The following is a 56,480-nucleotide window of genomic DNA, read 5'->3' as shown; positions in this document are numbered from 1 at the left end:
TATAGGCCAGGACGATGAAGCAGCCGATGTGGTCCGCAGGAAAATTGGCAGCAAAATCCTGGGAGTCTCAGTGCACAGCATGCAGGAAGCGGAAACAGCGATCCGTCAAGGCGCAGATTACATTGGCATAGGGCCTATTTATCCGACATCCACAAAGGCAGATGCCAAAGCAGTACAGGGACTTACTTTTTTGACAGAATTAAGATCTGCCGACATCCAAATTCCTGTTGTAGGAATAGGCGGAATTACTTCTGAAAATGCATCTCCCCTAATTGAGGCAGGAGCAGACGGTGTTTCTGTCATTTCTGCAATCAGCCAGGCGGATTCACCAGAAAAAGCAGCCGCCAAGTTATATGATTCAGTAAATAGAATAATGAGAAATGCCCATTGATTTGGGCATTTTTTATTGTATGCATGTTTGAAATTCTAAGGTTTATCCCAATCTATTGAGGATAGCTCACTAACAAACAATAGAAACAGAGGGATGAACAATTGAAAAAGTGGATGGAATCAGGCCTCTATGTTCAAGTGGCAGCTTTCATGCTGGTCGTCTATTATGGCTTCATTTCAGGTCTTGTGGCTGAGGAAACTCATATCGCAGAATTCGAAGGTAGAATAGAGGAAAAATATCGGCAGACCTCGGTTGATAATTACTTGAGCAACTTCAGCACGCATGAAGAATATTGGATTCGGCTGGATAATGGCAAAGCCTTTGAGCTGACGGCATCATTATATGAAAGTATTAAGCGGGGTGAAAAGGTCAAATTAGTGCAAATGAATGCCGGTACCATGATATTCAGGCAATAGAGCACCGCTAATTAAAGTATGCTGCATTTGCCAGTAATTTTTGTTGTTTGCCATTCCCGTTACAGTACTTTAACTGTGCAAGTATTGAATATCCGTGGTAATGTTGTATTCAGACAGATTTTTTAACATAAGGAGATATAATAGCAATGAAACTCGTTTCATGGAATGTGAATGGCATAAGGGCATGTGTGAAAAAAGGATTCATGGATTACTTCAAAGAAGTGGATGCAGACATATTTTGCATTCAGGAATCCAAACTGCAGGAAGGACAGATCGAGCTCATACTGGAAGGCTATCACCAATACTGGAATTATGCGATAAAAAAAGGATATTCCGGTACAGCTGTATTTACAAAAAAAGAGCCGCTCTCTGTTCGCTATGGATTGGGCGATGACGAAACAGAACCTGAAGGCAGGATTCTCACGCTTGAGTATGAAGGCTTTTATCTTGTTAATGTCTATACTCCGAATTCACAGCGTGACCTGGCCCGGCTTCCAAACCGTCTTGAGTGGGAAGAGCGGATCCGGGAGTATTTACTCGGCCTGGATCAGATTAAGCCTGTGATCATGTGCGGGGACTTAAACGTGGCTCATTTCGAAATAGATTTAAAAAATGCTAAATCCAACAGGGGCAACTCAGGCTTTACTGATGAAGAACGTGGAAAAATGACCAGACTGCTTGGATCCGGGTTTGTTGATGCATTCCGCTATAAATATCCCGAAGCGGAAGGAGCATATACCTGGTGGTCCTACATGGCCAAGGTAAGAGAGCGGAATATCGGCTGGCGGATTGATTATTTTATTGTGTCCGAAAAGCTAAAAGAAAGAATACTAGATTCACAGATCCACTGCGACATTATGGGCAGCGATCATTGCCCGGTAGCTCTTGAATTGGAAATATAAAGCGAAACCCCTGCCAGTTGCAGGGGTATTGTTTTAGTAAAAAAGGCAATAATTGAATTAACGTTAATCATAAAGGATGGGGTAAATGAACAAAACAGAGATGCTGACGCTTTTTGTTCTTATTGAAAGAATATATCCGCCTTTTCGGATCAAAAACGAAATCGTTAATTATTATTTTAATTATTGCCAGCAATTCGACTATGAGATGGCTCTGAGCTGCATAATAGGTCATATAAGAAAAAGCCCCTATCCGCCATCACTCAGTCATATTGCATCGAGATGCTCATTGCATTCTTTATCAGCTGAAATATCAGACAGCCGGAATTGGGAAAAAGAATATGTCCTTGCTAATCATGTGTCTTGATATCTATTTCCATTTATTATTATGGAAAAGGGGCTTTTATTTTGTTATAATGCCAGTAAATCTAATAAAAAGGTTTTCTAGGGTTCCGCAGCAGCTGCTGGCCTGGTCCGAGAGAAAACTCATAGCTATAAAAGCTATGCCACGGAAGGATAAAAGCCTGGGAGATACTGTTCATCAGATATCTTCCGGGCTTTTTTCTTTTTCCGGGAATAATATTCGTAAAAAAGGGGCTGATTTCATGCAGTGGCTGAAGGTATTTATAGCCGCATTTTTTGAAGTGTTTTGGGTGATTGGGTTAAAGCATGCGGATGATCCATTATCATGGGCAGGGACCATCTTATGCATAGCAGTCAGTTTTTATTTGATGATAATGGCTGGCAAAGTCCTGCCTGTGGGAACGGTATATGCGGTCTTTGTGGGCTTGGGCACTGCTGGTACAGTTTTATCTGAAATTGTATTTTTCGGAGAGCCTTTGAAATTATCTAAAATAATTCTTGTTCTTATTTTGTTATTAGGTGTTTTAGGCTTAAAGCTGGTGACAAACGAAGATAAAGGAGCTGAAGCTTCATGAGCTGGGTGTTTCTTATTCTGGCTGGGCTTTTTGAAATGACAGGTGTCACCATGATTAACAGCTGGCACAAAAAAAGGAATTGGCAATCATTTTTCCTGCTGATTGGCGGTTTTGGCGCCAGCTTCATATTTCTTGCGCTGGCCATGAAAGAACTGCCGATGGGGACAGCCTATGCGGTCTGGACTGGAATTGGTGCCGCTGGAGGAGCCATTCTTGGCATGATTCTGTACGGAGAGCCCAAAGATGTAAAACGGATATTTTTTATTGCAATGGTATTAAGTGCTGCAATCGGACTTAAACTTGTATCTTAGATGTATAATGTAATTAAAATTGGTTTAGGCAGGTAGGAAATGAAAAAAAATACGATTGTTTTTACAGGGGGCGGCTCTGCCGGCCATGTGACTCCAAATATCGCCATAATAAATGAACTTTCCCAAGGGGAATGGGATATTCACTATATCGGCTCAATAAAGGGAATCGAAAAAGAATTGATTTCTGAAATGAACATACCTTATTACGGAATTAGCAGCGGAAAACTCCGCCGCTACATGGATAAAGAAAATATAAAAGATCTTTTTCGTGTATTAAAAGGGATTATCGAAGCACGAAAGCTGCTTAAAAAGCTGAAGCCAAAGCTTGTATTTTCAAAAGGCGGATTTGTATCGGTCCCTGTTATAATTGCGGCAAGCTCATTAAAAATACCAATATATATTCATGAAAGTGACCTGACTCCAGGACTTGCAAACAAAATTTCTCAGCGGTTTGCAGACAGGATTTTTACTTCATTCGATGAAGCTGCGTCGCATTTTCCTGCAAGAAAGACTACGGCTATAGGATCTCCGATCAGAAGGGAAATCTTCTCCGGTGAAAAGGAGAGGGGAAGGGCGCTTCTAGGGTTTACGGATGAAAGGCCAATCTTGACTGTAATGGGCGGCAGTCTGGGGGCTAAGAAAATGAATGAAACGATCCGGGAATCCCTTCAGGAGCTGACTTCTATATACCAAATTGTTCATCTATGCGGCAAAGGTCAAAAGGATGAGAGTTTAATAAACATTAAAGGCTACAGACAATTTGAGTACATCAGCAACGAGCTTGCTGATATCCTCGCTGCTACAGATACAGTCGTCACCAGAGGAGGATCCAATGCCATTTTTGAATTCCTTGCTTTGAAGCTTCCTATGCTCATCATCCCGCTAACCAAAAAACAAAGCAGGGGGGACCAAATACAAAATGCAGAATCCTTCTTAAAAAAAGGATTCTCCCTTACATTGGAAGAGGAGAACTTAACAAAAGAAAGCCTTCTTGAATCCCTGGATAAACTTGAAAAAAAACGAGGACAAATCATCAATAACATGCAAGCCTCGCCAATGAGCGATGCACTAACGGTTTTGATAAAGGAAATTAACAAACACCGCAGATAATTTTAAGTGCAGGCTTTTATATGATCTTGGCGACGGAAATTCAGTGGCTCACGAACATATGGGCGTCCATAGAACCTTCATGAAGACGAAAATTCAGTGGCTCACCTTAAAAAGGTCTCAATGAAGTGTTCATAAAAAAACAAAATTTAGTGCCACACAAAAAAAGGTCGACATAGTCCGTTTATGGCGACAAAAACTGGTGGGCTCACCAAAAAGCTATTAATATCCAAGACAATTTCCCATAAAAAAATTCAGCAATAAAATAAACCTCTTCCAAACGACAAACAGTTAATAATGCTGTTTGTTTTTCTTTTTATGCATTACAATAGAATGCGAATTCTAAATATTGTGAAGGTGATTCGATGGATACAAAATTAATTTTAATCGAGGGTCTGCCTGGTTCAGGCAAATCTACTACTGCAAGATTGGTTCATGAAATTTTGATGCAAAACGGTATTGAGTCAGAGCTGTACTGCGAAGGGGATCTGAATCATCCGGCAGATTATGAGAGCGTCGCCTATTTTGAAAATGACCAGTGGCATCGATTACTGGAAGAATATAGTGCATTCAGAGACCAAATTATCGAAAATTGCATTCCGGAAGATAATGGCTATTTATTGCCTTATAAAAAGCTTGTACCTGACATTCCAGACACATTTTATGAGAAAGTATCTAAAAAGGATATCTATGAGCTTCCTTTGGATCAAAATATGAAACTTATAATCAATAATTGGGAACGATTTTCAACGCGAGCTGCCAGCGGCAAAAAAGTACATATTTTTGAATGCTGTTTTATACAGAATCCTGTTACAGTCGGTATGATTAAATATGGAGCTCCGCTTACAAAGGTTCGGAATTATGTATTGGCATTGGAAAATTCCGTGAAAAAGCTGAATCCGATATTAATTTATATCAGTCAGGATAACCTTGACTACTCTTTCAGGAAAGCGATAAAAGAACGGCCGCAATCCTGGTCTGAAGGTTTTATCCATTATTATACCGATCAAGGATATGGAAAGAAAAATCATTTAAGCGGGGAAGATGGCACTTTAAAGGTTCTTAAAGCCAGGAGGCAGGCAGAAGAGGAAATCTTGAAGAAGCTGTCCATTCGAAAGGCTGTAATCAATAACTCTGCATTTGATGAGCATTCACATAAAGCCGCTTTGGAGAAGTTGTTGATAAATCACCCCGCAAAGAAAGGAAAAAATTAAATGCCGCATCAGGATCATTGTCCTTTTTGCAGTCCGCACAAGGACCCTCTTCAAAATATCATTTTTGAAAACAGCACTTGTTATTTTCTTCAGCACGATAAAGAACAGGACGTATTGGAGGGCTGTGGGGTCATAGTGCCAAAAGCGCACCATTCCGATGCTTTTCACCTGACAGCGGAAGAATGGAATGATACATATGTACTTTTGCAAAAAGCTAAGGATTATTTAGATAAAAAGTATGCACCAGATGGATATACGCTTGGCTGGAATGTGGGCGATGCTTCAAATCAATCCATTCTTCACAGCCATCTGCACGTCATTCCCAGATATAATGATGAACCACACGCAGGAAAAGGGCTCAGGCATTGGCTGAAGCAGCCCGATAATAAAAGGGGGATTCTGAAAAGATGAAAAAACACACAGCGGGACTGTGTGTTTTTAAATTACTGAATTTTCGGCGGATTGCTCTTGACTTCAAGAACATCCAGCATAAATACAAACACTGGTATACCGACGATTAATCCCCAAACACCGAAGAAATGTTCAGAGAAAATCAGGACAATAAAGGTATAAAAGACCGGCAAATCCGTTTTGGAAGACATAAGCTTCGGATTTAAAATATACGCTTCAATGGCGTGGATCACCATAATGACCAGTACTATATAAAATACTTGGATGAATCCGCCGAGAGAATAGGCGATTGTACAGAGCGGGACAAGCGAAATAATGACACCTGCTACAGGAATTAATCCCAGCAGGAAAATCAGAATTGACAATCCCATCAGCTGTGGAAAGTCCATGATCCATAGAGCAAGTGTTGTCAGGATGCAATTGACTGTGGCAATGACAAACTGCGCCTCGATTACTTTCCCGAATGTTTGCACAAATTTACTTCCAAAATACTCGATTTCATTATAAAAGTCAGCGATTTTGCTGTGCTTAAATTTCAAGGTGAATTCAATCAGTTTCGGTTTTTCAAGCAGGAAAAACAAGCTAAGGATTAGAGACAGCAATACCTGTACGGCAATATGACTAATATCGGAAAAATATTGAAGCAGGAACGCAAAGCCCTGTTCAAGATATTTCGTAATTTCATTTGTTTCGAGCATTTGAACAATATATGTAATTACGATATTGTCATGTTTTTGGGTGTAAAAGCTTTCAACCTGTTTAAACAGCTGTGATATTTCAGATACAATTAAAGGGAGGTACTTGATAATCCCTATAGAAAGCAGGCCGATAATTCCCATATAAAGGGTTATGACCGTCAGTTTCCTATTCAGTTTAAATCTCGAGAGGACAAGCTTCACAAGCCTATCCATCAAAAATGAAAATATAAATGTAATCAGAATTAAATTAATCATGCTCCTCAGCAGGTAAAGAGCCAGGACAATAATTCCAAAAATAATGAATCGTTTGATGCTGTTATTATTTAAAAATGATTTTATCGTTTCCAATTTCATTCCTCCACACTTTTTAAGTTTCTTTAAAATTTCATGAAATGCGGAGATAGTTACTCTGGAACATATATGGGATCATGTATTCATTGCTTCTGTGAATTGCATGGGAGTTTAGCGCCTGAAAATGGATCCGGTATTCTTTATAATAGGTCAGCTTCGCCGTAAATTTTACTGCAGCTGCTAATGTGCTGCTCAATGCAGGGCTTTTAAGGGCAGGTGAATCAATAACAATGGCATTTCCCTTCAAATGCACATTTAAATCAATCGGCTCCTGGCTTTGCTGCAATGATGAAGACAAACCGGATACAAGCAGGAAAATGCTGAAAAATATGTGTGCCACCTTGTTCATCCTCTTATTATCAATATATTTACTATTTTATAATACTTTTTCATTTAATTATATATCTATTTACAGTCGAATTGGAAAAAATCATTACGAAGAAAGGATGATGATAGTTGGATAGGAAATATGCTGCCGTTACAGGCTGTTCCAGCGGGTTTGGAACCTTGATGGCCATTGAGCTGGCTAAGAATGATTTTCAAGTTATTGCAACAATGAGAAATACGAATAAAAGCAAATTATTAATGGAGAAAGCTAGACGAGAGGGAGTTCATGAACAGATATCCATTCACGAATTGGATGTCACCTCGTCCTCATCCATAGAAGTTTTTAAAAACCTGATCCTTCAATTGCCTTCAATTGATGTTTTAATCAATAATGCAGGCTATGCAGGAGCAGGATTTGCGGAAGAAATACCGCTGGAGGAGTATAGAAATCAATTTGAGACAAACGTTTTTGGAACGTTTGCAGTAACACAAGCGGTTCTGCCATTTATGCGAAAACAAAGAACAGGAACCATCTTAAATGTAAGTTCCATCAGCGGAAGAATCGGGTTTCCAGGCTTATCGCCATATGCCGCATCAAAATTTGCTGTAGAAGGGTGGAGTGAATCACTTAGACTTGAAATGAAACCGTTTGGCGTAAATGTTGTCCTGATTGAGCCAGGATCTTTCAGGACTGGCATCTGGACAACAGGGAAAAAGATAGCGGAACCATCCTTGAAAAAAGATTCACCTTATTATCCATATATGACAAAAATTCAAAATTACCTTGAACAAGGCGAGCCCTTTTATGAAGATCCGCTAATCGTAGCGAAAAAAGCAGTGAGCATTCTCAGGGAAAAAGAACCTTCACTCAGGTACCCGGTAGGAAAGGGTGTACGCACAAGAATACGCCTGAAAAACGTACTGAACTGGAAAAGCTGGGAGAAAATCATAATAAAAACTCTTTACAAAAAATAGAAGTTTTTTTCAAAGTTTGTTGTTTTTTTTACTCCAAATTTTATTTAATCTGCTGAGTTGATCTTCGCTGTGGGCACTTGATCCTTGAAAATGCATACGCATTTTCTTCGTGCGGTGATGATTCAAGGAAGACAATTCAAAGTCCTTCGGGAGGAGAGGGAGTAAGAGACCCCACAAGCGAAGCAAAGGAGGCTCTCATGCCTCCCCGCGGAAAGCAACGGACATCATTAAACACTAAAACAACAACAAATTAACTTATAAACAAATACACCGTAATTATTATCCCAACGATAAAAAAAGCAAATGTCCCTGAAAGAAACGGATTGATATGAATGAAAAATTCAGCTCTTTCTTCTTCATTCATATGAGTCATCATATTTAGCTTAATCAGCAATCACATTATTTGTCCAGGCATCATCCTGTGAAAAAGCAAATAGGCTTAATGCAAAAAGAATAAAGCTGCTGTAGGCAATGGTATCAAGCAGAGGGAAGTGAAGAAAAAACGAAATACCCGCTGCTAAAATTGATTCTAAAATAAAGAACAACAATGCCCAAACCCAGAATTTTTTTTGTCTAACCATGCAGGACCTCCTATTTTTGTTTTCTTTTATAACGAATAGGATGATAAAAAGTTTCAAAATTTTCCTTTTTTTCTTCTTTTTTCTTAAGCCCCCAATCTCTGATTAATTTTCATGTATCGAGAGAAAATAAGAAAACTTATCTTAGATCATCTGGGGGAGATGGAATGAAAAAGGGAATGAAAAAATACTTAATCACGCTGTTATTATTCATAGCCCTGCTGATTGTCTGGAACCAGACGGAAGCTGAAGTCTCCGGACCGCCAACCATCCATCTGCGCCTGATGGAAACAACGGATTTGCATGGAAATATGATTGGTTATGATTACGAAGACCGCAAGAAAACAGTGGAGTTTGGGCTTTCAAGAACGGCCAGCTTAATTAAACAGGCAAGAAATGAGTCTCCTAATTCCCTTCTATTTGATAATGGGGACATTCTTGAAGGCAACGGACTCGATGAGTATGCCTATAGAAGCCATCCGCTTGACATGGCTAATGTCCATCCTGTTTTTAAAGCCATGAATACTCTGCTTTATGATGCTGCTACGGTGGGAAATCATGAATTTAATTACGGAATTGATTTTATGGAAGAAAGCCTCAGGGGGGCTAACTTTCCTTATGTCAATGCCAATATATATGTTGAAGACAGCAATCAGCTCGATGAGGATGATTTGAATTATTTTAATCCCTATACCATTATAGAGAAAGAAGTGACAGATACAGCCGGGGAGAAGCATAAGCTGAAAGTTGGAGTCATCGGCTTTATCACACCGATTGTTGCGGAATGGAATAAGGAGTATTTTCACGGAAACCTTAAAGTGAAAAATATAAAGGAAACTGCCGAGCATTTTATCCCTATTATGAAAAGCAAAGGGGCAGATATTATTGTGGCTCTTGCCCATACAGGTCTAGAGTCCGATAAAGGACTGGATGAAAAAAAGGGCAACTCAGTTCATGCCCTCAGCAAGGTTAAAGGATTAGATGCCATTCTATTCGGGCACAGCCATTCTGTTTTTCCTGTCAAAGATGAACTGCAAAAGCTGCCTGGAATCGACTTAAAGACTGGCACCATTAACGGAACTGCTGCAGTCCAAGCTGGATATTGGGGCAATCATCTTGGTCTCATCGATTTGAAAATTGTTTTCCAGGATAGCGAATGGAAAGTTAAAAGCAGTCTTTCGTCGATCAGGCCCGTTTACCGGACAATCAATAAAAAAAGCAGGGAAGTAATACCCGCAGACCCAATAATTGAGCAGATTATGAAAAAAGATCATCATGATGCCCTGAATTATTTGAAAAATAAAAAGTAAAAGGCGCCCATGGGACGCCTTTTTCCTATAAAACCGAAAACTCCTCATTTTTCAAATCAGTAATAAACATATGTCCCGGAGCATGTGTAATCATAATTTCCGGCTTCACATGCATGGCAACTGCCTGGGGTGTTACCCCGCAGGCCCAGAAAACCGGTACCTCTCCATCTTTAATGGTCACAGGGTCCCCAAAATCTGGGCGTTGGATATTGCTAATGCCGATTGCTTCTGGATTTCCAATATGGACAGGGGCCCCATGGACAGATGGGAAGCGGCTTGTCACCTGTACAGCCCTAATGGCTTCCTTTTCTGTCATCGGACGCATACTCACTACCATCGGGCCTTCAAACCGGCCTGCACCCACACAGCCAATATTGGTTTTATACATCGGGACATTCCGATTTTCCTCAATATGGCGGATAGGGATATTATTTTTGAGCAATGCGTCTTCGAATGTAAAACTGCATCCGAGCAGAAATGCTACCATATCATCATTCCAATAAGATGTTATATCTGAAAGTTCCTCAGCGAGCTCTCCGTTTTTATATACCCTGTATTTTGGCAGGTCGGTTCTAATATCAGCATTTGGAGCTGACAGCATTGGCACTGGTGAACCTGGTTCAGTCACATCAATGATTGGACATGATTTAGGATTACGCTGGCAGAAGAGCAGAAATTCAAAGGCCAGCTCCTTTGGCAATATAGCCAGCTTAGCTTGAATAAAGCCATTAGCCATTCCTGCAGTTGGATCATCCCAATCCTTTACACGGATTAATTTGCGCGCCTCTTCGGGATTCAATTGAGAAGGGGTGATCATATGAAAATCTCCTTTCATGCTTATTTAAATAGCTCGGGGATACCATTGATTAATGAATAAACCCCCATGTAAGACATGGCTATCACGATAATGACTCCGAAAATCGTCATCCAAAGGGGATGTTTATAATCACCGACAATTTTGGTTTTATAGGCAGCAATCAGCATTACACCTAGTGCAATCGGCAGGATAAGCCCGTTTAATGAACCAACTAAAACCAATATTTTTACCGGTTTTCCAATCAAAACAAAAACAAATGTAGAAATGGCGATAAAACCGACAATGACCCATTTATGATATTTCTCGACAGCAGGGCTCAATGTCCGAATGAATGAGACCGATGTATAAGCTGCACCGACAACAGAAGTTATGGCAGCTGCCCACATAACTACTCCAAACATCTTATATCCAATATTCCCCGCTGCCAGCTGGAAGACAGAAGCAGGAGGGTTGGATGGATCGAGTGCAAGGCCCTGTGAAACCACACCCAGTGCGGCAAGGAACAGGAAGATACGCATAATGGAAGCAATCCCGATTGCACTGACAGAGCTCTTTGTGACTTCCGGCAGAGCTTCTTTTCCTTTGACTCCAGCATCAATTAAACGATGCCCGCCAGCGAAGGTAATATAACCGCCAACCGTTCCGCCGACTAGTGTAATAATGGCCAGAATATCAATTTTATCCGGCACGAACGTTTTGACAACAGCTTCACCAACAGGAGGCTGTGCAGTAAACATTACATAAAGAGTTAATCCAATCATGACAAATCCTAAAATCTGTGTGAAACGGTCCATTAATCTGCCCGCTTCTTTTACAAGAAAGATGCCGATTGCCAAAATTCCGCTTAGAAGGGCGCCCAATTCAGGGGATATACCGAAAATAACATTTGTACCTAACCCGGCACCGGCAATATTCCCAATATTAAAAGCAAGACCGCCCATGACAATCAGGGCAGCAAGGAAATATCCCAGTCCCGGAAGGACATCGTTGGCAATATCCTGTGCGCGCTTTTCAGAAACGGCTATGATTCGCCAGATATTCATCTGTGCCCCAATATCGATAATAATAGAAATTAAAATTACAAATCCAAAACTCGCAAGCAGGGTTTCTGTAAATACTGTCGTTTGTGTCAGAAAGCCTGGTCCAATGGCAGAAGTGGCCATAAGGAATGCGGCACCCAGCAAAAGACTGGCATTAGATTGCTTTTTCATTCATTTTCCCCCAATAATTCTATTTGTGGTTATCTTTCGTGCTTCTTTTACCTTGCATCAGCACTATTTGTAATGATTGAGTTCCATTCGCGCTAGAGTATTCTTCTTCAACAGAACTATTCCCGACAATCGCCCCTAAAAGCCTGCACGCTATTTTTTAAAACCTCATATGCACTATTTCAACCCGATGAGAACATCGGAATCCCCGCAAGATAAATAAGTCTCCTTAAAGGGGCACCAACTTTTCATTACTTCCACGAATATCGGTTTTATTTCAAAAACTCGCTGATTTTCGCTACCTGGATTCCTGCTTCATTCAGTGCCTTCGGAATATATTGGGCAAATTCAAGTGCGCTTTCCCCGTCACCATGGATGCATATCGTATTGGCCTCAATGGAAACGTCAGTACCCTGGACAGAATGAACCTTTCCTTCCTTGACCATGCGGATTACCTGATTTACAGCTTCGCTATGATCTGTAATAAGTGCATTGTGTTCCCTTCTTGAAGTAAGAGTTCCATCCTCCTGGTACGTGCGGTCTGAGAACACCTCATTTGCAGAGCGGAGTCCAATTTTCCTGCCGGCTTTTACTAATTCGCTTCCTGAGAGCCCGAAAAGAATCAGTTCAGGATCCACTTTATAAACCGCTTCTGCGATTGCTTCTGATAATGGTGCGCTTTTTGAGGCCATGTTGAATAATGCACCGTGCGGTTTTACATGCTGAAGCTTTCCGCCTTCAGATTTAACAAAGGCATACAAAGCACCAATTTGATAGACCACTAAGTCATAAGCTTCCTGAGGGGTTATGTTTATATCCCTCCGGCCGAATCCATGCAGATCCTGGAGTCCCGGATGGACACCCAGGCCAACATTCTTCTCAAGTGCCATCTTAACTGTTTTTCGCATGGTCGCAGGGTCGCCGGCATGAAAGCCGCATGCAATATTGGCAGAAGTAATATAATCAAGTATTTCCTCATCGCTCCCCATCTTGTATGAACCAAAGCTTTCTCCCATATCACAATTAATGTCTACAATGTGCATCTTAATTTCCTCCTCTTGTTTTTAAAAATATGCCTTGCTTTAATTCACTTAATTTCATTTCTCTATTAATTAATAACTGCTGCGCCTGTTCATTTGATATTTCTGCAAAACTTAAGGAGTCTCCGGGTTTGGCCTGCGCCAGAAGGGGGAGGTCGACAGCAGCAACCTGTCCAATTTTTGGATAACCTCCAGTTGTTTGCCGGTCAGCCAGCAATACAATCGGATTTCCATCCGGAGGAACTTGAATGGAACCAAAATTTACGGCTTCAGATATTTGCTCAGCATGTTCTGACAGCGAAAGAGCAGGGCCTTTCAGTCTATATCCCATCCTGTCCGATTGTGAGGTAACTTCAAAGGCATGTTTGAAAAGCTGAACCTGGCTTGCTTCGGAAAATAAATCAAATTGGCGGCCCCTTGTTATTCTGATTTCTGGATTTGCCGCTGTGTCCGGTATGAGTTCTGATGCAATACCCCAGTCGTTTTCAACAAAAGTCCTATCAAGAATCTGTTTTGTCAAATACTCCGTTATTTTCAATGATTGGAGAGAAGGTTTGCCGGTTTCCAGCAGGTCTCCTGACTTTAATGCTCTGCCTTTATAACCGCCAATTCCTGCACGCAGGTAGGTGGATTTGCTGTTCATTACATCAGGTACGGCAAATCCGCCCGCAGCAGCCAGATAGGCTCGGCACCCTTTACGGCACCGGCCGAATTTAAGTTCACTGCCTTTTTTCACAAAAACGGATCTCCATGTCCGAACAGGCTGGCCATTGATGGAAGGGGAAAGGTCACCGCCGCAAATCGAAATGAGGGTATCTTTTTCAAATGTTAAAATTGGACCCATCATCGTTATTTCTAAAACAGGATCATTTTCTTCGTTTCCAGCCAGCAGATTGGCCATCCGGTGTGAAAATGGGTCCATGGCCCCGCTGGAAATCACGCCAAACTTTTGATAGCCGGTTCTCCCCAGGTCCTGAATGCTAGAAAGGAGTCCAGGCTTTAAAACGTTAATCATTGTTCCGTCTCCTCCCAATGATGGTATTCTTCCAGACTGATTGGCTTGAATTTGATTTGGTCGCCTGCTTTGAGTAGGGTAGGGGAGTCATCCGTCGGCCGAAACAATTTAACAGGAGTACGCCCAATCAGCTGCCAGCCGCCTGGCGTCTCGATGGGGTAAATACCCGTCTGCATCCCGGCAATCCCCACTGTTCTCTCGGGAATCTTTAGACGCGGCGTATCCCGTCTTGGTGCGGCAATTTGTTCTGACATTCCGCCAATAAAAGGGAATCCTGGTGCAAATCCAATCATATAGACCAGGTAGCTGCCTGAGGAGTGAATTTCAATAACTTCTTCGGGGGTAATCCCATTATGCTCTGCCACAAAATCAAGATCCGGCCCAAATTCTCCTCCATAGCATACCGGGATTTCAACAATTTCAGGTTCCGGCATATTATTTTCCGTCATCTCTTCAATAAGCGGTTTAATCAGTGAACACACGAAATTAAACGGGAGCTGGCCATTTGAAAGCTGATAGGCCTTAAATGGATTATAAAAAATGGTTACAGTTGTGTAAGCAGGTATGTATTCAATCATCCATTCGGGAGGGTACTTTTCAAGAAAGGCAGTCAGCGACTGAACTTTCTGATGAGTTTCCTTGCTGATTTCTTTCCCAAGCTCAACAAGAACAGCATCATCCCCTAATGGGTGAAGGGTGTATCTCATCATTTCACCAGCTTTCGCAGTAAATTTGTTTGTACTGAGGAATAAAATATTATTTGGTAATAATAAATCTTCATTTTTATTCAAAAGAATTTCATTCATTATTCTTTCTGAAAAAAGGGAAAATCATGTCTTCTAATGCTTGAATGAAAAACATTTATTAGTAATGTTATATATTTATGCAATGTCCTTAGCAGAAGAATATAATATTATATAATAGACTGAAAATTCTATTTGTGCAAATTATTCTGCTAGAAGGCGTACCAATATCTTCAAAGTTTAGTTTGTCCATCATTTTGGGAATAGAGGAGGTACATCACCATTTAGGGAGAGATCATATTGGAAGCAGATTTAGAAATGAACTTATCAGAAAGATTTGAGGCTGCCTTTAACCGTATTCACAAAGCCTTAAAACAATCTGCTAAAAACGCCAGAACAGATAGATTTTATAAACTTATAGAAATACAGAAAAATCATTCGCTGATTCGATTATATGAAGATGATTTGCATCAGTTTGCCAAGCTGCGAAATGCCATTGTCCATGAAAAAATAGACCTTGATTATTATATTGCGGAGCCTCATCTCGAGACGGTAGAAAAGATTGAAAGGATTGCCGGCCATTTTGAAAAGCCAAAAACCGCACTTTCCATAGCTGCAACTCCGGTATTTTATTTTTATGAAGATGGCAAGCTAACGGATGTACTGGCCATAATTAATAAATTTTCACACTCCCAATTCCCCATTTACTCGAGAAAAGAGGAATACTCATGGCTATTAACTTCGGCAGATATCGTGAAATGGATGGCAGAGCACTTTGCAGAAGAAACAATCCAGTTGATAAAGGTGAGAATTAAAGAGCTTTTCAGCAAGAAATCAAAGGATCAAATCTCGTTTGCAGGCAAACATACATCTATCTTTGAATTAGAGGATATGTTTGAGGACTGCCGAAATAAAAATGAAAAGGTTGAAGGGATCATAGTTACCGAGAACGGAAAGCCGACTGAAAAACCAAAAGGCATCATAACAGCGTGGGACCTCCTGGAAGCCGATTCAGAAAATTAAAACGCAAAAAAGGTGCAAGCAATAGCTGCACCTTTTTTGCCGGTTCCGATTATTGCAGCAGTCCCAGACGCATCAGAGTAGACCTATCCTGAATATTCATTCCTGCAGACCTTCTTATAAATGTCCCTTTTTTTGCAATGCCAAAGGAATAGCGTGAAGTCGATGTAAACCTGATCATGGCTTCAGTCCCTCCTTATGAAATTGGCGCTGCATTATTACTTTCCCGCGATTTTGAATAATAAAACTTTTTTACTGTATAAATTTAAGCCTTCTAAAAAGCCAATAAAGATGATAATATAAACTGATAGTTCAATAGCTAAATCCGTGTACACGGTAGAGGTTCTAGCTACCCTCTTTAAAAAACTAAGGAAAACAGGTCTGCTTTCTTAGTGGTCCTGTTTTTCTATTTAAAGGAGAATTTTTATATGAAAAATGATAAAGCACTCGTTGTGTTCAGTGGCGGTCAGGATAGTACAACTTGCTTATTCTGGGCAAAGGAACGTTTTGAAGAAGTGGAAGCCGTCACTTTTAATTATAATCAGCGTCATAAGCTGGAGATCGAATGTGCACAGCAAATAGCAAAAGAACTGGGGATCAGGCACCACATTCTAGATATGTCCCTATTGAATCAGCTGGCACCAAATGCACTAACCCGTGATGAGATTAAAGTAAAGGATGGGGAGGAAGGCGGGCTTCCATCCACATTTGTGCCTGGGAGAAACCTTTTATTCCTGTCATTTGCTGGTGTGCTGGCCAGTCAGATTAATGCAAAGCATATTATAACCGGGGTGTGTGAAACAGATTTCAGCGGCTACCCAGACTGCAGGGATATTTTTATAAAATCATTGAATGTCACCCTTAATCTATCAATGGATGAACAGTTTGTGATCCATACACCATTAATGTGGCTCAACAAAGCAGAGACATGGAAGCTGGCAGATGAATTAAATGCCCTTGATTATGTGCGTGAGAAAACACTGACATGCTATAACGGAATTCCGGCTGATGGCTGCGGTGAGTGTCCAGCATGCCATTTAAGGAAAAATGGCCTTGAAGAATACCTCAAGGAAAAGGAGGAGCTTTAAGCCATGTACGGTTTCAGGATTGTTGATAAACTGCAGAAGATAAATGAGGATATCAAACCCGATCAGCTGAAATACCACCATAAGCGTGTAATGGTCAGCAAGGAATTCACTTTTGATTCAGCCCATCATCTGCATTGCTATGAAGGCAAATGCAAAAACCTGCATGGGCACACCTACAAGGTGATTTTTGGCATAAGCGGATTCGTGGATGACAGAGGATTAATGATTGATTTCGGCGACATTAAAAAAATTTGGAAAAACGAAATTGAAATATTCCTTGACCACAAGTATCTGAATGAAACGCTGCCGCCAATGAATACGACAGCAGAGAATATGGTTGTCTGGATTTATGAAAAAATGGCACAAAGCCTCCAAAACAGAAAAGAGCAATATGTTGGTGCAAGAGTAGAATTTGTGCGCCTTTTTGAAACTCCTACAAGCTATGCGGAAGCAAGAAGGGAGTGGATGGAGGTTGAGTAAGATTCCTGTTCTCGAAATATTCGGACCAACCATTCAGGGTGAAGGAATGGTGATCGGCCAGAAAACGATGTTCGTCCGTACAGCAGGATGTGATTATTCATGCAGCTGGTGTGATTCATCCTTTACCTGGGATGGAAGTGCGAAAGACAGCATCCGCCAAATGGAACCGGATGAAATTTGGAAAGAGCTTAAAGAGCTGGGTGGGGATGGATTTTCCTTTGTGACCATATCCGGGGGTAATCCTGCACTTTTAAAAAATTTGAGTGAACTCATTTCTTTGCTCAAAGCAGAAAAAATTAAGATCTGCTTGGAAACACAGGGGAGCCGCTGGCAGGATTGGTTTTATGAAATTGATGAACTGACCCTATCCCCAAAACCGCCGAGCTCAGGCATGAAAACAGACTTCGATGTGCTCGGTTATATTGTGAATAATCTTCAGACCAAAAGAAAGGCAGAACAGCAGGTCTCACTGAAGATTGTTGTTTTTGATGATAAGGATTATGAATACGCTAAAAACATTCATAAGCGCTATCCCGGTGTTCCGTTTTATCTGCAGGTGGGAAATGATGACACTGTTACAGCTGACGACCGAAATTTATTGCAGAAACTGCTTGACAAATATGATTGGCTCATTGAAAAAACGATACATGACAATGATTTGACAGATGTTAAAGTACTTCCGCAGCTGCATACATATGTATGGGGCAATAAGCGGGGAGTGTAGTATCTGCTAATCCCGCACCAATTGGTGCGGTTTTTTTTGTAAAGGATGTTCAACAATTTATGACAGATTCCGAGAAATTTATGATATTATACGTTTGAACTTAACAATACATTAGTGCTGTAAATTTCTATAGATAGGGAGAGTTAGATGACAGATAACACCATTATTCGATTTAATTCCGTTACAAAAAGATATGATAATGATCCGCCAGTTTTAAAAAATGTCAGCTTTGAAATTGAGCGCGGGAAGTTCTATACCCTTTTAGGGCCATCGGGCTGCGGGAAAACGACCATATTGCGATTGATTGCCGGATTTACTGAACCTTCCGAAGGGGACATTTATTTTAATGGGCGAATAATAAATAATGTTCCAGCCAACAAAAGGCAAGTAAACACCGTTTTTCAGGATTACGCTCTATTTCCGCATTTGAATGTGTATGAAAATATTGCATTCGGTTTAAAAATCAAAAAAATGAAGAATGCCGATATTGAGAGGAAAGTAAAGGAAGCGCTAAGATTTGTAAACCTTGAAGGCTACGAAAATCGTGAAATCAAAGAAATGTCAGGTGGACAGCGCCAGCGTGTTGCCATCGCGCGTGCCATTGTCAATGAACCAGAGGTTATTCTCCTTGATGAACCTTTATCCGCACTTGATTTAAAGCTGCGGACCGAAATGCAATATGAGCTGAGGGAACTGCAGAGAAATCTGGGCATTACGTTTATTTTCGTCACACATGACCAGGAAGAAGCATTAGCCATGTCAGATGAAATTTTCGTACTTAACAGCGGAAGCATCGAGCAAAGCGGAACTCCTACTGATATTTATGATGAGCCGATCAATCGTTTCGTAGCAGATTTTATTGGGGAATCAAATATCGTTGCTGGAACGATGATCCAAGACTATCTGGTGAAGTTTGCCGGCAAATTATTTGAGTGTGTTGATGGGGGCTTTGAGCCAAACGAAGATGTTGAGATCGTCATCCGCCCTGAAGACCTGGCTATTACCGCACCGGAAGATGGGAAACTGAAGGTACAAGTTGACTCCCAGCTCTTTAGGGGAGTCCATTATGAAATCAGCTGCTATGACAGCGATGGCAATGAGTGGCTGGTCCATTCAACGAAAAAGGCGACAGTCGGGGATCAAATTGGCCTTCATTTCGATCCCGAAGCAATACACGTCATGAGGCACGGGGAAACAGAAGAGGAATTTGATAAGCGTCTTGAAGCTTATGAAGAGGAAAGCCATGAGAACTAATTCCCGCAACTTTTATTTAATTCCTTATGTCCTTTGGATTGCTCTCTTTGTAGTAGCGCCATTGCTTCTTGTTCTGTATTATTCGTTTTTTGATATTGAAGGGCACTTCACTTTGGAGAATTATAGAAAGTTCTTTACACCCGTTTATTTAAAAATGACTTTAAGCTCCTTTTGGTATGCCTTTTTAATAACGTTATTTTCATTGCTGATCGCTTATCCGACAGCTTATTTGCTTACTAAGACGAAACATAAGCAGCTGTGGCTCTTATTAATTATACTGCCATCGTGGATTAATTTGCTTTTAAAAGCCTATGCATTCCTGGGTATCTTTGGAACATATGGTGCAGCGAATAGCTTTTTGGATGCAATGGGAATAGGTGGCAGGCAAATTCTGTTCACTGATTTCAGCTTTATCTTTGTGTCAGTATACATCTTTCTTCCTTTCATGATTTTGCCGATATTTAATTCTCTGAATGAACTGAATCCAACCCTTCTTGATGCCAGCAATGATTTAGGCGGGTCTTCCTGGGTAACATTTAAACGCGTAATTTTTCCTTTGACACTTGATGGCGTGAAATCGGGATGCCAGATCGTCTTTATCCCTGCACTGTCATTATTCATGCTGACAAGGCTGATTGCAGGAAACCGTGTCATCACTCTTGGAACAGCCATTGAACAGCATTTCCTTGTGACACAGGACTGGGGAATGGGCTCGACCATTGCCGTATTTCTGATTATCGCAATGGTGTTCATTATGGTGCTGACAGGCAGAAGAAAGCGGGGGATCCTATAATGAAAAAGAACAGGAAATGGCCGGCGATTTATTTGGCACTTATCTTTATCATCCTGTACGCCCCGATCTTTTACTTGATATTTTATTCATTCAACAGCGGAGGGACCATGTATCAATTCGAAGGTTTCACCCTGGATTGGTATCGGGAGCTGTTTGCTGATGCCCGATTACTCATCATTGTCCTTAACACCATTATTATTGCCCTTTTATCTGCAGCGATTTCGACCATTATTGGAGTGGCTGGAGGACTAGCCATTGCCTATGCTAGAAAACGCAGAGTGAAAAATACGCTCCTGTCACTGAATAATGTGCTGATTGTCAGTCCGGATGTCATTATAGGCGCCTCGTTTTTGATTCTGTTTACAATGATCGGACTTAAGCTTGGATTTGTATCTGTTTTGCTTGCTCACATAGCCTTTAGTGTACCGATTGTTGTGCTGATGGTTTTGCCTAAAATAGAAGAAATGAGCACGTCCATGATTTATGCAGCCATGGATCTTGGGGCAAGCAGATTCGATGTGCTGACCAAAGTCATTCTCCCTTATATTACTCCTGGAATTTTCGCTGGCTTTTTTATGGCCCTGACGTATTCCCTGGATGATTTTGCGGTAACTTTCTTTGTTACAGGCAACGGCTTTACCACTTTGTCTGTTGAGATTTATTCACTGGCAAGACGGGGAGTTTCTTTAAATATTAATGCTTTATCTGCTTTGCTTTTCCTATTTACAATCATTCTGGTAATAGGCTATTACTTTATTACGAAACGAAATGATAAGCCGAATGGAATGGGGGTAAGGCAATGAAGAAGCTTGTTCAGGCACTCGCCGCGGTATTAATTGTTTCATTTGCCTTATTGTACATCGCTTCAGGGCTGAATTCCTCCCAGGGCTACACAAGCGGAAATACTTTGACCATTTTTAATTGGGGCGACTATATAGATGCAGACTTGGTGGACAAATTCGAACAGGAAACAGGCATAAAAGTCATCTATGAGACATTCGATTCCAATGAAGCGATGATGACGAAAATTGAACAGGGTGGCACAGCTTATGATATTGCTGTTCCATCTGAATATGCGATTGAAAAAATGAAAGAGGAAGACCTGCTTTTGCCGGTTGATCATTCAAAAATTCCGAACCTGAAATATATCGATCAGCGTTTTATGGACCTGCCTTTTGATCCCGGGAATGAATATTCAATTCCCTATTTCTGGGGTACTGTCGGAATTCTTTATAACACCGATATTTTAGGAGATAAAAAAATCACAAGCTGGAATGATTTATGGGACCCTGAATTAAAGAACCAGATCCTGCTGATAGATGGGGCAAGGGAAGTAATGGGCATGGGTCTCAACAGTCTCCATTATTCGCTGAATGACAAAAATAGAGACCATTTGGTCGAAGCTAAACAAAAGCTCGATAGTCTTACTCCTAACATTAAAGCCATTGTCGGTGATGAAATCAGAATGCTGATGGAAAATGATGAAGCCGGCATTGGGGTGGTCTGGTCCGGCACGGCTCAGGAACTCATGTGGGAGAAGGATAATCTGGAATATGTACTTCCGGAAGAAGGCTCCAATCTTTGGTTTGATAATATGGTCATCCCTAAGACTGCCAAAAACCCGGAAGCAGCCCACCAGTTTATGAATTTCATCCTTGACCCGGAAAATGCGGCACAAAATACAGAATACGTTGGATATTCAACGCCGAATAAAGAAGCGCTGAAATATATGGACGAAGAAACAATTTCAGATGAACGATTCTATCCGGATGAAGAAATGACAGCTCGGCTGGAGGTTTATGAGAACCTGGGAAAAAGAATGCTTGCTTATTATAACGAGCTTTTCCTTGAATTTAAAATGCATAAAAAATAAAGTGCTGCCAGGATCAATTCCTGGCAGTTTTTGCATTGGAACTGTTTTAAAGAATCAGGGAATGCTAGCTCAAAGGAGGATGGAAAATGAAAATATTCATCAGTATATTTTTATTGATTTTTTCATTCGCAAGTATAGGGAATTCCATAAGTGCTGCCCCGCTAAAACCTGAATTGGCGATTGTCATTGACGATCTGGGAAACAACATGAAGGGAACAGCAGAAATGATGGAGCTTCCGGTGACCTTAACAGTTGCCATCATGCCTTTCATGCCAACGACAAAAGAAGATGCAGAACTGGCAAGTGAAAATGGACATGAAGTGATCGTTCATATGCCAATGGAGCCGAAAAGAGGAAAGAGGAGCTGGCTTGGTCCGGGGGCAATCACAACAGATTTAACTGATGAAGAAATCCGCAGCAGGGTAGAGAGTGCCATCAAAGAAGTGCCGCATGCGGTCGGGATGAATCACATATGGGTTCAAGAGCCACTGAGAATGAGCGGGTCATGAGAATTGTCCTTAAAGTATGCAAAGAACACGGATTATTTTATCTTGACAGCAAAACAACCGGCAAAAGCGTCGTCGGCAAACTGGCAAAAGAAATCGGTGTACCATATGTAGAAAACAATATTTTCTTCGATGACATATACACTACTGCCCATATTACAAAACAGGCTGACAGACTTGCAGAAAAACTGGTGAAAAATGAACGCATTATCGCAATTGGCCATGTCGGCATCACAGGTACAAAGATGGTTAATGTGCTTAAAGAGTATATACCTGTTTATAAAGAGAAAGCAGAAATAGTGCCGCTCTCAGAACTGATTCCAGGCTATGAACTTATTGACGAAGGTCCTTGAACTAAAGCGGAAGCTCCTTGATCAGGGTAAACGTCAACTAAAAACCGCCACGTCCTGTGGCGAACGTTGAAGCCGGCACATCCTGTGCAAGTCCGACAGGCATATGACGAATCACGCAGGAAACCTTCCAAAGCAGCTTTGGTCGGGCGATGTATCCGATGACGAAGCGTTCCTTGTCCTGATTTCTGGAGTGATTTGGCTTATGACCCGAGGGGCTAGGCGCTGGAGGTAGATGCAATCTTTCCACAGAGTAATTCACACAGTTCCATTTTATAATTTACTATAAATAAAAGCTGCAAGCCTGGTGTGGTTTGCAGCTTTGTTCATGGTGTGTAATAAAACGGTGCAATGGTGAAATACGGCTTAAATCCTAAAAGGTGGCCGCCCACATTCCGGTCTGGTTAGTCCCGCAACGAAGCGATGTTAGAAGAGGTGGGCGACCGTGAATATAGTATATGCAGTGATGCAAAAAGGATGCAGCAAAACTTCCCTGAATACAGGAAGGTTTTGTATGATCTTACTGAACTTGTGTGGCATGGGTGTCCGGCACCTTTTTAAAAGAGATACATCATTGTAACAATGATAAGGGTTAGAATGACCGAGAAAAAAGATGCCTGAGATGTTAATGGATTTTGCTGTTGAAATGGCAAAGATGGTGCATTTATTTCTTTTGAGAAAAGGGAGCAGGCATGGAAAACGTTTTATCACGAGCTTAAGGATTTGAAAAAAGGTGAAGCATCCTCATTAAAAGAAATTGCCAATCGGGGCTGCTGCAAAAGAATTGGAAAATGCAATACTCTCTGAATAAAAATATCCATCCACTGCAAAACATAACATTGTCAGAACTGTAAAAAGTGCGGCAATGTTTTTTTTTTCATTTACTCATGATTTTGTCCCGGTTGTTAGGGGTATGTAAATATTAAATTAACAGGAAGGGGTGAATTGCATGCTTTGGACTATAGCAGGTATTTTGCTTGTATTATGGATACTCGGATTAATATTTAAAGTAGCAGGAGGCATCATTCATATACTGCTGGTAATAGCAGCGATCATCTTTGTTGTAAACTTTATAAGAGGCCGTGCATCCGGCAGGGGATAAATGAAAAAAGCCTTCAGATTTTGGAGGCTTTTTTTAAAGTTAATGTATTTGATCCATCACGATTAAGCTACCCTGTGCTGGCGATCATTTATTTTCGGAAAGATTCCCATTCAATGAATATGGAGTTAACTCTCATTCATACGCTGACCTCCAGACATGTTCTGGAAAGAAGGCTGCCGTATCTCTTCAGGCGAGTAATATAGAGGCAGCGAAATAGTAAAGCTGGTTCCTTTATTCTGTGTGCTCTCTATTAAATATTTTCCTTTCAAACGATTGATGATGTCAAAAGATATCATTAATCCTAAGCCGGTTCCTTTTGTTTTCGTTGAGTAATAGGGCTGACCGAGCATTTGAAGCTTTTCTTTCGACATTCCGACACCTTCATCTTTAATTTGTATATCTGCTGTAGTATTTCTTTTGAATGCTGAAACCTCTAGAATACCGCCATCAGGCATGGCTTCTATACTATTTTTCATTAAGTTTATAAATAATTGCTTTATTTCATTCGGATTACCCATGATAAAAATGCCTTCAAAAATACTTGTCCTTATTTCAACCTTTGTCATCAGTCCATATGGCCGCATAAAATCAGCCACCTCCAATAATAATCCGGAAAGTGAAACTTTACTGGTAACAGAAGTTTCCGGGCGTGCAAGTAAGAGGAAATCACTAATAATATGATTGGTTCTGTCCAGCTCTTCCAAAGAAACTTTAATAAATGTCTTTTGATCTGCAGTCAGGTTTTTTTCATTTTTAAGCATTTGCAGAAAACCTCTTACAGTAGTCATTGGATTCCTAATTTCATGGGCGACTGACGCAGCCAGCTGACTGATTGCATTGATTTTTTCGGCATTTCTCAGTTTTTCCATCATATTTTCCTGAACCAGATTCATTTCAATCAAATAGATGATTATAGAAAGCGTCATAATGGAAACTGCTGAAAACAATAGTAAGTATACAGCGTCTTCGTTTATATCCTTTTGGAGGAAAATAACATACCTGGTTATCGTAATGGGAAGATAAAATAAAACTGCTATACTGAGTTTTTGCCTAAATGTACATTTTTTATAGATTTTTGACGCATAGAAAAAAAGCACAGAAATTATTGTGTAATTTACAAGCGCAATCCAAATATCTCCTGGTGAAAAAAAGCCCTTAAAAGAAATCAATACAAAAATAGTCAGGAAGCCTGCACGGGGCTTAATGTAAAAATAGGCGACAAAAACAGGAATAAATTTCAAGTCAAAAAACTGACCGCCTGCAATTTCCACAGGAAAAGTCATAGTGAGGAAAAGTGCTAAAAAAAGAACAGATAAAAGCGGGGCAGAAGTCTTCCAGTAATCCCCCCGATAAGAAGAGATTTTATGGATAAAAGGGATCATGATCATAATCAGAAAGTGAAAAATCAAGTCAGCTGTAAAATCATACAAAAGAACCATTCCTCCATTATGTAGGTAATATTAGTAATTAAACAAAAGAAAGGAAGAATCCTTTATATGGGAACATTTATTTATTCTGGTTATATGAAAGAACCATTTGTTTACATAACATTATTATGGGTTAATTTGATTATTTACAAATGACCCGCAGTTCCATTATAAAAAACCGGCCCATAGTGGGCCGGTTTCTCATCATGCCAGTACCATTTCAGTCTTCAATTCTCCAACAATCTTCTGGACTTCACTGCCTTCAAGAGTTTCTTTTTCAAGAAGGGCCTCTACCAGCGTTTCAAATTGAGGCTGATGATTTGCGATGATCAATTCGCATCTTTCCAGTGCTTTCTGGAAAAGATCCTGCATTTTTGCTTCTTTTTGACCTTTGTTAAAAGTAAGCTCAAAGCCGTTATCCAGTAACCCGGTATCAACCATTTGCTCAATGATATGCTTGGCTTGTTTTACGTCACCGCTTACTCCAATGCTATGCTCGCCAAGAATCATTCGTTCTGATACACCGCCAGCGAGAATCATGGCAACTTGATCAAGCAATTCACTTGTTGTCGATAAGTGAAGTTCTTTTTGAATGGGGGCCACGTAACCAAGAGCTTCACCTCGGGGAATGATGGTTGCTTTTCGGACGGATCCTGGTTTTGTTAAAGCAGCCACTAAAGCATGGCCAGCTTCGTGTATGGCCACCCGCTGCTTCGTGCCGGGATCCTGCAATGCACGGGTGGTAGTTCCCAAAATGGTCCGATCCAGCGCATAATCCAAATCATCCTTAGAGATAATTTCCTGGCCGTTACGGACAGCTCTGCGGCTTGCCGTTTCAAAAAGGGAATGAAGATCTGCTCCCGAGAATCCAGAAGTGCTTTCTGCCAGATCGCCAAGTGTTGTCATGACATCCTCAGCAAGTAATCTATTTTTCGTGTGAATATTGATAATCTCTCTTCGGCCCTTTGTATCCGGAAGAGGGACATTGAAGGAGAAGTCAATACGCCCAGGACGGAGGAAGGCTTCATCGAGCATATCCTTCCTGTTTGTCGCTGCAATAAATAGTATTCCATCATTGGAATATCCGCCGTCAAGCTGAACTAGCAGCTCAGTTAATGTTTTTTCACTTTCTTCCCCGCCATGCTGCTTTCTTCTGCCTGCCAGTGCATCTACTTCGTCAATGAAGACAACAGCAGGGGCATGCTTTCTGGCATTTTGGAAAAGATTTCTTACACGGGATGCTCCCACACCAACGAACAATTCATTAAAACCGGAACCGCTGGTTGAGAAAAAAGTAGCTCCAAGCTCTTTAGCGATTGCCTGAGCCAGCAACGTTTTCCCCGTTCCAGGAGGCCCGTATAACAGAATTCCCTTTGGCGGCTTAATCCCCATCTTCAGGGAGCGCTCAGGTTCTTTTAAAATTGAAAGAGTCTGCATGATTTCCTCTTTCATTTCTTCCTGAATTCCGCCAACATCCTCAAGTGAAATGGAAGGAAGGGCCTTTGGCTTAGATACACTTTGCTTCATAGTATTTGTAGCGCCCATTCCGCCTTTTCCTGACTTAAACAGGTAAATGCCAATGGCTATAAACAAAAGGACTACACCGCCCAGAATCCAAGGGGTATAAGGTCCTGTGTTTGCGAACGTATATTGTATATTATAGGTTTCTACTAATTTATCAACCATCTCACTGTTGGGGGGCACATGGGAGATGTACTCGCCATCAGGGGCTGTGATCAGCAGTTTCCCATTTTTATATTCCTGTACTGCAACAGTCTTCCCATCCTGGGAGGCAATAATTTTTTCCACAGAAGAAAACGGGACTGTCACATCCTTTTTTCCTGCTTGTACGGTCCAAATAACCGCCGCCAAAATCACCGTGATCACCAATGCAATAGAAACAATCGTCGAAGGCTTCTTAAGACGTGATTTCAACTATTTCCCTCCTCATTAAACATACCTACATTATAAGGAAAAAGAATTGTTAATTACAGGGTTTTACACTTTTTAAACGTTGTAAATTATGGAAAAATAATATCTCCTTAGAGGAATTGTGCTATAACAGCATTCCAGGTGCATCAATTTATGATAAAAATGTGACAGAGATGAAGCAAATAAAATTATAAAACATAATAACAATCAAAACTATAAAATTGGAAACTGGATATGAAATAGTGAATAATAGAAACTGTGAAAAAAATATGGGAAAAAGGTGTAAAGATGGCACAGCAGGATTTTACAAAAGGAAATATATTCAAACAGCTCTTGGTGTTCTCAACTCCAATCATGCTCACTAATTTTCTGCAGGTTTCCTATCAATTTATTGATAGTCTGTGGGTTGGGAATCTGCTTGGGGCCGACGCATTGGGAGCTGTGGCGGTGTCCGGCACTGTAATCTTTACAGTTCTTTCTTTTATCATTGGAATAAACAATGCGGCGTTAACGATTTTATCCCAGCAAAAGGGTGGGGATCATGAAGAGGGGCTGAAACAATATTTGAATGCCTTTACCGTCATTCAGACAATTATGTCAGTTGCTCTTGGAATAGCCGGATTCCTGTTTGCAGAAAGAATTTTGGCCATAATGGGCACACCTGCAGGAATGGCTGAAGGTGCAGCATCCTATTTGCAGATTAACTTCATTGGTATTCTGTTTTTATTTGGATACAATTTTATAGGAACCGTACTCAGGGCGCTCGGAGACAGCAAGAGTCCACTGTACTTTGTCCTGATAGCAGTCGTATTAAATGCAATCCTGGACCCTCTTTTTATATCTGTATTCCAGCTTGGTATTGATGGGGCAGCTTGTGCTACGATCCTTTCACAGGGGTTCGCATTTATGATCGGAATGATATTCATACTCCGCAAAAAGCTGGCGCCGTTCACTATTCCTTCTTGGCCGCATAAAGAGGAAGCGGCATTAATTTTCAAGCTCGGCATCCCTTCTGGACTTCAAATGACCGTTATATCGGCTGGTGTTATGGCTATTATGTCTGTCGTCACCTCTTTTGGCGATGACGTGGTTGCGGGATTTGGTGCAGCTCAGCGTATTGACAGCATCATTATGCTTCCTGCGATGGCATTGGGGACTGCAGTCAACAGTATGGCCGGTCAAAATATAGGGAGAAATCAATGGGAACGGGTTCATCAAATCGCCTTGTACGGAGTCATTTACAATCTTGGAATCATGTTTATCATCGCTTTTGGTACGGTCCTATTTGCAGAACACGGGGTGCGCCTGTTTATACAGGATAAAGAATCAGTTCAGTATGGCACTGACTATTTAAAGATCATTGCCTTTTTTTATCCGCTCCTGGGCATTAATTTTATATTGAATGGTGTGGTAAGAGCTTCCGGTGCGATGTTTCAAGTGCTCATACTGAATATCATTTCATTCTGGATCCTGCGCTATCCTTTAACATTCCTATTTTCAAAGTTTATGGGTGATAAAGGAATTGCTGCAGGCATGGCGATAAGCTTTGCTATAAGCAGTGTCATCGCCTTTATGTATTACCGTATCGGAAAGTGGGATAAACAGGCTATATTTGGAGAGGGAAAATAATCCTTTTCACTTTCATTTATTTCATTTATACTAAAATTGGATAATACAATAACGTGCCACAAGGGGAGCATTCTGCTGAGAGTGAATAGTTCGCTGTTCTGACCCTTTGAACCTGTTAGATAATGCTAGCGCAGGAATGTGGAATAAAAGGCGGAAGGGGTTTTTCTGCCTGCTTGTTCTCCCTTGGGGTATCGTCATACGATTATAGGGGGATTTTTTTATGAAAAAATTAAGCCTGACGGCGATGATTGAAGCTTCATTTTTTGCAGCATTTGCTATTATTTTGGATTTCCTTCCATCTATTAAGCTGTCGCCTTCCATTTCGATTTCTGCTGCGATGATTCCCATATTCATTTTGGCATTCAGATGGGGCTTTAAAGTCAGCTTCATTGCCGGTCTATTATGGGGAATATTGCAGATTGCCATGGGTGATGCCTGGATTGCGACTCCGCTTCAGGCATTTATTGAGTACTTTGTGGCATTTGCCTGTATCGGTTTTGCCGGTTTGTTTTTCCGACCAATTCAAAATCAGCTGCGCAGCGGAAACAAGAAAAAGGCATTGGGCTGGGTTGTTTTAGCTGTGTTTGCCGGAAGCCTTGCCCGGTATTTCTGGCATTTCATAGCAGGTGTCCTTTTCTTTGGGAGCTATGCGCCGGAAGGGATGTCACCGGTTCTCTTTTCCTTTCTGGCAAACGGTGCAACCATGCTCGGAGCAGCTATTCTCTGCTCGATTTTAGCAGTATTAATTATATCTTCAGCTCCAAGATTGATCATAAGAAAAACGGATGAAGTTATTCAATCACAAAAACGCGCTTCCTAATATAATCAGCCTCTTTGGAAATTTCCAAAGAGGTTTTTTCTTATTTTAGGAAACTGCTCCTGAAAAATGGGTATATTACTCAAAAAGGGGAGTGATTGTTTGTCAAACACATTGCAGGGCAATATTATTACAGGTGTATATGATGCAGAAACCAGTGCCTTTGAGATCCAGAAGGTTAAAAATTTCAGCACCCAGTCTGTCCTTAACAAAAATCAATGTGAAAATTTGTATAACTATTTATCCCTTCATGAAGAGGATGAGGGAGGACAGATTATTACACTTTACGATCAAATGCCATTAATGCTGACCAGGCAGGAAATAGGCAATTTAAAGAAAGATTTGGAGAACATTAAAAAGCTATATCAGTAGAAAATTGCTTTGCACCTTTGCAAAGCTTTTTTTGCATAAATAAATTTGACAATTTTGTGACAAAAAGTTTGACAAATTTGTGAACATAGTTAGAATATTAAATAAAAGGGGATGAAAATATGACTTTAAAACAGCAAAAGGTGCTGCATTTTTTTAGAAATGTTACTGCGGCCGGTATTCTTTTAGGGTTAATTGTCTTTATTTCAAGCTTTTTTGTAAGCGGTCTCACGGGTGAGTATGTTTTATCAATCGGTTTAAGCATTATGGTATCATCCATGCTAATTTTTGGATTCGGATTTTTTATTAATATGATGGAAGAAATGACAAAGGGCAGCAAGGGAATCAGACAATACAAATAAAACCGGCCTCCAAAAGGGAGACCGGTTTTATTATCTGGCTCATGGGATGGACAAGGCGATTCCGCTTTTCTTGAATTAATGAGCCGCGTGCCCAGAAGTGAGAACCCAAATAGAACCTACTACAATTACAATAACCATAAATACGGCATAAATCATATTAACTAAGTTCGTTTTGCCGTCTTCTCCTTCTCTTAAGTGCATGAACATGAACAGCTGCATGCCTGCCTGAATGACAGCCAGCGAGCCGATGATCCACATGATCACTTTAAAAGAGAGGTTCGTTTTTAGGGCAATACCTGCTGCTGCAAATGTCAGCACAAGGGAAACAACAAATCCAATGACATGGCTTATAGGGAAGCTTTTTGATTGATGATGTTCCATTTAAGCCACCAGTCCTTTCAAATACACGAATGTGAAAATAAAGATCCAGACCACATCAAGGAAGTGCCAGTAAAGGCCGATAATAAACGTTTTTCTTGCTGTAGTAGGGGTAAGGCCTCTTTTTAAAAGCTGGATAATGACCATAGTTGCCCAGCCAATTCCCAATGTAACATGGGCTCCGTGTGTACCCAGCAGGACAAATAAGCTGGATAGGAACGCACTTGTCTGCATCGTTGCACCTTCATGGGCATAATGGATAAACTCATTAATCTCCATGAATAGGAATCCTGCGCCAAGTGCAAGGGTAATCACCAGCCAGGTGATTAGCCCTTTCAGGTTATGGCGGCGCATTTCAAAAATGGCGATGCCCATTGTAAAGCTGCTTGTCAAAAGGAGGACTGTCTGAATCAAGACATCCTTGATCACAAAAATGTCTTTATGTGTTGGCCCTCCAGCAAAGCGTTCATATAAAACTCCATATACTCCGAACAGAGTGGCAAATAGAACGATTTCAGCGCCAAGGAAAACCCAGAAGCCAAGAATATTCATCCGGTCCTGTTCAGTTTGATATTCAAGGGGCAAAGAAGTATCCACTTTAGCTGACATGATCGTGCACCTCTCCTTCTGTTTTTCTCCACGCATTTTCAATTCTGTGGATTTCATCTTTTGTAACATGGAAGCCTTCATTGTAATCGAATGAACGAATGATCAATCCAGCAAAAATGCCGATGGCAGCTACAGCTGCAGCGATGTGCCATTCAAATACAAGGAGGAAGCCTGCGATGCCAAAGATGACACCCATATAAATCGGAAGCCAGGAATTGCTTGGCATATGAATCTCTTCGATTTCACTGTCATATAACGTTAAGCCTTCATTCTTTTTTTTCATGTGCCAGAAAGGATCAAGGGATTTAACTTCCGGCAGTTTTGCAAAGTTATAGAATTGAACAGGTGACGCAGTAGACCATTCCAATGTTCTTGCGTCCCATGGGTCGCTTGAAATGTTTCTGTCGGCATAGCGGATGCTCCAGTAAATGTTGTAGCAGAACACCGCGAATCCGGCTGCCAGAATGATGGAACCAATTGCCGAAAGCATAAAGAGTGGTGCAAATCCAGACTCGGCAGAGTATGTGTATGCACGTCTTACAGCTCCGTTTAATCCAAGGAAGAACATAGGCATGAATGTTACGTTAAAGCCGATAACAAATAGCCAGAAATGCCATTTACCGATTTTTTCATTCAGCATGAAGCCGAACATTTTTGGCCACCAGTAGTAAAGACCTGCAAATACCGCAAATACGACACCTGGAATTAATACATAGTGGAAGTGGGCAACCAGGAATAATGTATTGTGATACTGATAATCCGCTGCACCCATTGCAAGCATTACGCCAGTAACCCCGCCTATGACGAAGCATGGGACGAATGCAAGTGCCCAAAGCATGGCGGAAGTAATTTTTATGCGGCCTTTACGCATCGTAAACAGCCAGTTAAACATCTTGACTCCAGTCGGTATGGCTATCGCCATCGTCGTGATGGAGAAGAAAGAGTTTACAGCAGGGCCTGATCCCATTGTATAGAAATGGTGGACCCAGACAACCATACTTAAAAGGGCAATTCCAAGGATGGAAAATACCATTGATTTATATCCAAACAATGATTTTCTTGAGAAAGTGGCAATAACTTCTGAGAAAATCCCGAATGCAGGAAGGGCAACAATGTAAACTTCAGGATGTCCCCAAAGCCAGAACAGGTTAGCCCAAAGCATATCCATTCCTCCGCCTGATACTGTAAAGAAGTGTGTTCCATACAGACGGTCGAATGTCATCAGTGCCAATGCAACTGTGAAAATAGGGAAAGCTGCCACAATCAGAATGGATGTTACAAAGGTAGTCCAAGTGAACATCGGCATTTTCATTAGTGTCATGCCTTTTGTTCTCATTTTCAAAATCGTGACGATAAAGTTTATACCTGTCATCAGTGTCCCGATACCAGCAATTTGCAGCGCGACTGCGTAAAAATTATTGCCGATTCCAGGGCTGAATTCCTTGCCTGCAAGAGGGAAGTAAGATGTCCAGCCTGCATCAGGCGATCCCCCGATAACAAAAGAAATATTAAATAGCATAGCTCCGCTGAAGAACAGCCAGAAGCTAAGTGCATTCAGCTGCGGAAAGGCAACGTCACGCGCACCAATTTGAAGCGGAATGACAACGTTCATTAATCCAATCAAGAATGGCATTGCCATGAAAAGAATCATAATAACGCCGTGTGTTGTAAAAATTTCATTATAGTGCTGTGAATTCAGAAATTCCATTTCAGGGCGTGCTGTCTGAGCTTTCATCAGCAAGCCGTCCATCCCGCCGCGGAAAAACATCAATACTGCGGAGATGATATACATGATACCGATTTTTTTATGATCAACTGTAGTCAGCCATTCGGTCCAGAGGTATTTCCACTTTTTTAAATACGTGATGGCAGCGACTGCACCAATCATCGTTAATAAAATAGCAATCTGTGAACCTAGTATAAGGGGGTCCCCAGTAATAAAAAACTCATCCCATTTAATGCCCATGATGGCCACCTCCATGGTTTTCTTGACTATCATGGCTCTCTTCTTCACCATGACCTTCAATTACGTTTGGATTCTCATTTTTATAATTGTCATCTTCTTCGAATGTTTTACCTTGATATCCATGGCCTCTGTAGAGCTCAGGATTTGTATAAGCCTTCGAATTTGGATCAGCATGGTTAACCCATTCTAAATGAGTATTGGAATATGTCAGTCTTCCTAAATGCGTAGGCTTCAGCAGCCCTTCATACTCTTTCTCAGTCAGTTTAGGTGCTGTTTCTTTAACGTCGTCAACCCATTGGTCAAAATCTTCCTGTGTTTGAGCAAGAACCTCAAACTTCATATCCGCATAGCCGCGGCCGTTAAAGTTCGTGTTCTGTCCTTCATATGATCCAGGGTTATCAGCGACAAGATACATTTCAGTTTCCATTTTGGGCATCGTATATTTCTGTCCGCCAAGTGCAGGCACCCAGAAAGATTGCATAGTGCTGGCAGATGTCATTTTAAAGAGAACCGGCGTATCTTCAGGAATATTGACATAGTTCACTGTTTCAATGCCTTCTTCAGGATAGCTGAAGATCCATTTCCAGTCAGCAGATGTTACATGTATTGTAATAGGTTCTTTTTCTTCATAGCCCTTAGGTGTTTCTTCCAGCGCATAAAGTGTTTTTACTGTCGGGATTGTTAGGGCGATGACAATTAAAATCGGAATCCCGGTCCAAATAATTTCAAGTAGTGTACTTCCATGCTCCTCAGGGGGTTCATAATCTTTATTCTCAGGTCGTTCACGGTATTTCCAGACAATGTAGCCGAATAATCCAAACACGACTGCAACGACAAGAAGCATCCAGATCAGGGACCAGTTAATTAATTCGGTAATGCTTCTTGCAACGGGGCCCTGAGGTTCAAATACAACCATATTGCAGCCGCTTAAAACCATTAAGGGCAATAGGGCTGTTAAAGAGAGCAGCATTTTCTTCATCTGATGTTTCATCTCCTTTTGACAAAAACTATTGTTAAATAATTCACAAACAATGTGCGGGTTTTCACAAAGATGCCAAAAAAATATATAGCTGGTAAACATAAGCATCCTTAAAAACCTTTATTTAACTTAGTTATCACTGTGTAAATGATATTAACATAAGCAAATGTGAAAAGTTGTGACAAAAGTGGGAAGGAAATAAATGTAAGCTATTTGGACAGCTTATATTTTTGTTCAAATAGCATTATTACAGGGTTTTGGTCATCAAAACAACTTTTGAACAAATTTTGAACTTTAATGCGACACCCTAATTATCTTATGTTACATCCATATTCAAGCAAAAAACCACCAAATAAAATTCTCCATACAAGAATTAATTAAATGAATTCTCTCTTTGTTGAAAAATACTGAATAGTACAGTAACATGGACTAATAATAGAGAAGGACAGGGTGAGGAAATGACTGATTTAAGAAGTGATACGGTTACAAAGCCAACTGAAGAAATGAGGAAAGCTGCTTATGAAGCTGAAGTTGGGGATGACGTATACGGAGAGGATCCATCAATAAATAAATTGGAAGAGACAGCTGCTGAGGTGCTTGGTAAGGAGGCAGCTCTGTTTGTAACGAGCGGCACACAGGGAAACCAGATTGCCATCTTAACACATTGCCGTCCGGGCAATGAAATTATTCTTGAAGCAGAAAGCCATATTTTTTATTATGAAAGCGGCGCTTCATCTGCCTTTGCCGGAGTCCAGACAAGGACGCTAAATGGGATAAGAGGTGCAATGAATCCTTCAGAAGTGGAGTATGCCATTAGGGGAGAAGATCAGCATTATCCGGAAACAGGATTGATTTGTCTGGAAAATACCCATAACAGAGCTGGCGGTGCCGTAATACCTATTGATAATATGGAAGAAATATACAGAATTGCCAAAACGAATAATATTCCCGTACATATTGATGGGGCAAGACTGTTTAATGCAGCCGCAGCCTTAAACCTGCCGGCTTCTGAAATGGCCAATCATTGCGACACTGTGCAAGTATGCCTCTCTAAGGGGCTCGGAGCACCTGTTGGTTCCATTCTTGCAGGCAGCAGAGAATTTATTGCTGCAGCAAGAAAATGGCGCAAAAGATTGGGAGGGGGACTCCGCCAGGCTGGGATCATAGCAGCCCCGGGAATTGTTGCATTAACGAATATGAGAGAGCGTTTAGCCGAGGATCACGAAAATGCTCAATATCTTGCACAGCAGCTTGGACAAATCAAAGGGATTGAAATCGTAAATCAAGTAGATACAAATATCATTGTGGCTGATGTAAAAAACCTTAAAATGAACTCATCGGAATTTGTTGAAAAGTTAAAAGCTGAGGGAGTGCTTTCAGGAACTTTCGGACCTTCTTATGTGCGTTTTGTCACTCACTATGATGTTACTAAAAAGCAGCTTGAAGATGCAGTCATAGCCATACACAGAACAGCTGGTCAAATGATCTAACTGCAAATAAAAACGCATGTTTTCTGCAGCAAGCGTTTTTCCGTTTCAAATGAATCGCATATCTCAGCTTAGATGGCTCAAAAAGCACACAAATGGTTATAAGAAAATAAAAGGAAATCGGCGCATTAGCCGATTTCCTTTTTGTTGATTAAAGGTTCAAGCTGATTTTTTATATCATCAAGCAATTCATGAATGGTCACTTCATTATCTGTTTGTCCTTTATCAAGAGCGGATTCCAAAAGCTTTGCAAAATCATTAAAGTTAGTTTTCATAATAGACACCTTCAAATTGCAATGTATTTTATGACTCTATTCCCTGATAAGATTTTTTAAAACTCATTATATATTATTAATTTTCCGGCTGAGGTGTGACGAATAGTGAACAGCCATTCAATCTTGTTCTTTGTATGAATGTTTAGGTCCTAAGAAATCTGGGTAATTAATACTGATAAATTTCTCAGCTGCCCCCATACCTGTCTAATACAAAGCGAATAGTATAGCAGGAAAGAGATTATAGATTCATTCATTCATTAATTAAATCAGGAGGTCTGGTTATGAGATTGGTGCAAATGGATATTGATCAGCTATTGGAAGCCACATCGGAAATTGCCGAAGAAGATCTTGGCTATATGATCAGACATGTAGAAATTGATCATTTATTAGAACGAACCCAGGATTGGTAATATATATGGAAAATCCCCGCAGTCAGGAACTGAGGGGATTTTTTATGCTGAAGACTTATTTTCTTGAACATGGTTCTTAAATCGCAAAGTTTTTTTAGAAGATATAACTACCCCCAAGGTGACAATGCCTCCGCCGATTATCTGATACAAATACAATTTTTCCTCCGTAAAACACAATGCGAAAATGATAGCGAAAATAGGGAGAAGATTCAGGAAAACCCCTGCTTTGGCTGCTCCTATTAAGGAAACTCCAAAATTCCAGGATAGAAAAGCCATAATTGAAGACAGAAAACCAACATACAGCAAGATTCCTGCGGAGGTTAAGGTGAAGACAGGGGTTTTTTCCATCACTAGATATTCAATAAGGCTTAAAGGCACCAATAGTAAAATGCCGATAAATGATGATGCATAAAAAGAAGTTAGCACAGGCAAAACGTTTGAATATTTTTTCCCAATTACCGAATACGATGCCCACATAATGACTGCTGCCAATACGTATAGATCTCCGGCATTTATTTTCCATGAAAGAAACATTTCAATCGATCCCTTTGAAATAATATATAAAATTCCAAAGACTGACAGGAGAATTCCTGCTGCCTGGTGGGCTAGAAGTTTTTCTCTTAAAATAAATATGGCTAGAATGGCGATAAAAAGCGGTGTAGTACTATTTACCACAGATGCATTAATGGATGTGGTGTATTGCAGCGCAAAATAAATGATTGTGTTGTAACCGGCAACACCTGTCACCGCCAATAGCAAAAGTATCCGCTTATGCTCCCAAATTATGTTCCAATCTCTTTTTAGCTTCTTGACCATAAAAGGAGTTAAAAGCAAGAATGCAATGATCCATCGCATTAGGGAAAAGAGCAGCGGCGGAAAATAATCGACACCAATTCTCCCTATAACAAAATTCCCTCCCCAAATCATGTTCGCTAAAATCAGCATTAAAAAACCATACTTTTTGTTTGTCCCATCCAGCATTTGAGAAAACCTTCTTCCTGCACTGTAATAAATTAAATTTTACCTTTACCTCCAGGAAAATTCATTAATTTCAGAAATTTTATAAAAATTAATTTGTAACTATTGGAAGATTCAACCCGTCAACTTACTTAAAAAGGGGTGTCTTTCATGAAGAAGAAATGGCTTTTTCTGGGCGGAATCACACTAATCATTATTTTATTGGCATACTTCTCGTTTCTTAACAGGTTAAAAATTGTCAGTAACCTGGCAGAAAATAATGAAGAAGTGACAGTTTTAAAGAATAAGGTATGGGAAGTTACGTTTTCAAAAGAACTTAATCCAGATAGTGTGAACAACAGCTCCGTTTATATTTTGAATGAGGAGGGCGGAAAAGAGCAGGTTAAAGTCTCACTGGAAAATAATAATAAATCCATCGAAATTCAACCGCCTGATGAAGGATATAATCTAAATTCTCCAAACTATACATTGGTCCTTACTAAAGATATCAAAACAAAGGGCGGACAAAACCTGAATCAATCAGTAAAAACTGCTTTCAAAGTTATAGATACTCTGCCGGCAATCGGCTCAAGAAATAAATTGAACGATTACTTTTCAAAAATGCTCAATGAAGAAAGGACATTCCTTGCTGGAAGGGATATGGCAGTGAGCGAGGAGAGCAGCAGTGAAAAGAGCTCAGCAGATTCTGCAGGTGCAGACTTTTCCGCAACAAATGTTCAAGTAGCCGGTATAGATGAAGCTGATCTGATAAAAACGGATGGTACGCATATATACAAAATTACTGATAATAAAGTCCAGATTATTAAGGCCATCCCGGCTGACAAAATGAAGATGGAATCTGAATTATCATTCAATCAGGAATTCTCTCCCTATCAGCTATTTATAGAAGGCAATCAATTAATTGTTATGGGCCACAGCTATAAAGATGCTCCTGTTCACATAGGAAAACCTGCTTCAGAAAAAAAGATTGCACCTGCATTTCATTCCACAAAAACGATTGTTTTCAATATCGATAATAAACAAAATCCAGCACAAATCAGAGAAGCAGATATCGAAGGCAGTTTGCTTGCTTCCAGGCTAATGGATGGAAAGGTATATTTGATTACAAGTCATTTTCCCGAATATTGGATTTTGGAAAGAAATAAAAATGCAGATATGCGTCCCCGTTATTTTGATACTGCCGAGAGCAGGGAGCAGCAGATCGTCGATTATAATGAGATAAAATATTTTCCAGGTTCCCAAAACGCAAATTATATTAATATAGCTGTATTGAATTTAAGAGCCGACAAAGAGCCACTATCAGTCACAAGCTACTTAGGCAGCGGAAATGAATTCTATATGTCCCATAATAATCTATATTTATCAGCAGCCAATTACAATAATGAAACAATCGGAGACAGACAGATGCCCCATCCGGATACGAGCATCTATAAATTCAATATAAAAGACGGAAAAGTAGAGTTCCAGACATCAACTGAAATAAAAGGCACCGTTTTAAACCAGTTTTCAATGGATGAATATAATGAAAACTTCAGAGTGGTAACAACCAAAGGAGAGGCCAGGGACGAAAGAACCCCTTCTTCCAACAGCCTTTATATTCTGGATAAGAATTTAAAAAAGATTGGACAGCTGGAAAACCTGGCTAGAGGAGAACGGATTTATTCTGCAAGGTTTATGAATGACCGTATTTATATGGTTACTTTTAAGGAAACGGACCCGCTCTTTGTCATTGATGGATCAAATCCGGAAAAACCTTCTGTTCTGGGTGAGTTAAAAATTCCCGGCTTCAGCAATTACCTGCACCCATTAGATGAAAACCACCTCATTGGCTTCGGACATGATACGAAGATAACAGGAGGCAAAGGAGCAGGCAGCCAGCCTGTTATTACAACAGACGGTGTAAAAATATCTTTATTCGATGTAAGCAATACCAATAAGCCAGTTGAAAAAGATACAGAAATAATAGGAGGACGCGGAACATATTCACCTTTAAATCACGATCACAAAGCTCTGTTTATCCATAAAAAGAAAAATCTATATGGATTTCCGATTTCAATCTATCAAAATAAAGAAGGAAGCCAGTTTGAATCAAATTTCGACTACCAGGGTGCGTTAATATACAAAATTACTGCCCAAAATGGAATCGAGCTTCAAAGACAAATAACCCATCAGACAGAAAATGCAATTTATGAAGAATGGGAAGATACAATTGAAAGGCTTATCTATATCGGCGACCACATATATAGCATTTCCCCTAAAAAAGTGGATGCCTACCATATAGATGGATTCAAAAAAGCAGGAGAACTTGAGTTAAATTAATTGGAGGAACCAGCCATTTTCTGGCCGGTTCTTTTTTATGCGCACACTGAAAAACAATAATGGAAATGAATTACCACATATTAGAATGAAAATGTCGAATAAAGGCTAATATAAAGCTGATAGTATATAAATATAATTTTACTAAAACGGCTGGTGAGAATATGAAAGGCGGGAGTACCCCTAAATTAATATCTTCTGAAATGGCCATGCTCTGGAACACCTATGTAGCTGATACAGCAGCAGTCTGCTGCATAAAACACTATATAAAAACAAATGAAGATCCGGATGTCTTGCCGGTTTTGAAATATGCGCTATCCATCGCCAAGGATCACATAGACGACATTTCCTCACTCTTTCAAAAAGAAGATTTTCCCATACCTGATGGATTCAATGAAAAAGACCTGCACAATGACACACCCAGGTTATTTTCAGACGTAACCTATATTAGATTCATGCATCATTTAGGAAGAACCGGATTGAATGCCTATTCACTTGCTAAATCAGTTTCTGCAAGAAAAGACATTCGCAGCATGTTTAAAAAATACTATGAGCAAACAGAGAAACTTTTTGATATGGCCGCTGAGGCCATGGAGGAAAAGGGAATATTCATTCGATCACCATATATAGATTATCCTAAAAAAGTAGAATATGTATCAGACCATCGTTTCCTTGGCGGAATTGCAGGCAAAAAGAGGCAGCTGCTGGCCATCGAAATCGCCCATCTGGGTACGAATATCGAGTTATCCAATATTGCTAAAACTATGCTTTTGGCATTCAGCCAGGTAGCTAAACAAAAAGTCATAAGCGATTATTTCAAAAGAGGCTATGATATGAGCCTGGAGCATGCGGAATATTTTCTCAATGTCTTAAAAAATGACGATGTGGCATATCCAAGCACATGGGATGGGTCTATTACAGACTCAACCATCTCACCTTTTTCGGATAGATTAATGATGTTTCTGATCGCCAGCATAACTGCGGTCGGCGTAATGGACTTTGGAATAGCCATCGGGGCAAGCATTCGAAAAGACCTGGCTATTCAATATGCTAATATGATGATCAAAGTCGGAAATTTTGCAGATGAAGGAGCAAAAATTATGATTGACAACGGCTGGCTGGAAAAGCCGCCTCAATCACTTGATAGAGAAAAGCTCAGAAATAAGTAGCTGAAGCACCTTTTTGCGGGTGCTTTATTTTTTTATGATGAATGCAGACCAAAAATTGGGGTAATAGATTACTAGCTTAGAAGAATTAAAAAAGGAGATGAACTCTTATGCGAAAATGGATGCTTGTTTTTACCGCCTGCATACTGATGACAGCATGCAGTGCAGAGGAAGAAAATAAGGAAGGAGCAAAGAATGATTCAACTAATAGCCAGGAATATAATGAAGCTGTGAATACAGAAGGTGAAGAAAAGCCTCTCTCAGTTGCTGAATTGGATGACCGCATTGATGAGGGAATGAATATTGATACTTACTCGGCCGAAGTTCAATCTTGGGCGGAAAAAGGGCAGCTTGAAATGGAAGAAACAGTTACCGTCGAAGATGAAAACACATCATCTGCTGATATCCTGCAGCTTGCGGATGGATTTCTCGGAGTAGCATATGATGAAAAAGAGGTGACAGAAGTTAAAATGTTCCAGTCAGTAGAACATGCAAAAGAATATTTTGAATCTCTGTAACTGGAAAAGTGCTGGAGCTTACCTAACAAAATAATAATTTCTAACCCAACTGATAGTAGACCTTCCGGATGGAAGGTCTTTTCTCATTCTGGACTATTTACCATAATGGCCGCCACCTGCAAAAGCCGATCATAGAATAGAGCGGATGCAGGGTTTTGATCCAGCTCCGTTTCCTTGAAAGCATCTTTCATGCAGGCAAGCCATCTTTGTGCTCTTAAAGGTGTAATATCAAATGGCAGATGCCTTTGTTTCATGGCCGGCGGTCCAAACTCCTGGCTGTAAAGTGGCGGTCCTCCAAGAAATTGCGTAAGAAACATTTTTTGCTTTCTCTTAATGTCCTCTATATCACCTTCAAAAAGGGGACTTAATACAGGATCTGCATAAACCCGGGGATAAAACGCCTCCACTAGCTTCTTAATGGTTTCAGTTCCGCCTATTTCTTCAAAAAGTGTCTTAAAATCATTCACGATTCTCACCTGCTTGAATTACATTTTTTTAATTTCATTATATAGAAGTTATACTAACTTAAATGTGATTTAAATCACAGTATGATTATTGGCGAAACTTTTTTCAGCTGTGAACGTAAATTAAAGTAAGAAGTCGAAAGGGTGAGAAGATGGGCAAAAAAGGCTGTATTAAATGCGGCAGCAGTGATGCCGGTCAAAAAGAAGTTGCCATGACTGGTACAGGACTTTCCAAAATGTTTGATATTCAGCATAACCGTTTTCTGGTAGTTTACTGTAAAAACTGCGGATACTCAGAATTCTATAATAAAAACTCTTCCACTGCAGGAAATGTTCTGGATTTTTTCTTCGGCGGATAAAAGTAACGGATCATGCATTGCCCATCATGCGGCAATGTTTTTCTTTTTTAGGCAAAAAATTTTGTTAGCTGAATGGAATGTGAGAAAATTATCCAGTACCCTAATTAATAAAAAGAGGTGAAAGAATGGAAAATTTACAATCTGCTGTATCATTACATAACGGTGTCAAAATGCCGTGGCTGGGACTGGGTGTTTTTAAAGTTAAGGACGGAGACGAAGTGGTTCAGTCAGTGAAATCAGCCCTTAAAGCAGGATATAAAAGCATTGATACGGCTGCAGTCTATCAGAATGAAGAAGGTGTAGGCCAGGCAATCAAGGAAGCAGGCGTACCTCGTGAAGAACTTTTTATTACCACAAAAGTTTGGAATTCTGACCAGGGCTATGATTCTACAATCAATGCATTTGAAACCAGCCTTGAAAAGCTGGGCCTCGATTATATCGACCTTTACCTGATCCATTGGCCTGTGAAGGGGAAATATAAAGAAACATGGAAAGCCCTTGAAACTCTTTATAAAGAAAAAAGAGTAAAGGCAATTGGTGTGAGCAACTTCCAGATCCATCACCTCGAAGATCTGATGCAGGATGCTGAAATAAATCCTATGGTTAACCAGGTTGAGCTTCATCCTTTGCTGAACCAGACAGAGCTTAGGGACTTCTGCAAGAAGCAGGACATTCAAATAGAAGCATGGTCACCGCTGGCACAGGGAGAGCTTCTTGAAAACGAAGCATTGAAGGAAATTGCCCAAAAGTACAGCAAATCGGTTGCACAAGTGATCTTAAGATGGGATCTTCAGAATGAAATTGTAACAATACCCAAGTCAGTGAAAGAACATCGCATCATTGAAAATGCTGATGTATTTGACTTTGAGCTTTCTTCAGAAGATATGGACAAAATCAGCGGCTTAAATGAAAATAGACGAGTAGGTCCGGACCCTGACAACTTCGATTTCTAAATAATGCAGGAAACCGGCAGGCAAAAAGCCTGCCGGTTTCCTTTTACTCCTCAAAATAATCCCGAAATTCTTCTGTATCCGTTTCGGCTTTATTCTTAAAGTAAGGGTTATCTTCAGTCGAATTTTCCGGATCGAGATTTGTCTTTATCACAAGTGTTGGCCCCGAAGTATGCCCGGCAATCATCCGATCATCCAGTTCTTCGAAATCCGGCAGCTTTTTGCTTCCTGGTTTTATTGGATCCATGGCTGCACCTCCCATCAATAGCGTGCAATGAGCAGGCGGAATTTATTCACATACGTTCCTTAAAAGCTAAAGAATGTTTGCATAGAGGAAAAAAAGGTTATTAGGGAAGAAAACATTCTTAGGCAGATAAAACGACCGTGTTTTGATGGAGGAAGAAACAATGAGTATTTTCGAGAATATTTTGGATATTTTGGAGAAAAAGGGAGCTATATCAATCCCTTCTTTGCTTGATGAAATGAATAAACTAAGTAACTCTCAGAATACCAGCCGAAAACCGCTTGAATTATCACATGTAAAATCTGTCATCAGCAGAAAAAGAGAAATTTTCCATATAAAAAATAATATTGTCACGATTGACCCTGATAAAGAGCCCATCCTTTTGAGTGTCAGCCTCGGCGGTTATCCCGGACCCTGGTACAAAGTCGAAGTGGATTTTATCAATGGACGTTTTGTATACTTTGAATGGCATTTAAGCTCGTTCTCACATAGAACTGAACTGCCTGCAGCATCAGGCAGCATTGAGGAATTTAAAAAGGAATTATATCGGCTGAAAATTTGGAAGTGGCAGAAGGAATACCAAAACCCTGGAATCATATTGGATAGTGTGACGTGGTCCATAAAGCTGATTACAAAGGAGAATATTTTTGAGAGTCAGGGGATACAGGCATTCCCTGAGGGCTGGGAAAAGTTTTGTAAGGCACTTTCAAAGCTGACAGGAAAATATATATGCTAAAAAGCTGCTGCTAAGGAATAGCTGCAGCTTTTTTAGCGTTCTGAAATCATCTTAAGGACAAAACTCTTATCCTCCTCATCAATGAAAAGGCAATATTCTTCTTCCTCTGTTATGTCAAGAAGATGCTGAAGTTCTTTTGGAATATGGATAGAGCCATTTTCAGATATAAGTCTTTTATTATGGGTTGATTCCAAATCAGCCTTCTCAATAATAATTTGATCCTGGTCGAAGCGAAGATCAGCCAGTTTTCCCGGCATAAGTCCAAATTGGCTGCGCCACTTGCTTGGGAGCAGAATTTTACCAGTTTTATTGAAGTTTTTGCATTTATACATTGTTAACATGCTGATCAGCTCCTTCTATGCTTGTTAATCTATTACACCTATTGGAATGTTCAAAACACATATTTTAAGCAAATTTAAAAATATCTGCCGTTCTTGCGGAAAGAATGAATAATTTTCCTTTAAATACAAAACCTTTAAAAAAAGGTGGGGTAAGATGAAAAAGAAGCTATATTTGGTGCTTATAATTCTCCTTTCCTGGCTGACTGTTCCATTCATAGGCAAAAGGGATTTTAAACGTTTTTATCCAGCAGCCATTTTTATGTGCCTTTATGTTCTGATAGAAGGGTTTATCGCTGAAAAAAACAAATGGTGGACTATTAAGGAAAGATTACTTCCAAAGCTCAGTGGTGAACTCCCATTGATATTAGGGCCGTTTTTTGCGGGATCTATATGGATATTAAAATTAACTTATGGCAGGCCCTTGCTGTATATCCTTTTGAATTCAGTTGTTGATGCCTTTTTCGCCTACCCTTTTTATACTTGGTTCAAAAAGATTGGGATTTGGAGGCTTCTCCGTTTTACACAGCTGAAGCTATTTATGCTTTTCATAATGAAGTCAATATTCATGTATGTTTTTCATATGGCATTTGTGGATAAAAAAATATTATCAGCGGCAGTTGGCGGATTTAGGAATTATTTTAATAAATTCCGAATGAATGAGAGAGAGGAGAGGGGATAATGGAAAAAAGAAGAGACATGTCCTGTACAGATGATAAAGATATTCTCCATCATCTAATGGAAGAACAAATTGCTTATATCTGTGTAGAGGAAGAAGAAGAACGAATGAAGGAAGAAACCATGAATAACGGGAATAACGATTAAGATCTTTTACTGAAAGAGGTGGAAAATGAAAAAAATAATTGTCAGCCTTATGGTTTTGATTGCTTTATCAGAATACAATCCCATTCGGGCATTGTCCGTAGAAGCGCATGCTGAAAGACCAGAACCAGCCTATGCTAAATGGGGCAGACTTGCTATGGAAACAGCAAAAAAGAAATATCCTAAAGCTAAAATTCTTGACTACTTGCATATCGGCAGAGAAAGGAGACAAACAACAGACATCGAAAAGTTCAAGCTATGGATAGAAGATGAGGGCAAAGAATTCGGTCTATACATTGATATTGAATTTGATTCAAAAACTGACAGAGTCATCAGGATCAATACGCGAAGATCAGCTAATTAACTTGATCAGAATAAAACCAGGGGCTTTATGATATTATAAAGTCCCTGGTTTCTTATTTCTCAAATTCAAATTTTGAATAACAATCAATCGCGAAGTCTGCATAGGGGTTAGGGTTGCGGAATGCACAGGTGCTGATGCCGATCTGTCTGGCAGGCATTAAATCTGTATCCTGGTCGCCAATGGCCAGATCAATATGATAACGCCGATGAAGATATTCATAGGATTCCGGATGCGGCTTTAAGGAGAAACCATCAAATTCAGGGCAGATAACTTCTTCAAAATGGGAAGTGAGTTTCCAATACTCGAGCAGCTCCTCAGTTGATTGCCGGTTCCGATGGGTTACCAGCACGTTTACATTATTTTGCTCTAATATTTCCCTTACATATGGGAATAATGGCTTCTCATCATGCTTAAAAGTAGCTTCCATTTGACGGAAATCCGCAATTTTATCCGGAGAAACATTAAATTTCTGATAGGCTGTCCCGTTTTTAAGAGGCATAAGTACTTCATGAGGATTCAGCTCTTTACCGGATATGCGAATAAAAGCCTGAACCAATGTGGGCCATGTATCTAGAATGGTGCCATCTAAATCCCAGAGAACATTCATAAAAATCTCACCTCCTTGCTATGTAACCATTGTATAGGTATTTAAAGGGGAAAGGCAAATACCCGGCAATCTTTTAATTGCCGGGTTTAATACTATCTTAATACATTAAAATATCTTGCTTCCGGATGAGCAAAGACCATTGCAGAGACAGATGCTTCCGGTTCCATCATGCATTCTTCTGTTAGCTTAACCCCGATATCCTCAGGCTGTATAAGCTTAAATAGCTTCTTCTGGTCCTCTAGATCAGGGCACGCAGGATATCCATAAGAAAAGCGCTGTCCCTGGTACTTCGCCGCAAAACGGTCCTTCATAGTCATTTCAACTGGATCAGGGAATCCCCAGCGATCCCGTATCTGACGATGGATCAGCTCGGCAAGCCCTTCAGCTGTCTCCAAAGCGAGCGACTGCAGGGCATGGCTTTCCAGGAATCTGCCTTCGGCTTTTAAACGGTCTGCTATACCGCGTATACCTTTTCCGGCAGTCACAGTAAAGAAGGCAGCATAATCCATTTGACCGCTTTCTTTTGATCTAAGGAAGTCCGCCAGACATAGGAATGGCTCCGTTTCCTGGCGCGGGAACTCAAACGTTTCAATGATCGTTTTTTCATCTTCATCATAGATATACACCTTATCGCCATCTGACTGGGCAGGGAAGAATTGATAAACTGCTTTTGGTTCAATCCAGTTTTTCTCTTTTGCTTCAGCAATCAGTTCATCAACCATTGTGTTAATCTTAATCGCTTTTTCATCTTTTTCTGCAAGCAGCTTTTGCAAGTTTCCTTTTAAGCCAAGGTGATGGCCAATCAGCATTTGCTTATTTATATACGGCTCAATATGTGAGAGGGAATATGTTTTCAGCAAATGCCGCTTTAAGTCTTTTGGAACATAAACTGGCACTTTTGTGCTGACTGTTGGTTTAGGCTTTACTGCAACTGCAACCGATCCGCGGTCAAAAGGGACTGCATTCAGGACCGCTGCCTGTTTTTCTGCCTGCTGAATCCGCAGTTTCTCCACTTCTTCTGGCTCCTGAAGCTGATTGGCTAGAGAAAGTCCATTCATGGCATCCTTGGCATATAGCACGAGTCCATCATATTCTTTGGAAATTTTAGTATCTGTAAACTTTCTCGACAATGCAGCGCCGCCTACTAATATCGGAATATCGATTCCTGCCTGTTTCATGTCATGTGCCGTAATGACCATCTGCTGTGCGGATTTAACAAGCAGACCTGAAAGGCCGACCATATCCGGATTCTCACGCCTGATTTTTTCAATCAATTCAGCAGGGGAGACCTTGATTCCCAGGTCTATCACTTCATATCCATTATTGCTTAAAATAATATCCACAAGGTTTTTCCCTATATCATGGACATCCCCTTTAACGGTTGCCAGGATGATTTTCCCCTTGGATGAAGATTGTGCAGCATCCTTTTCCATATATGGCTCCAGATATGCAACAGATGCTTTCATAACCTCTGCACTTTGAAGGACTTCTGCAACAATCAGCTGGTTATCATTGAACAATCTTCCTACTTCCTTCATTCCATTCATTAATGGCCCATTAATGATATCAAGCGGAGCAGGGTATGCTTGCAGGGCCAGTTCAAGATCAGGCAGCAGCCCTTCTTTTGTTCCCTCCAGAATATAATAGGCGAGGCGTTCCTCAAGCGTCATATCCGGGAGGACACTTTTACTTTCTTTCTTCTTATCCCGGTAAAAATCAGTGAAAATGGCAAGTGATTCATCAGTAGTTTCGAAAAGAAGCTTTTCAGCCATTAAGACCTCTTCCTTTGAAATGGAGGCAAATCTTTCGAGCTTTTCCGTATTCACTATCGCATAATCGAGTCCTGCTTGAGTACAGTGATAAAGGAATACTGAATTTAATATCTCCCTGCCGACAGGAGGGAGGCCAAATGAAACATTACTGATTCCCAATATGGTTTGAACCTCCGGTAAAGCCTCTTTAATAAGTCCTATCCCATCTACCGTTGCCTTTGCAGACCCGATGTATTGCTCATCCCCTGTGCCGACAGGAAAGACGAGGGGGTCAAAAATAAGATCCTCAGGCGGAATTTGATACTTATTTACAAGCAAATCATACGAACGCTTTGCAATTTCCAGTTTTCTTTCAGCCGTAACACCCATTCCGGCTTCATCTATAGTACCTACTACCACAGCTGCACCATATCGATGGATCAGTGGGGCAATAGCTTCGAATCTTTCTTCGCCATCCTCCAGATTAATGGAATTTATGATGGCTTTACCCTGTGAATAGGTGAGGGCCTTCTCGATAACCGTTTCATCAGTTGAATCAATGACCAGCGGAACCTTAATTTTTTTTACTAATTCCTTGATAAAGTTTTCAACATCCTGCATTTCTTCACGGTCAGGATCTGCAAGGCAAATATCAATTACGTGGGCTCCGCCTTTTACTTGCGCCCGGCCTATTTCAGCAGCTTCCTCGAACTTTCCTTCAGCAATCAGTCTTTTAAACTTGCGTGAGCCAATTACATTTGTGCGCTCGCCGACCATAATGGGCCTTAATGTCGGGTCATCATAAATCAGAGGTTCAATTCCGGAAACTTTATGCACTGAATTCCCCTCATAATTTCTGGGTTTATAATCTTTAACCGATTCAGCAATCGCCTGAATATGTTCAGGGGTGGTTCCGCAGCAGCCGCCTACGATATTCAGCCAGCCTTCCTTGGCAAAGCCCTCAAGCTTGCTCGCCAGTGATTCCGGAGTTTCATGGTACTGTCCTTCTTCATCAGGCAATCCTGCATTGGGATAGCAGCTGACTGCAGTAGATGCCAATCCTGACAGAGAACGGATATGGTCCTGCATGAATTCGGGCCCTGTCGCACAGTTGAGTCCGACTGCCAGTGGTTTCATATGTTCCAGCGAAATATAAAATGCTTCAATCGATTGGCCAGCAAGAGTCGTGCCCATCGGTTCAATCGTTCCCGAAACGATAAGCGGAAGTTTTATTCCCGTCTTTTTTGATGCATTTTCAATGCCGATAAAACCAGCCTTCACATTCAGCATGTCCTGGCTGGTTTCCAGGAGAAGAAGATCGGCTCCACCGTCAATTAACCCTCTGGCTTGTTCTTCATAAGCCGCAATCATTTCTTCAAATGTAGACCCGCCGGTTACACTCAGCGTCTTCGTCGTAGGACCCATGGCACCAGCCACATATCTTGGCCATTCAGGAGTTGAAATGCGGTCTGCAGCTTCCCTGGCAATTTCAACAGCAATTTTATTTAGTTCATAAGCTTTTTCTTCCAGATCGTAATCTGCCAGAACAATGCTGGTTGCGCCAAAGGTATTGGTTTCAATAATATCTGCGCCGGCTTTTAAATATTCAAGGTGAATATGTTCGATCACCGAAGGAGCTGTTATATTTAAATTCTCGTTGCAGCCTTCATATTCTTCGCCGCCAAAGTCAGCAGCGGTAAGATCGGCCCTCTGCAGCATGGTGCCCATTGCTCCATCCATGATCAGGATTTTCTTTTTTATCTGCTCCTGCAGTGATGGTTTATGCATGTTGTTTCCTCCTTGAAAGCCGTTCGGTTGTCTCACGGGCATAGTTTGATAGTTCAACAGTCATTTCATAGCGCATAAATGGAGTGATGAGGTAAATGCCATTAAACAGCTCTGCCGCGGCATCGATCAGCGACTTGGCAATAGCTATGCCTTCAGCTCCAGCCTGTGCAGGATCATCCTTTAATGAAGCCATCCGGTTTCTAATGCTGTCGGAAATTTTGATTCCAGGAACTTCATTATGCAGAAACTCAGCATTCCGGCTGCCGGTAAGAGGCATTAGGCCTATATAAACAGGTGCTTTTAAATCTTTCACAGCCTCATGAACTTCCAGCAGCTTCTCTTCAGAAAAAACAGGCTGCGAGATGAAATAGTCCGCACCATGTTCAATTTTCTTTTCAAGCCGTCCAACAGCTTTTTCCAATGAGCGGACATTGGGATTAAAAGCCCCTGCAACTGAAAAGGCAGCTTTCTGGCCGAGATCTTTCCCTGAAAAAGATAACCCTTCATTTAACTGCTTGATCATACTGATCAATTCAAATGATGAGACATCATATACAGAAGATGCTCCTGGAAAATCACCGACACGTGCAGGATCACCCGTTACGGCAAGAATATCATTTAATCCAAGTGCGTGCAGACCCATTAAATGGGATTGCAGTCCAATAATATTCCTATCCCTGCAGGTCACATGAACAAGCGGGCGCAATCCTGTCTGCTGCTTGACGAGATATCCAAGCGCAGAGTTGCATACCCGGGGGGAAGCAAGGGAGTTATCTGCAAGTGTAATAGAATCTATTCCGGCTTCTTTCAATGCTTTTGCACCTTCGAAAAAGCGTGAAGTATCAAGCTTCCTTGGAGGATCCAATTCAACAATGACAGAAGGCCTTTCCCTGACAATATCTTGAAGAGGAGGGAGCTCTCTTGATGATGATGGCTTTTCAGAAACCATGACTTTATTGATTGCCTTTGTCTCTTTTTCCTCTATTGGCGGAAGTCCTTTTAAAACGTCAGAAAACGCCTTGATATGGTCAGGTGTTGTTCCACAGCAGCCTCCAAGCAGGCGGACACCCTGATTTCGGAATTCAATCGCTGACTGCCGGAAATATTCTGCATCTCCTTCATAATGAAATTTGCCATCCGTATAGGCTGGAATACTGGCATTTGGATAAGCAGAAAGATAGGCATGCTTTGGCAAAGGCACACTTTCGAGAGTTTTCAGCATATGATGCGGACCAAGCCTGCAATTGATTCCCAAAACATCCGCACCAATTCCTTCAAGCTTTGCTAAAGCATCAGCGATAGAAGTCTGGTTCTGAAGAACACCCGCTTCCTGAAGAGACACCTGTGCGATAATCGGCAAATCAGTTTCTTTCCTGGCTATGGCAAGGACAGTCTCAAGCTCTTCCAGGTCATAATAGGTTTCAAGCAAAATACCATCTACATTCTCAAGCAGCAGGCAATAAAGCTGCTCCCTGAAGCTTCTTTTTATTTCTTCAAGTGTAATCATGTTGGGCTTGAATCCCCTGATCCCGCCGATTGTACCAGCAACATATGCGCGTTCCTTGGCAGCTTTTTTGGCAATCCTTGCTGCAGCACTGTTAATCTCCTTAACGGAGTCTTCCAGTCCATATCGCTGAAGCTTCAAATAATTCGCCGCATACGTATTTGTTTGGATCAATTCAGCCCCTGCGCCTATGTATGCTTCATGGATGTGCTGGATCTGTTCAGATTGTGATAAATTTAATTCCTCAAAACAGCTGTCGGTACCATAGGAGTACAGAAGAGTTCCCATCGCGCCATCTGCTATGATGATTTCATTCTTTAATTTATTTAGGAAACTCAAAATATCACCCCCGCTGTAAAATCGAATGTTTTGTTTTTCCGGCAGCAGATAAAGCTGCCTTGAAATCTTCTATAATATCATCTGCGCTCTCCAGGCCAACAGATAGACGAAGAAGACTGTCCGTTATTCCGCGCTGCTCCCGTTCGGATGCTGGCATGGCTGCATGTGACATTTTTGCAGGGTAGGAGAGGATGGATTCAACAGCTCCCAGACTTACTGCAAAAACAGGTATTTTCGCATTTTCAACAAATGTTCTCATCGATAGCTCATCTTCAAGCTCAAAAGATAGGACGGCACCTGCGTTCACAGCCTGCATTTTCTGGATTTTATATCCGGGATGATCTACAAAACCTGGATAATGCACCTTCTTAACAGATGGGTGATCATTAAGGAAACCAGCAATTTTCTTAGCTGATTTCACAGACTGATCAAGCCTGACCTGCAGCGTTTTAATGCCTCTCAGCACAAGCCACGCATCCTGAACACCCAAAACGGCTCCAAAGGAGTTCTGGAGAAAAGCAAGTCTTGCACCTAAATCCGGATCTTTCACAACCGCTAGGCCAGCCACGACGTCGCTGTGTCCGGATAAAAATTTGGTTGCGCTGTGCAGCACTATATCTGCACCTAAAGAAAGCGGTTTTTGAAGGGCAGGGGTCAGGAAGGTATTATCCACAAATGTCAAGGCTCCATGCTGTCTTGCAAGTGAACTGATGGCCTGTATATCTGTCACTTTCAGCAGCGGGTTGGAAGGAGTCTCTACATAGAAAACTTTCGTGTTGGGACGGATTGCTTCTTTTACTTCCTCAAGATTTGTCATATCAACAAATGTGTGCTCAATGCCAAAGCGGGACAGGACTTCTGTTGTCATTCGATAGGTTCCGCCATATACATCTTCTGTAATGACAACATGATCTCCCTGAGATAAGAGGAGGAATGCTGTAGAAATGGCAGCCATTCCAGAAGAAAAGGCAAACCCTCTAATACCTTCTTCAAGCTCCGCGATGACTTCTTCAAGTGCTTCCCTTGTTGGATTCAGGCTGCGGCTGTAATCATATTTTCCGAACACATCAATATCTTTTTGATGAAAAGTGGAGGCATGCTGGATCGGTACACTGACAGCTCCTGTTTCCGGGTCGAATTTTTGATTATTGTGAAGTAATTTCGTTTGGAATGTGTAATTCGAACTCATCGTACTGCCTCCTTAACAACCTTAGCAAAAGCATGTTCAAGATCCGCCTTCAAATCTTCTGCATTTTCTATTCCAACCGAGAAACGCAGAAGCCTATTACAGACACCGGTTTCAATACGGATTTCTTCAGGAATGTCCGCATGTGTCTGGGTTGCTGGATAAGTTATGAAACTCTCGACTCCTCCAAGGCTTTCAGCAAAGGAGATAAGGGAGAGGCTCTGCAGAAATGGATTCACCCAGGATTCATCCTTGATTCGGAATGATATCATGCCGCCCTTGCCGGGATAAAGGACATCTGTTACTGCATCGTGGCCCGATAAAAATTCTGCTAATTCCTTCGCATTTTCTTCATGACGTTCCATGCGGAGAGAGAGTGTCTTCATCCCTCTGATCAACAGCCATGAATCAAAAGGGCTAAGGACAGCACCTGCGGCATTGTGGTTCATCGCCAGTGCCTCACATAACTCTTTGCCTTTTGCAACAATTAATCCGGCAAGGACATCATTATGCCCGCCAAGATACTTGGTTGCACTATGGATCACAATATCAGCTCCAAGCTTTAACGGCTGCTGAAGGAGAGGGGTATAAAACGTGTTATCAACTATAAGGAGGATATTATGCTTTTGGGCAATGTCTGCTATCAATTGAATGTCAGTCTGTTCCATAAGCGGATTAGTTGGAGTCTCCAGAAATATTGCCTTGGTCTTTTCCGTGATTAATAGTTCAACATCTTCGGAATTGCTGGTATTTACATATTTGCACTGAAGTCCCCACTTCTTGAAGCCCTGTTCAAGCAGACGATATGTACCGCCATATAAATCCTTTGATACAATCCATTCATCTCCGGATTTAAAAAGAGAAAGAATGGTAAGAATTGCGGCCATTCCAGAACTGCAGGCATAGCCTTGGTCGCCTTCTTCCAGATGGGCGATTGCCTCCTCAAGCAGCTGGCGGGTAGGGTTGCCTGTTCTGCTATAGTCAAAGCCAGTTGACTGGCCAATGCCTTCATGGCGATATGCCGTGGAAAAATATACGGGCGGGTTGACAGCACCTGTTGCTGACTCGCTCCTGTTTCCGATTTGCGCTAATCTGGTGTCAATATTATACATGCTTGTAACCACTCCTTATAAAAAATAAAAAAAAGCCTTCTATAAGAAGAAGACTTTTTAATGTGATCAGCCATTCTTCTTATCTTTCAAGTTTTAGAAACTTGCAGGAATTAGCACCTTTTCAATCAAAAAAATGATTGCTGGTTGCTGAGGCGTCGTCGGGCCTTACCCTCGACCTCTCTGGATAAGAAATCAAATATTAAATTTTCTCTAAACTTTACTACAGTAAACCGCTAATCGTCAACACTTTTTTGAATATTTTATGTTATAAAAAATATCCGACCAGGTATCTTGGGTCCTTTTGCCCTCAGTCTCCATTTTTTAGGGGGAATGAGGAAAATTTTGAACAAAAAAACTTCCCATCAGATTCTGGAAAGTTTTTTTGGGGTATTCATTCTTCAATCAAATCGTTAACCGGCACATCCATTTCTTTTTCAGAATCTGCTTTTGTGTAAACACGTGCTGTCTTAGTCTGCTCATCTACATGCTGAATGATGATCGGGATGCCATTCAAAGTAACACTGTGCATTTCAGCAGACTCAGCAATCTCTTTTGCTCTGCCAATATTCATGGAAAAACCTCCTGAATTTGAATAATTTTAATGTGTCTTAAAAATACACAAATTATTCTTTTGAAAAAAACCTGGCATAAAATGTTAGAAGGGGATCACTTTAAAGTTCAGAATATTTGTTTTATAATGAACGTAAATGAAATTTTTCTTGGAGGGGAGCTAATATGCGTGAACATAGCCACTGCCGCCACCGGTTTGCGGAATCCGAGGGTCCAGCAGTATTCCAGACCATGGATGGCATTGAAGTAAATGTTTCTGGTTCCATGTTCGAAAAATGTACAACTTGCGGCCATTTTGATTTTCCTGTGGAAACGAGAGAAGCAATTGAATCTTCCCTAAAAGAAAACAGAAAAAATGCGAATGCAGTGAAACAAATCTATATTAACTTAGTTGAGACTTTTTAAAGCCGGACGACTGCCGGCTTTTTTATTTTGTCTTCTATATAAGAAAGTGCTTTTACAAAATGTTTTTGAATTTTTGCTTGAACTTAGTTATTAACCTGAACTGATCATCGCTATGGGCACATGATTCTCGAAAATTCATCCGCATTTTCGTCGTGCGGTATTAGTCAAGGAAGCCTTTTTAAATGTCCTGCGGCAGGAGAGGGAGCGGGAGACCGCGCAGGCGGAGCTGAGGACCTCTGTTCCTCCCGGCGGAAAGAAGGTCCCGTGCTGAAATCAGCGGGCAACATTTTAAGTATAATAACAATCTAAAATGAACCCCTAAAAACCACCCAGTTATTTCTTATTTATAATTGTTTAACATTTAACAAAACATTTTATTAGAATAAGTAATTACTAAAAAAAAATTTTTAATAGTTTTCCACTATATTCATGTTTTTATCTTTGTACAACTAGATTTTCCGTGTTAGAATAACTGTGGAAACGTTTTATCCTCTGAAAAATATTATTATTCGTAAAAATAAAACGTTAATGCATCATATAGACGGGTATTGTATTTTCAGGGGAGAAAAATGTATTTGAATTATTTACTTAAAAACAGTTATGGAGGTAATTTTCCATGAAAAAGCCATCGAATGGTGAGGGACCTTTTGAACAAGGATTTCATGGCCCCAACCTTGGCTACGTTATTGAACTATATGAAAGATACTTAGAGGATCCATCTTCTATCGATCCTGAAATGAAAGACTACTTTGAAAGAAATGGTTCCCCTCTAGCGAGTGAAGGAACTCCGCAAATGGCTTCATCAGCAAATCAGCCAATGAATGCCGGACAGCTTGAAAAAACACTTGCTGCGATTCGCCTTGCTGATAATATCCGCACATATGGCCACTTGGCTGCAGATATTTATCCGCTGGGTAACAATAAATCTGAAAGTGCATTATTCGAACTGAGCAAATATGGCTTAACTGAAAATGATTTAAAAGAGATTCCTGCCGGTGTCATTACTAAAGACGCCACCTATCCATTACGCAACGGACTTGAAGCAATTGAATTCCTGAAAAGCGCTTATATGGGACCAATTGCGTTTGAATTCCAGCATATATTTGATGAAAACGAAAAAGACTGGCTTCGCCGTAAAATAGGGGCCAACAGCCATAAACTGTCAATGCAGAAGGCAGAAAAACTGAAAGTTTTAAGAAGACTGACTGAAGTTGAGGAATTTGAAAAATTCCTTCATAAAACATTCGTTGGCCAGAAAAGATTCTCAATTGAGGGTCTTGATACAATGGTTCCATTACTGGATGAAATTGTTTCTGAATCCGTTTCTGATGGAGCCAAAACAATTAACATCGGCATGGCCCACCGCGGAAGATTAAATGTTCTT

63 protein-coding genes, 1 pseudogene and 4 riboswitches (2 of these 68 running past the window's edge) are annotated in these 56,480 nt (G+C 40.8%); of the genes and pseudogenes, 38 read left to right on the top strand and 26 right to left on the bottom strand.

The genetic code is table 11. The features are described from left to right. The 9 genes from thiE to A361_RS13315 form a co-directional block, all read left to right on the top strand. Positions 1 to 391: the 3' portion of a thiamine phosphate synthase gene (thiE, locus tag A361_RS13355; RefSeq protein ID WP_019379794.1), read on the top strand. 278 nt of this gene lie to the left of the window's left edge; only the last 391 of its 669 coding nucleotides appear in the window; its start codon lies off the left edge, out of view; its stop codon occupies positions 389 to 391. Between the two features lie 101 nt (positions 392 to 492). Beyond that, positions 493 to 807: a hypothetical protein gene (locus tag A361_RS13350; protein ID WP_019379795.1), complete on the top strand. Its 315-nt coding sequence runs from the start codon at positions 493 to 495 to the stop codon at positions 805 to 807. 146 nt (positions 808 to 953) lie between these two features. Beyond that, a complete protein-coding gene (locus A361_RS13345; protein WP_019379796.1) occupies positions 954 to 1,709 on the top strand; it encodes an exodeoxyribonuclease III in 756 nt (251 codons plus the stop codon). Between the two features lie 85 nt (positions 1,710 to 1,794). Continuing rightward, entirely contained in the window at positions 1,795 to 2,073 is a 279-nt protein-coding gene (locus A361_RS13340) for a hypothetical protein (protein ID WP_019379797.1), read from the top strand. Between the two features lie 66 nt (positions 2,074 to 2,139). Continuing rightward, a riboswitch (guanidine-I (ykkC/yxkD leader) is annotated at positions 2,140 to 2,239 on the top strand. 72 nt (positions 2,240 to 2,311) lie between these two features. Further along, a complete protein-coding gene (locus tag A361_RS13335) occupies positions 2,312 to 2,644 on the top strand; it encodes a DMT family transporter (RefSeq protein ID WP_009334485.1) in 333 nt (110 codons plus the stop codon). Beyond that, the gene (locus A361_RS13330; RefSeq protein WP_009334486.1) at positions 2,641 to 2,955 is read left to right on the top strand and encodes a DMT family transporter; all 315 of its coding nucleotides are present in this window, start codon (positions 2,641 to 2,643) and stop codon (positions 2,953 to 2,955) included. The genes A361_RS13335 and A361_RS13330 overlap by 4 nt, the downstream gene beginning before the upstream one ends. Positions 2,956 to 2,994: 39 nt before the next feature. Then, positions 2,995 to 4,065 carry an undecaprenyldiphospho-muramoylpentapeptide beta-N-acetylglucosaminyltransferase gene (locus A361_RS13325; protein WP_019379799.1) on the top strand — a complete coding sequence of 357 codons (1,071 nt, stop codon included), beginning with the start codon at positions 2,995 to 2,997 and terminating at the stop codon, positions 4,063 to 4,065. 362 nt (positions 4,066 to 4,427) lie between these two features. Further along, on the top strand, positions 4,428 to 5,276 hold the full coding sequence (locus A361_RS13320; protein ID WP_019379800.1) for a hypothetical protein: 849 nt from the start codon (positions 4,428 to 4,430) through the stop codon (positions 5,274 to 5,276). Then, positions 5,277 to 5,687 carry an HIT family protein gene (locus A361_RS13315; protein ID WP_009334489.1) on the top strand — a complete coding sequence of 137 codons (411 nt, stop codon included), beginning with the start codon at positions 5,277 to 5,279 and terminating at the stop codon, positions 5,685 to 5,687. It abuts the gene before it with no gap. 32 nt (positions 5,688 to 5,719) lie between these two features. Here A361_RS13315 and A361_RS13310 read toward each other — a convergent pair whose 3' ends face one another. Both A361_RS13310 and A361_RS13305 read right to left on the bottom strand, forming a co-directional pair. Continuing rightward, positions 5,720 to 6,733: an AI-2E family transporter gene (locus A361_RS13310; protein WP_009334490.1), complete on the bottom strand. Its 1,014-nt coding sequence runs from the start codon at positions 6,731 to 6,733 to the stop codon at positions 5,720 to 5,722. A 37-nt stretch (positions 6,734 to 6,770) separates the two neighbouring features. Beyond that, positions 6,771 to 7,085, bottom strand: coding sequence for a hypothetical protein (locus A361_RS13305; protein WP_236888038.1), 315 nt, complete (start codon positions 7,083 to 7,085; stop codon positions 6,771 to 6,773). Between the two features lie 107 nt (positions 7,086 to 7,192). On the opposite strand from A361_RS13305, the gene A361_RS13300 reads away from it, so the two are divergent. Further along, positions 7,193 to 8,038: an SDR family oxidoreductase gene (locus A361_RS13300; RefSeq protein ID WP_019379802.1), complete on the top strand. Its 846-nt coding sequence runs from the start codon at positions 7,193 to 7,195 to the stop codon at positions 8,036 to 8,038. Positions 8,039 to 8,421: 383 nt separating this feature from the next. On the opposite strand, the gene A361_RS13295 is transcribed toward A361_RS13300, so the two are convergent. After that, a complete protein-coding gene (locus tag A361_RS13295) occupies positions 8,422 to 8,619 on the bottom strand; it encodes a hypothetical protein (RefSeq protein WP_009334494.1) in 198 nt (65 codons plus the stop codon). Between the two features lie 164 nt (positions 8,620 to 8,783). Between A361_RS13295 and A361_RS13290 the strand changes: the two genes are divergently transcribed. Then, positions 8,784 to 9,926, top strand: coding sequence for a metallophosphoesterase (locus A361_RS13290; protein ID WP_009334495.1), 1,143 nt, complete (start codon positions 8,784 to 8,786; stop codon positions 9,924 to 9,926). 25 nt (positions 9,927 to 9,951) lie between these two features. Here A361_RS13290 and A361_RS13285 read toward each other — a convergent pair whose 3' ends face one another. The 5 genes from A361_RS13285 to pxpB form a co-directional block, all read right to left on the bottom strand. Further along, positions 9,952 to 10,743, bottom strand: coding sequence for a putative hydro-lyase (locus A361_RS13285; RefSeq protein WP_019379804.1), 792 nt, complete (start codon positions 10,741 to 10,743; stop codon positions 9,952 to 9,954). Between the two features lie 20 nt (positions 10,744 to 10,763). Next, entirely contained in the window at positions 10,764 to 11,954 is a 1,191-nt protein-coding gene (locus tag A361_RS13280; protein ID WP_009334497.1) for an NRAMP family divalent metal transporter, read from the bottom strand. Positions 11,955 to 12,223: 269 nt separating this feature from the next. Then, complete coding sequence (locus tag A361_RS13275) at positions 12,224 to 12,994, bottom strand: LamB/YcsF family protein (protein WP_019379805.1); 771 nt, start codon at positions 12,992 to 12,994, stop codon at positions 12,224 to 12,226. Between the two features lies 1 nt (position 12,995). Further along, the gene (locus A361_RS13270; protein ID WP_019379806.1) at positions 12,996 to 14,006 is read right to left on the bottom strand and encodes a biotin-dependent carboxyltransferase family protein; all 1,011 of its coding nucleotides are present in this window, start codon (positions 14,004 to 14,006) and stop codon (positions 12,996 to 12,998) included. Next, on the bottom strand, positions 14,003 to 14,713 hold the full coding sequence (gene pxpB / locus A361_RS13265; RefSeq protein WP_026041557.1) for a 5-oxoprolinase subunit PxpB: 711 nt from the start codon (positions 14,711 to 14,713) through the stop codon (positions 14,003 to 14,005). Before pxpB ends, A361_RS13270 begins: the two co-directional genes overlap by 4 nt. A 336-nt stretch (positions 14,714 to 15,049) precedes the next feature. Between pxpB and A361_RS13260 the strand changes: the two genes are divergently transcribed. Next, positions 15,050 to 15,772, top strand: a complete 723-nt coding sequence (locus A361_RS13260; RefSeq protein WP_019379808.1) for a CBS domain-containing protein — start codon at positions 15,050 to 15,052, stop codon at positions 15,770 to 15,772. Positions 15,773 to 15,821: 49 nt separating this feature from the next. Here the strand turns inward: A361_RS13260 and A361_RS31260 are convergent, their stop codons facing one another. Continuing rightward, entirely contained in the window at positions 15,822 to 15,950 is a 129-nt protein-coding gene (locus A361_RS31260; RefSeq protein WP_019379809.1) for a hypothetical protein, read from the bottom strand. Between the two features lie 152 nt (positions 15,951 to 16,102). Further along, positions 16,103 to 16,145, top strand: a riboswitch (PreQ1 riboswitch). A 52-nt stretch (positions 16,146 to 16,197) separates the two neighbouring features. On the opposite strand from A361_RS31260, the gene queC reads away from it, so the two are divergent. The 9 genes and pseudogenes from queC (at position 16,198) to A361_RS29935 (ending at position 23,939) form a co-directional block, all read left to right on the top strand. Next, the gene (gene queC / locus A361_RS13255) at positions 16,198 to 16,857 is read left to right on the top strand and encodes a 7-cyano-7-deazaguanine synthase QueC (RefSeq protein ID WP_009334502.1); all 660 of its coding nucleotides are present in this window, start codon (positions 16,198 to 16,200) and stop codon (positions 16,855 to 16,857) included. Positions 16,858 to 16,860: 3 nt separating this feature from the next. Further along, a complete protein-coding gene (gene queD, locus A361_RS13250; protein ID WP_009334503.1) occupies positions 16,861 to 17,337 on the top strand; it encodes a 6-carboxytetrahydropterin synthase QueD in 477 nt (158 codons plus the stop codon). Continuing rightward, on the top strand, positions 17,330 to 18,061 hold the full coding sequence (gene queE, locus A361_RS13245) for a 7-carboxy-7-deazaguanine synthase QueE (protein WP_009334504.1): 732 nt from the start codon (positions 17,330 to 17,332) through the stop codon (positions 18,059 to 18,061). The genes queD and queE overlap by 8 nt, the downstream gene beginning before the upstream one ends. 147 nt (positions 18,062 to 18,208) lie before the next feature. After that, complete coding sequence (locus A361_RS13240) at positions 18,209 to 19,315, top strand: ABC transporter ATP-binding protein (RefSeq protein WP_009334505.1); 1,107 nt, start codon at positions 18,209 to 18,211, stop codon at positions 19,313 to 19,315. Then, complete coding sequence (locus A361_RS13235) at positions 19,305 to 20,108, top strand: ABC transporter permease (protein WP_009334506.1); 804 nt, start codon at positions 19,305 to 19,307, stop codon at positions 20,106 to 20,108. Before A361_RS13240 ends, A361_RS13235 begins: the two co-directional genes overlap by 11 nt. Beyond that, positions 20,108 to 20,911: an ABC transporter permease gene (locus A361_RS13230; protein WP_019379810.1), complete on the top strand. Its 804-nt coding sequence runs from the start codon at positions 20,108 to 20,110 to the stop codon at positions 20,909 to 20,911. The genes A361_RS13235 and A361_RS13230 overlap by 1 nt, the downstream gene beginning before the upstream one ends. Further along, complete coding sequence (locus A361_RS13225; RefSeq protein ID WP_009334508.1) at positions 20,908 to 21,981, top strand: ABC transporter substrate-binding protein; 1,074 nt, start codon at positions 20,908 to 20,910, stop codon at positions 21,979 to 21,981. The genes A361_RS13230 and A361_RS13225 overlap by 4 nt, the downstream gene beginning before the upstream one ends. Positions 21,982 to 22,067: 86 nt before the next feature. Continuing rightward, positions 22,068 to 22,840: pseudogene (locus tag A361_RS13220) on the top strand (divergent polysaccharide deacetylase family protein). A 946-nt stretch (positions 22,841 to 23,786) separates the two neighbouring features. After that, positions 23,787 to 23,939: a lmo0937 family membrane protein gene (locus A361_RS29935; protein WP_019379812.1), complete on the top strand. Its 153-nt coding sequence runs from the start codon at positions 23,787 to 23,789 to the stop codon at positions 23,937 to 23,939. A gap of 125 nt (positions 23,940 to 24,064) precedes the next feature. On the opposite strand, the gene A361_RS13215 is transcribed toward A361_RS29935, so the two are convergent. Together A361_RS13215 and A361_RS13210 are read right to left on the bottom strand one after the other, a co-directional pair. Further along, the gene (locus tag A361_RS13215) at positions 24,065 to 25,378 is read right to left on the bottom strand and encodes an ATP-binding protein (protein ID WP_236888037.1); all 1,314 of its coding nucleotides are present in this window, start codon (positions 25,376 to 25,378) and stop codon (positions 24,065 to 24,067) included. Between the two features lie 192 nt (positions 25,379 to 25,570). Continuing rightward, the gene (locus tag A361_RS13210) at positions 25,571 to 27,301 is read right to left on the bottom strand and encodes an AAA family ATPase (RefSeq protein WP_019379814.1); all 1,731 of its coding nucleotides are present in this window, start codon (positions 27,299 to 27,301) and stop codon (positions 25,571 to 25,573) included. A 285-nt stretch (positions 27,302 to 27,586) separates the two neighbouring features. On the opposite strand from A361_RS13210, the gene A361_RS13205 reads away from it, so the two are divergent. The 4 genes from A361_RS13205 to A361_RS13190 all read left to right on the top strand — a co-directional run bounded on the left by A361_RS13205 (position 27,587) and on the right by A361_RS13190 (position 30,475). Further along, on the top strand, positions 27,587 to 28,927 hold the full coding sequence (locus tag A361_RS13205) for an MATE family efflux transporter (RefSeq protein WP_019379815.1): 1,341 nt from the start codon (positions 27,587 to 27,589) through the stop codon (positions 28,925 to 28,927). Positions 28,928 to 28,978: 51 nt separating this feature from the next. Beyond that, positions 28,979 to 29,081: riboswitch (TPP riboswitch) on the top strand. 66 nt (positions 29,082 to 29,147) lie between these two features. Next, positions 29,148 to 29,747 (top strand): energy-coupled thiamine transporter ThiT, encoded by a 600-nt coding sequence (gene thiT, locus A361_RS13200; RefSeq protein WP_019379816.1) that lies wholly within the window; start codon positions 29,148 to 29,150, stop codon positions 29,745 to 29,747. A 99-nt stretch (positions 29,748 to 29,846) separates the two neighbouring features. Further along, positions 29,847 to 30,116 carry a hypothetical protein gene (locus A361_RS13195; protein ID WP_009334515.1) on the top strand — a complete coding sequence of 90 codons (270 nt, stop codon included), beginning with the start codon at positions 29,847 to 29,849 and terminating at the stop codon, positions 30,114 to 30,116. A 119-nt stretch (positions 30,117 to 30,235) separates the two neighbouring features. Beyond that, complete coding sequence (locus A361_RS13190; protein ID WP_019379817.1) at positions 30,236 to 30,475, top strand: hypothetical protein; 240 nt, start codon at positions 30,236 to 30,238, stop codon at positions 30,473 to 30,475. 75 nt (positions 30,476 to 30,550) lie between these two features. Here the strand turns inward: A361_RS13190 and qoxD are convergent, their stop codons facing one another. Genes qoxD through qoxA form a run of 4 tightly spaced genes read right to left on the bottom strand, consistent with a single transcriptional unit; the run spans position 30,551 to position 34,407 of the window. After that, positions 30,551 to 30,856: a cytochrome aa3 quinol oxidase subunit IV gene (qoxD, locus tag A361_RS13185; RefSeq protein ID WP_019379818.1), complete on the bottom strand. Its 306-nt coding sequence runs from the start codon at positions 30,854 to 30,856 to the stop codon at positions 30,551 to 30,553. Next, positions 30,857 to 31,462 (bottom strand): cytochrome aa3 quinol oxidase subunit III, encoded by a 606-nt coding sequence (qoxC, locus tag A361_RS13180; protein WP_019379819.1) that lies wholly within the window; start codon positions 31,460 to 31,462, stop codon positions 30,857 to 30,859. Then, the gene (gene qoxB / locus A361_RS13175; RefSeq protein ID WP_009334519.1) at positions 31,452 to 33,428 is read right to left on the bottom strand and encodes a cytochrome aa3 quinol oxidase subunit I; all 1,977 of its coding nucleotides are present in this window, start codon (positions 33,426 to 33,428) and stop codon (positions 31,452 to 31,454) included. The genes qoxC and qoxB overlap by 11 nt, the downstream gene beginning before the upstream one ends. Then, positions 33,418 to 34,407 (bottom strand): cytochrome aa3 quinol oxidase subunit II, encoded by a 990-nt coding sequence (gene qoxA, locus A361_RS13170; protein ID WP_009334520.1) that lies wholly within the window; start codon positions 34,405 to 34,407, stop codon positions 33,418 to 33,420. The genes qoxB and qoxA overlap by 11 nt, the downstream gene beginning before the upstream one ends. Before the next feature lie 458 nt (positions 34,408 to 34,865). Here qoxA and ltaE point away from each other — a divergent pair, with 458 nt between their 5' ends. Beyond that, on the top strand, positions 34,866 to 35,897 hold the full coding sequence (ltaE, locus tag A361_RS13165) for a low-specificity L-threonine aldolase (protein ID WP_019379820.1): 1,032 nt from the start codon (positions 34,866 to 34,868) through the stop codon (positions 35,895 to 35,897). 125 nt (positions 35,898 to 36,022) lie between these two features. On the opposite strand, the gene A361_RS29930 is transcribed toward ltaE, so the two are convergent. After that, positions 36,023 to 36,169 (bottom strand): hypothetical protein, encoded by a 147-nt coding sequence (locus A361_RS29930; protein ID WP_019379821.1) that lies wholly within the window; start codon positions 36,167 to 36,169, stop codon positions 36,023 to 36,025. A 281-nt stretch (positions 36,170 to 36,450) separates the two neighbouring features. On the opposite strand from A361_RS29930, the gene A361_RS31255 reads away from it, so the two are divergent. Continuing rightward, positions 36,451 to 36,579, top strand: coding sequence for a hypothetical protein (locus A361_RS31255; RefSeq protein WP_019379822.1), 129 nt, complete (start codon positions 36,451 to 36,453; stop codon positions 36,577 to 36,579). A 42-nt stretch (positions 36,580 to 36,621) separates the two neighbouring features. Here the strand turns inward: A361_RS31255 and A361_RS13160 are convergent, their stop codons facing one another. Beyond that, positions 36,622 to 37,560, bottom strand: a complete 939-nt coding sequence (locus tag A361_RS13160; protein ID WP_019379823.1) for a DMT family transporter — start codon at positions 37,558 to 37,560, stop codon at positions 36,622 to 36,624. A gap of 147 nt (positions 37,561 to 37,707) precedes the next feature. On the opposite strand from A361_RS13160, the gene A361_RS13155 reads away from it, so the two are divergent. The 3 genes from A361_RS13155 (at position 37,708) to A361_RS13145 (ending at position 41,557) form a co-directional block, all read left to right on the top strand. Then, complete coding sequence (locus tag A361_RS13155) at positions 37,708 to 39,876, top strand: beta-propeller domain-containing protein (RefSeq protein ID WP_019379824.1); 2,169 nt, start codon at positions 37,708 to 37,710, stop codon at positions 39,874 to 39,876. 161 nt (positions 39,877 to 40,037) lie between these two features. Next, on the top strand, positions 40,038 to 41,042 hold the full coding sequence (locus A361_RS13150; protein ID WP_019379825.1) for a DUF3231 family protein: 1,005 nt from the start codon (positions 40,038 to 40,040) through the stop codon (positions 41,040 to 41,042). Between the two features lie 107 nt (positions 41,043 to 41,149). Further along, on the top strand, positions 41,150 to 41,557 hold the full coding sequence (locus tag A361_RS13145; protein WP_019379826.1) for a hypothetical protein: 408 nt from the start codon (positions 41,150 to 41,152) through the stop codon (positions 41,555 to 41,557). Positions 41,558 to 41,640: 83 nt separating this feature from the next. Here the strand turns inward: A361_RS13145 and A361_RS13140 are convergent, their stop codons facing one another. Then, entirely contained in the window at positions 41,641 to 42,027 is a 387-nt protein-coding gene (locus A361_RS13140; protein ID WP_033196464.1) for a globin, read from the bottom strand. 146 nt (positions 42,028 to 42,173) lie between these two features. Here A361_RS13140 and A361_RS13135 point away from each other — a divergent pair, with 146 nt between their 5' ends. Then, the gene (locus tag A361_RS13135; RefSeq protein WP_009334528.1) at positions 42,174 to 42,380 is read left to right on the top strand and encodes a zinc ribbon domain-containing protein; all 207 of its coding nucleotides are present in this window, start codon (positions 42,174 to 42,176) and stop codon (positions 42,378 to 42,380) included. A 125-nt stretch (positions 42,381 to 42,505) separates the two neighbouring features. Continuing rightward, positions 42,506 to 43,333, top strand: coding sequence for an aldo/keto reductase (locus A361_RS13130; RefSeq protein ID WP_019379828.1), 828 nt, complete (start codon positions 42,506 to 42,508; stop codon positions 43,331 to 43,333). A 43-nt stretch (positions 43,334 to 43,376) separates the two neighbouring features. On the opposite strand, the gene A361_RS13125 is transcribed toward A361_RS13130, so the two are convergent. Next, on the bottom strand, positions 43,377 to 43,577 hold the full coding sequence (locus tag A361_RS13125; RefSeq protein WP_009334530.1) for a hypothetical protein: 201 nt from the start codon (positions 43,575 to 43,577) through the stop codon (positions 43,377 to 43,379). Between the two features lie 160 nt (positions 43,578 to 43,737). Between A361_RS13125 and A361_RS13120 the strand changes: the two genes are divergently transcribed. Then, positions 43,738 to 44,310: a hypothetical protein gene (locus tag A361_RS13120; protein ID WP_009334531.1), complete on the top strand. Its 573-nt coding sequence runs from the start codon at positions 43,738 to 43,740 to the stop codon at positions 44,308 to 44,310. Positions 44,311 to 44,342: 32 nt separating this feature from the next. Here A361_RS13120 and A361_RS13115 read toward each other — a convergent pair whose 3' ends face one another. Beyond that, positions 44,343 to 44,651, bottom strand: coding sequence for a hypothetical protein (locus A361_RS13115; protein WP_009334532.1), 309 nt, complete (start codon positions 44,649 to 44,651; stop codon positions 44,343 to 44,345). Between the two features lie 154 nt (positions 44,652 to 44,805). Here A361_RS13115 and A361_RS13110 point away from each other — a divergent pair, with 154 nt between their 5' ends. The 3 genes from A361_RS13110 to A361_RS13105 are packed head-to-tail and all read left to right on the top strand — an operon-like array spanning position 44,806 to position 45,834. Continuing rightward, complete coding sequence (locus tag A361_RS13110; protein WP_019379829.1) at positions 44,806 to 45,330, top strand: hypothetical protein; 525 nt, start codon at positions 44,806 to 44,808, stop codon at positions 45,328 to 45,330. Continuing rightward, positions 45,330 to 45,473 (top strand): hypothetical protein, encoded by a 144-nt coding sequence (locus A361_RS30490; RefSeq protein ID WP_019379830.1) that lies wholly within the window; start codon positions 45,330 to 45,332, stop codon positions 45,471 to 45,473. The genes A361_RS13110 and A361_RS30490 overlap by 1 nt, the downstream gene beginning before the upstream one ends. A 25-nt stretch (positions 45,474 to 45,498) precedes the next feature. Continuing rightward, complete coding sequence (locus A361_RS13105; protein WP_019379831.1) at positions 45,499 to 45,834, top strand: DUF3889 domain-containing protein; 336 nt, start codon at positions 45,499 to 45,501, stop codon at positions 45,832 to 45,834. Positions 45,835 to 45,886: 52 nt separating this feature from the next. Here the strand turns inward: A361_RS13105 and A361_RS13100 are convergent, their stop codons facing one another. The 6 genes from A361_RS13100 to A361_RS13075 form a co-directional block, all read right to left on the bottom strand. Next, entirely contained in the window at positions 45,887 to 46,441 is a 555-nt protein-coding gene (locus A361_RS13100) for an HAD hydrolase-like protein (RefSeq protein ID WP_009334535.1), read from the bottom strand. Positions 46,442 to 46,533: 92 nt separating this feature from the next. Then, complete coding sequence (gene metH / locus A361_RS13095; RefSeq protein WP_019379832.1) at positions 46,534 to 49,980, bottom strand: methionine synthase; 3,447 nt, start codon at positions 49,978 to 49,980, stop codon at positions 46,534 to 46,536. Continuing rightward, entirely contained in the window at positions 49,973 to 51,823 is a 1,851-nt protein-coding gene (locus A361_RS13090) for a bifunctional homocysteine S-methyltransferase/methylenetetrahydrofolate reductase (protein ID WP_019379833.1), read from the bottom strand. The genes metH and A361_RS13090 overlap by 8 nt, the downstream gene beginning before the upstream one ends. Before the next feature lie 4 nt (positions 51,824 to 51,827). Next, a complete protein-coding gene (gene metC, locus A361_RS13085; protein WP_019379834.1) occupies positions 51,828 to 53,012 on the bottom strand; it encodes a cystathionine beta-lyase in 1,185 nt (394 codons plus the stop codon). Then, positions 53,009 to 54,121 carry a methionine biosynthesis PLP-dependent protein gene (locus A361_RS13080; RefSeq protein WP_019379835.1) on the bottom strand — a complete coding sequence of 371 codons (1,113 nt, stop codon included), beginning with the start codon at positions 54,119 to 54,121 and terminating at the stop codon, positions 53,009 to 53,011. Before A361_RS13080 ends, metC begins: the two co-directional genes overlap by 4 nt. 76 nt (positions 54,122 to 54,197) lie before the next feature. Next, positions 54,198 to 54,312, bottom strand: a riboswitch (SAM riboswitch). A 200-nt stretch (positions 54,313 to 54,512) separates the two neighbouring features. Beyond that, a complete protein-coding gene (locus tag A361_RS13075; RefSeq protein ID WP_009334541.1) occupies positions 54,513 to 54,692 on the bottom strand; it encodes an H-type small acid-soluble spore protein in 180 nt (59 codons plus the stop codon). A gap of 164 nt (positions 54,693 to 54,856) precedes the next feature. On the opposite strand from A361_RS13075, the gene A361_RS13070 reads away from it, so the two are divergent. Both A361_RS13070 and sucA read left to right on the top strand, forming a co-directional pair. Continuing rightward, the gene (locus A361_RS13070; RefSeq protein ID WP_009334542.1) at positions 54,857 to 55,096 is read left to right on the top strand and encodes a hypothetical protein; all 240 of its coding nucleotides are present in this window, start codon (positions 54,857 to 54,859) and stop codon (positions 55,094 to 55,096) included. Positions 55,097 to 55,712: 616 nt separating this feature from the next. After that, positions 55,713 to 56,480: the start of a 2-oxoglutarate dehydrogenase E1 component gene (gene sucA / locus A361_RS13065; protein WP_019379836.1), read on the top strand. The gene runs 2,076 nt beyond the window's last position; only the first 768 of its 2,844 coding nucleotides appear in the window; its start codon is at positions 55,713 to 55,715; its stop codon lies off the right edge, out of view.

The organism is Cytobacillus oceanisediminis 2691 (assembly GCF_000294775.2).
In the GTDB taxonomy this organism is placed as follows: Bacteria; Bacillota; Bacilli; order Bacillales; family Cytobacillaceae; genus Cytobacillus; species Cytobacillus pseudoceanisediminis.
The sequence above is the reverse complement of the archived record's forward strand: the minus strand, read 5'-3'. Positions and strand labels throughout refer to the sequence as shown.

Excerpts from the sequence above, each read along its gene's own strand:
- A361_RS13345 (WP_019379796.1), top strand. The coding sequence starts at position 954 with ATGAAACTCGTTTCATGGAATGTGAATGGCATAAGGGCATGTGTGAAA.
- A361_RS13340 (WP_019379797.1), top strand. The coding sequence starts at position 1,795 with ATGAACAAAACAGAGATGCTGACGCTTTTTGTTCTTATTGAAAGAATA.
- A361_RS13335 (WP_009334485.1), top strand. The coding sequence starts at position 2,312 with ATGCAGTGGCTGAAGGTATTTATAGCCGCATTTTTTGAAGTGTTTTGG.
- A361_RS13330 (WP_009334486.1), top strand. The coding sequence starts at position 2,641 with ATGAGCTGGGTGTTTCTTATTCTGGCTGGGCTTTTTGAAATGACAGGT.
- A361_RS13325 (WP_019379799.1), top strand. The coding sequence starts at position 2,995 with ATGAAAAAAAATACGATTGTTTTTACAGGGGGCGGCTCTGCCGGCCAT.
- A361_RS13320 (WP_019379800.1), top strand. The coding sequence starts at position 4,428 with ATGGATACAAAATTAATTTTAATCGAGGGTCTGCCTGGTTCAGGCAAA.
- A361_RS13315 (WP_009334489.1), top strand. The coding sequence starts at position 5,277 with ATGCCGCATCAGGATCATTGTCCTTTTTGCAGTCCGCACAAGGACCCT.
- A361_RS13305 (WP_236888038.1), bottom strand. The coding sequence starts at position 7,085 with ATGAACAAGGTGGCACACATATTTTTCAGCATTTTCCTGCTTGTATCC.
- A361_RS13295 (WP_009334494.1), bottom strand. The coding sequence starts at position 8,619 with ATGGTTAGACAAAAAAAATTCTGGGTTTGGGCATTGTTGTTCTTTATT.
- A361_RS13290 (WP_009334495.1), top strand. The coding sequence starts at position 8,784 with ATGAAAAAGGGAATGAAAAAATACTTAATCACGCTGTTATTATTCATA.
- A361_RS13285 (WP_019379804.1), bottom strand. The coding sequence starts at position 10,743 with ATGATCACCCCTTCTCAATTGAATCCCGAAGAGGCGCGCAAATTAATC.
- A361_RS13280 (WP_009334497.1), bottom strand. The coding sequence starts at position 11,954 with ATGAAAAAGCAATCTAATGCCAGTCTTTTGCTGGGTGCCGCATTCCTT.
- A361_RS13275 (WP_019379805.1), bottom strand. The coding sequence starts at position 12,994 with ATGCACATTGTAGACATTAATTGTGATATGGGAGAAAGCTTTGGTTCA.
- A361_RS13270 (WP_019379806.1), bottom strand. The coding sequence starts at position 14,006 with ATGATTAACGTTTTAAAGCCTGGACTCCTTTCTAGCATTCAGGACCTG.
- pxpB (WP_026041557.1), bottom strand. The coding sequence starts at position 14,713 with ATGAGATACACCCTTCACCCATTAGGGGATGATGCTGTTCTTGTTGAG.
- A361_RS31260 (WP_019379809.1), bottom strand. The coding sequence starts at position 15,950 with ATGATCAGGTTTACATCGACTTCACGCTATTCCTTTGGCATTGCAAAA.
- queC (WP_009334502.1), top strand. The coding sequence starts at position 16,198 with ATGAAAAATGATAAAGCACTCGTTGTGTTCAGTGGCGGTCAGGATAGT.
- queD (WP_009334503.1), top strand. The coding sequence starts at position 16,861 with ATGTACGGTTTCAGGATTGTTGATAAACTGCAGAAGATAAATGAGGAT.
- A361_RS13240 (WP_009334505.1), top strand. The coding sequence starts at position 18,209 with ATGACAGATAACACCATTATTCGATTTAATTCCGTTACAAAAAGATAT.
- A361_RS13235 (WP_009334506.1), top strand. The coding sequence starts at position 19,305 with ATGAGAACTAATTCCCGCAACTTTTATTTAATTCCTTATGTCCTTTGG.
- A361_RS13230 (WP_019379810.1), top strand. The coding sequence starts at position 20,108 with ATGAAAAAGAACAGGAAATGGCCGGCGATTTATTTGGCACTTATCTTT.
- A361_RS13225 (WP_009334508.1), top strand. The coding sequence starts at position 20,908 with ATGAAGAAGCTTGTTCAGGCACTCGCCGCGGTATTAATTGTTTCATTT.
- A361_RS29935 (WP_019379812.1), top strand. The coding sequence starts at position 23,787 with ATGCTTTGGACTATAGCAGGTATTTTGCTTGTATTATGGATACTCGGA.
- A361_RS13215 (WP_236888037.1), bottom strand. The coding sequence starts at position 25,378 with ATGGTTCTTTTGTATGATTTTACAGCTGACTTGATTTTTCACTTTCTG.
- A361_RS13205 (WP_019379815.1), top strand. The coding sequence starts at position 27,587 with ATGGCACAGCAGGATTTTACAAAAGGAAATATATTCAAACAGCTCTTG.
- thiT (WP_019379816.1), top strand. The coding sequence starts at position 29,148 with ATGAAAAAATTAAGCCTGACGGCGATGATTGAAGCTTCATTTTTTGCA.
- A361_RS13190 (WP_019379817.1), top strand. The coding sequence starts at position 30,236 with ATGACTTTAAAACAGCAAAAGGTGCTGCATTTTTTTAGAAATGTTACT.
- qoxD (WP_019379818.1), bottom strand. The coding sequence starts at position 30,856 with ATGGAACATCATCAATCAAAAAGCTTCCCTATAAGCCATGTCATTGGA.
- qoxC (WP_019379819.1), bottom strand. The coding sequence starts at position 31,462 with ATGTCAGCTAAAGTGGATACTTCTTTGCCCCTTGAATATCAAACTGAA.
- qoxB (WP_009334519.1), bottom strand. The coding sequence starts at position 33,428 with ATGGGCATTAAATGGGATGAGTTTTTTATTACTGGGGACCCCCTTATA.
- qoxA (WP_009334520.1), bottom strand. The coding sequence starts at position 34,407 with ATGAAGAAAATGCTGCTCTCTTTAACAGCCCTATTGCCCTTAATGGTT.
- ltaE (WP_019379820.1), top strand. The coding sequence starts at position 34,866 with ATGACTGATTTAAGAAGTGATACGGTTACAAAGCCAACTGAAGAAATG.
- A361_RS29930 (WP_019379821.1), bottom strand. The coding sequence starts at position 36,169 with ATGAAAACTAACTTTAATGATTTTGCAAAGCTTTTGGAATCCGCTCTT.
- A361_RS31255 (WP_019379822.1), top strand. The coding sequence starts at position 36,451 with ATGAGATTGGTGCAAATGGATATTGATCAGCTATTGGAAGCCACATCG.
- A361_RS13160 (WP_019379823.1), bottom strand. The coding sequence starts at position 37,560 with ATGCTGGATGGGACAAACAAAAAGTATGGTTTTTTAATGCTGATTTTA.
- A361_RS13155 (WP_019379824.1), top strand. The coding sequence starts at position 37,708 with ATGAAGAAGAAATGGCTTTTTCTGGGCGGAATCACACTAATCATTATT.
- A361_RS13150 (WP_019379825.1), top strand. The coding sequence starts at position 40,038 with ATGAAAGGCGGGAGTACCCCTAAATTAATATCTTCTGAAATGGCCATG.
- A361_RS13145 (WP_019379826.1), top strand. The coding sequence starts at position 41,150 with ATGCGAAAATGGATGCTTGTTTTTACCGCCTGCATACTGATGACAGCA.
- A361_RS13135 (WP_009334528.1), top strand. The coding sequence starts at position 42,174 with ATGGGCAAAAAAGGCTGTATTAAATGCGGCAGCAGTGATGCCGGTCAA.
- A361_RS13130 (WP_019379828.1), top strand. The coding sequence starts at position 42,506 with ATGGAAAATTTACAATCTGCTGTATCATTACATAACGGTGTCAAAATG.
- A361_RS13125 (WP_009334530.1), bottom strand. The coding sequence starts at position 43,577 with ATGGATCCAATAAAACCAGGAAGCAAAAAGCTGCCGGATTTCGAAGAA.
- A361_RS13120 (WP_009334531.1), top strand. The coding sequence starts at position 43,738 with ATGAGTATTTTCGAGAATATTTTGGATATTTTGGAGAAAAAGGGAGCT.
- A361_RS13115 (WP_009334532.1), bottom strand. The coding sequence starts at position 44,651 with ATGTTAACAATGTATAAATGCAAAAACTTCAATAAAACTGGTAAAATT.
- A361_RS13110 (WP_019379829.1), top strand. The coding sequence starts at position 44,806 with ATGAAAAAGAAGCTATATTTGGTGCTTATAATTCTCCTTTCCTGGCTG.
- A361_RS30490 (WP_019379830.1), top strand. The coding sequence starts at position 45,330 with ATGGAAAAAAGAAGAGACATGTCCTGTACAGATGATAAAGATATTCTC.
- A361_RS13105 (WP_019379831.1), top strand. The coding sequence starts at position 45,499 with ATGAAAAAAATAATTGTCAGCCTTATGGTTTTGATTGCTTTATCAGAA.
- A361_RS13100 (WP_009334535.1), bottom strand. The coding sequence starts at position 46,441 with ATGAATGTTCTCTGGGATTTAGATGGCACCATTCTAGATACATGGCCC.
- metH (WP_019379832.1), bottom strand. The coding sequence starts at position 49,980 with ATGCATAAACCATCACTGCAGGAGCAGATAAAAAAGAAAATCCTGATC.
- metC (WP_019379834.1), bottom strand. The coding sequence starts at position 53,012 with ATGAGTTCGAATTACACATTCCAAACGAAATTACTTCACAATAATCAA.
- A361_RS13080 (WP_019379835.1), bottom strand. The coding sequence starts at position 54,121 with ATGTATAATATTGACACCAGATTAGCGCAAATCGGAAACAGGAGCGAG.
- A361_RS13075 (WP_009334541.1), bottom strand. The coding sequence starts at position 54,692 with ATGAATATTGGCAGAGCAAAAGAGATTGCTGAGTCTGCTGAAATGCAC.
- A361_RS13070 (WP_009334542.1), top strand. The coding sequence starts at position 54,857 with ATGCGTGAACATAGCCACTGCCGCCACCGGTTTGCGGAATCCGAGGGT.